Annotated in this window: 47 protein-coding genes (1 of these 47 running past the window's edge); 18 read left to right on the plus strand and 29 right to left on the minus strand. The window is 73.3% G+C overall.

Features of this window, described 5'->3' with window-relative positions; translation table 11 throughout:
• The coding region (locus BUE45_RS33000; protein WP_218619591.1) for a hypothetical protein at window positions 1-265 on the plus strand (265 nt) is incomplete at its 5' end.
• Window positions 266-526: 261 nt separating this feature from the next.
• On the opposite strand, the gene pcrA is transcribed toward BUE45_RS33000, so the two are convergent.
• Window positions 527-2848 (minus strand): DNA helicase PcrA, encoded by a 2322-nt coding sequence (gene pcrA / locus BUE45_RS25330; RefSeq protein WP_073382652.1) that lies wholly within the window; start codon window positions 2846-2848, stop codon window positions 527-529.
• A gap of 146 nt (window positions 2849-2994) precedes the next feature.
• On the opposite strand from pcrA, the gene BUE45_RS25335 reads away from it, so the two are divergent.
• Window positions 2995-3924: a nucleoside hydrolase gene (locus BUE45_RS25335; RefSeq protein WP_073382654.1), complete on the plus strand. Its 930-nt coding sequence runs from the start codon at window positions 2995-2997 to the stop codon at window positions 3922-3924.
• Window positions 3925-3966: 42 nt separating this feature from the next.
• Here the strand turns inward: BUE45_RS25335 and BUE45_RS25340 are convergent, their stop codons facing one another.
• Window positions 3967-4659, minus strand: a complete 693-nt coding sequence (locus tag BUE45_RS25340; RefSeq protein ID WP_378661020.1) for a response regulator — start codon at window positions 4657-4659, stop codon at window positions 3967-3969.
• Window positions 4660-4690: 31 nt separating this feature from the next.
• Window positions 4691-5920 carry an ATP-binding protein gene (locus BUE45_RS25345; protein ID WP_073382660.1) on the minus strand — a complete coding sequence of 410 codons (1230 nt, stop codon included), beginning with the start codon at window positions 5918-5920 and terminating at the stop codon, window positions 4691-4693.
• 209 nt (window positions 5921-6129) lie between these two features.
• On the opposite strand from BUE45_RS25345, the gene BUE45_RS25350 reads away from it, so the two are divergent.
• Window positions 6130-7533, plus strand: a complete 1404-nt coding sequence (locus BUE45_RS25350) for a PspC domain-containing protein (protein ID WP_073382662.1) — start codon at window positions 6130-6132, stop codon at window positions 7531-7533.
• Complete coding sequence (locus tag BUE45_RS25355; RefSeq protein ID WP_073382665.1) at window positions 7520-7783, plus strand: hypothetical protein; 264 nt, start codon at window positions 7520-7522, stop codon at window positions 7781-7783. The genes BUE45_RS25350 and BUE45_RS25355 overlap by 14 nt, the downstream gene beginning before the upstream one ends.
• Before the next feature lie 180 nt (window positions 7784-7963).
• Here BUE45_RS25355 and rsmA read toward each other — a convergent pair whose 3' ends face one another.
• Window positions 7964-8851 (minus strand): 16S rRNA (adenine(1518)-N(6)/adenine(1519)-N(6))-dimethyltransferase RsmA, encoded by an 888-nt coding sequence (gene rsmA / locus BUE45_RS25360; protein WP_073382667.1) that lies wholly within the window; start codon window positions 8849-8851, stop codon window positions 7964-7966.
• 112 nt (window positions 8852-8963) lie between these two features.
• A complete protein-coding gene (locus BUE45_RS25365; RefSeq protein WP_084737836.1) occupies window positions 8964-10130 on the minus strand; it encodes a resuscitation-promoting factor in 1167 nt (388 codons plus the stop codon).
• Window positions 10131-10456: 326 nt separating this feature from the next.
• On the opposite strand from BUE45_RS25365, the gene BUE45_RS25370 reads away from it, so the two are divergent.
• The 3 genes from BUE45_RS25370 to BUE45_RS25380 all read left to right on the plus strand — a co-directional run bounded on the left by BUE45_RS25370 (window position 10457) and on the right by BUE45_RS25380 (window position 14956).
• Window positions 10457-11551 carry a CaiB/BaiF CoA transferase family protein gene (locus BUE45_RS25370; RefSeq protein WP_073382669.1) on the plus strand — a complete coding sequence of 365 codons (1095 nt, stop codon included), beginning with the start codon at window positions 10457-10459 and terminating at the stop codon, window positions 11549-11551.
• A 147-nt stretch (window positions 11552-11698) separates the two neighbouring features.
• Window positions 11699-14035: a hypothetical protein gene (locus tag BUE45_RS25375; protein ID WP_245833467.1), complete on the plus strand. Its 2337-nt coding sequence runs from the start codon at window positions 11699-11701 to the stop codon at window positions 14033-14035.
• A gap of 561 nt (window positions 14036-14596) precedes the next feature.
• On the plus strand, window positions 14597-14956 hold the full coding sequence (locus BUE45_RS25380) for an STAS domain-containing protein (RefSeq protein ID WP_073382671.1): 360 nt from the start codon (window positions 14597-14599) through the stop codon (window positions 14954-14956).
• 133 nt (window positions 14957-15089) lie between these two features.
• On the opposite strand, the gene BUE45_RS25385 is transcribed toward BUE45_RS25380, so the two are convergent.
• From BUE45_RS25385 to ectA, 12 genes are all read right to left on the minus strand, one after another.
• Entirely contained in the window at window positions 15090-15800 is a 711-nt protein-coding gene (locus BUE45_RS25385; RefSeq protein ID WP_073382674.1) for a M50 family metallopeptidase, read from the minus strand.
• A 271-nt stretch (window positions 15801-16071) separates the two neighbouring features.
• Entirely contained in the window at window positions 16072-16509 is a 438-nt protein-coding gene (locus tag BUE45_RS25390) for an SRPBCC family protein (protein WP_073382676.1), read from the minus strand.
• A gap of 37 nt (window positions 16510-16546) precedes the next feature.
• Window positions 16547-17509: an NUDIX hydrolase gene (locus tag BUE45_RS25395; RefSeq protein ID WP_073382679.1), complete on the minus strand. Its 963-nt coding sequence runs from the start codon at window positions 17507-17509 to the stop codon at window positions 16547-16549.
• On the minus strand, window positions 17506-19620 hold the full coding sequence (locus BUE45_RS25400; protein ID WP_073382680.1) for an RNA degradosome polyphosphate kinase: 2115 nt from the start codon (window positions 19618-19620) through the stop codon (window positions 17506-17508). Before BUE45_RS25400 ends, BUE45_RS25395 begins: the two co-directional genes overlap by 4 nt.
• Window positions 19621-19867: 247 nt before the next feature.
• A complete protein-coding gene (locus BUE45_RS25405) occupies window positions 19868-20803 on the minus strand; it encodes a CPBP family intramembrane glutamic endopeptidase (protein WP_178378652.1) in 936 nt (311 codons plus the stop codon).
• 160 nt (window positions 20804-20963) lie between these two features.
• Window positions 20964-21755 carry an ectoine/hydroxyectoine ABC transporter ATP-binding protein EhuA gene (ehuA, locus tag BUE45_RS25410; protein WP_073382683.1) on the minus strand — a complete coding sequence of 264 codons (792 nt, stop codon included), beginning with the start codon at window positions 21753-21755 and terminating at the stop codon, window positions 20964-20966.
• Complete coding sequence (gene ehuD / locus BUE45_RS25415) at window positions 21742-22380, minus strand: ectoine/hydroxyectoine ABC transporter permease subunit EhuD (RefSeq protein WP_073382685.1); 639 nt, start codon at window positions 22378-22380, stop codon at window positions 21742-21744. The genes ehuA and ehuD overlap by 14 nt, the downstream gene beginning before the upstream one ends.
• On the minus strand, window positions 22381-23106 hold the full coding sequence (gene ehuC / locus BUE45_RS25420; RefSeq protein ID WP_073382688.1) for an ectoine/hydroxyectoine ABC transporter permease subunit EhuC: 726 nt from the start codon (window positions 23104-23106) through the stop codon (window positions 22381-22383). It lies immediately after the preceding gene.
• A gap of 7 nt (window positions 23107-23113) precedes the next feature.
• Entirely contained in the window at window positions 23114-23971 is an 858-nt protein-coding gene (gene ehuB, locus BUE45_RS25425) for an ectoine/hydroxyectoine ABC transporter substrate-binding protein EhuB (protein WP_073382690.1), read from the minus strand.
• A 411-nt stretch (window positions 23972-24382) separates the two neighbouring features.
• Window positions 24383-24775 (minus strand): ectoine synthase, encoded by a 393-nt coding sequence (locus BUE45_RS25430; protein WP_073382693.1) that lies wholly within the window; start codon window positions 24773-24775, stop codon window positions 24383-24385.
• Between the two features lie 226 nt (window positions 24776-25001).
• The gene (gene ectB, locus BUE45_RS25435; protein ID WP_073382695.1) at window positions 25002-26267 is read right to left on the minus strand and encodes a diaminobutyrate--2-oxoglutarate transaminase; all 1266 of its coding nucleotides are present in this window, start codon (window positions 26265-26267) and stop codon (window positions 25002-25004) included.
• Between the two features lie 86 nt (window positions 26268-26353).
• The gene (gene ectA, locus BUE45_RS25440) at window positions 26354-26860 is read right to left on the minus strand and encodes a diaminobutyrate acetyltransferase (RefSeq protein WP_084737839.1); all 507 of its coding nucleotides are present in this window, start codon (window positions 26858-26860) and stop codon (window positions 26354-26356) included.
• Window positions 26861-27734: 874 nt separating this feature from the next.
• Here ectA and BUE45_RS25445 point away from each other — a divergent pair.
• The 3 genes from BUE45_RS25445 to BUE45_RS32045 all read left to right on the plus strand — a co-directional run bounded on the left by BUE45_RS25445 (window position 27735) and on the right by BUE45_RS32045 (window position 29416).
• Window positions 27735-27998, plus strand: coding sequence for a WhiB family transcriptional regulator (locus tag BUE45_RS25445; protein WP_073382700.1), 264 nt, complete (start codon window positions 27735-27737; stop codon window positions 27996-27998).
• Between the two features lie 129 nt (window positions 27999-28127).
• On the plus strand, window positions 28128-28706 hold the full coding sequence (locus tag BUE45_RS32040; RefSeq protein ID WP_073382703.1) for a copper resistance protein: 579 nt from the start codon (window positions 28128-28130) through the stop codon (window positions 28704-28706).
• 71 nt (window positions 28707-28777) lie between these two features.
• On the plus strand, window positions 28778-29416 hold the full coding sequence (locus tag BUE45_RS32045; RefSeq protein ID WP_342746049.1) for a copper resistance CopC family protein: 639 nt from the start codon (window positions 28778-28780) through the stop codon (window positions 29414-29416).
• A gap of 128 nt (window positions 29417-29544) precedes the next feature.
• Here BUE45_RS32045 and BUE45_RS25460 read toward each other — a convergent pair whose 3' ends face one another.
• Window positions 29545-30306 (minus strand): PP2C family protein-serine/threonine phosphatase, encoded by a 762-nt coding sequence (locus BUE45_RS25460; protein ID WP_073382710.1) that lies wholly within the window; start codon window positions 30304-30306, stop codon window positions 29545-29547.
• Between the two features lie 715 nt (window positions 30307-31021).
• Between BUE45_RS25460 and BUE45_RS25465 the strand changes: the two genes are divergently transcribed.
• Both BUE45_RS25465 and BUE45_RS25470 read left to right on the plus strand, forming a co-directional pair.
• Window positions 31022-32290, plus strand: a complete 1269-nt coding sequence (locus tag BUE45_RS25465; protein WP_073382712.1) for a glycosyltransferase — start codon at window positions 31022-31024, stop codon at window positions 32288-32290.
• Between the two features lie 136 nt (window positions 32291-32426).
• Window positions 32427-33389 (plus strand): anti-sigma factor RsbA family regulatory protein, encoded by a 963-nt coding sequence (locus tag BUE45_RS25470; RefSeq protein ID WP_073382715.1) that lies wholly within the window; start codon window positions 32427-32429, stop codon window positions 33387-33389.
• Window positions 33390-33401: 12 nt separating this feature from the next.
• Here the strand turns inward: BUE45_RS25470 and BUE45_RS25475 are convergent, their stop codons facing one another.
• Together BUE45_RS25475 and BUE45_RS25480 are read right to left on the minus strand one after the other, a co-directional pair.
• Window positions 33402-33752: an STAS domain-containing protein gene (locus BUE45_RS25475; RefSeq protein WP_073382716.1), complete on the minus strand. Its 351-nt coding sequence runs from the start codon at window positions 33750-33752 to the stop codon at window positions 33402-33404.
• A 123-nt stretch (window positions 33753-33875) separates the two neighbouring features.
• Entirely contained in the window at window positions 33876-34637 is a 762-nt protein-coding gene (locus tag BUE45_RS25480; protein WP_073382719.1) for an ANTAR domain-containing response regulator, read from the minus strand.
• A 187-nt stretch (window positions 34638-34824) separates the two neighbouring features.
• Here BUE45_RS25480 and BUE45_RS25485 point away from each other — a divergent pair, with 187 nt between their 5' ends.
• Window positions 34825-35913 carry a GAF domain-containing protein gene (locus BUE45_RS25485; RefSeq protein ID WP_245833472.1) on the plus strand — a complete coding sequence of 363 codons (1089 nt, stop codon included), beginning with the start codon at window positions 34825-34827 and terminating at the stop codon, window positions 35911-35913.
• A gap of 39 nt (window positions 35914-35952) precedes the next feature.
• Here the strand turns inward: BUE45_RS25485 and BUE45_RS25490 are convergent, their stop codons facing one another.
• Both BUE45_RS25490 and BUE45_RS25495 read right to left on the minus strand, forming a co-directional pair.
• A complete protein-coding gene (locus tag BUE45_RS25490) occupies window positions 35953-36594 on the minus strand; it encodes a response regulator (protein ID WP_073382852.1) in 642 nt (213 codons plus the stop codon).
• Between the two features lie 5 nt (window positions 36595-36599).
• The gene (locus BUE45_RS25495) at window positions 36600-40982 is read right to left on the minus strand and encodes a HAMP domain-containing protein (RefSeq protein WP_073382723.1); all 4383 of its coding nucleotides are present in this window, start codon (window positions 40980-40982) and stop codon (window positions 36600-36602) included.
• A gap of 264 nt (window positions 40983-41246) precedes the next feature.
• On the opposite strand from BUE45_RS25495, the gene BUE45_RS25500 reads away from it, so the two are divergent.
• On the plus strand, window positions 41247-43418 hold the full coding sequence (locus BUE45_RS25500; RefSeq protein ID WP_073382726.1) for a SpoIIE family protein phosphatase: 2172 nt from the start codon (window positions 41247-41249) through the stop codon (window positions 43416-43418).
• 51 nt (window positions 43419-43469) lie between these two features.
• Here BUE45_RS25500 and BUE45_RS25505 read toward each other — a convergent pair whose 3' ends face one another.
• Window positions 43470-44075 (minus strand): response regulator transcription factor, encoded by a 606-nt coding sequence (locus tag BUE45_RS25505; protein ID WP_073382729.1) that lies wholly within the window; start codon window positions 44073-44075, stop codon window positions 43470-43472.
• A 228-nt stretch (window positions 44076-44303) separates the two neighbouring features.
• Between BUE45_RS25505 and BUE45_RS25510 the strand changes: the two genes are divergently transcribed.
• A complete protein-coding gene (locus BUE45_RS25510; protein WP_073382731.1) occupies window positions 44304-45986 on the plus strand; it encodes a S1C family serine protease in 1683 nt (560 codons plus the stop codon).
• 660 nt (window positions 45987-46646) lie between these two features.
• Entirely contained in the window at window positions 46647-47927 is a 1281-nt protein-coding gene (locus BUE45_RS25515) for a glycosyltransferase (RefSeq protein WP_073382734.1), read from the plus strand.
• Here the strand turns inward: BUE45_RS25515 and BUE45_RS25520 are convergent.
• The 3 genes from BUE45_RS25520 to BUE45_RS25530 form a co-directional block, all read right to left on the minus strand.
• Window positions 47911-49431, minus strand: a complete 1521-nt coding sequence (locus BUE45_RS25520) for a sensor histidine kinase (RefSeq protein WP_143173478.1) — start codon at window positions 49429-49431, stop codon at window positions 47911-47913. The two genes, BUE45_RS25515 and BUE45_RS25520, sit on opposite strands and share 17 nt — an antisense overlap.
• Window positions 49432-49436: 5 nt before the next feature.
• Entirely contained in the window at window positions 49437-50144 is a 708-nt protein-coding gene (locus BUE45_RS25525) for a response regulator transcription factor (RefSeq protein ID WP_378655286.1), read from the minus strand.
• Window positions 50145-50207: 63 nt separating this feature from the next.
• Window positions 50208-51152 carry an HpcH/HpaI aldolase/citrate lyase family protein gene (locus BUE45_RS25530; RefSeq protein WP_073382739.1) on the minus strand — a complete coding sequence of 315 codons (945 nt, stop codon included), beginning with the start codon at window positions 51150-51152 and terminating at the stop codon, window positions 50208-50210.
• A 121-nt stretch (window positions 51153-51273) separates the two neighbouring features.
• On the opposite strand from BUE45_RS25530, the gene BUE45_RS25535 reads away from it, so the two are divergent.
• Both BUE45_RS25535 and BUE45_RS25540 read left to right on the plus strand, forming a co-directional pair.
• A complete protein-coding gene (locus BUE45_RS25535) occupies window positions 51274-53598 on the plus strand; it encodes a molybdopterin-dependent oxidoreductase (RefSeq protein WP_073382741.1) in 2325 nt (774 codons plus the stop codon).
• A 335-nt stretch (window positions 53599-53933) separates the two neighbouring features.
• Window positions 53934-54437, plus strand: a complete 504-nt coding sequence (locus tag BUE45_RS25540) for a GNAT family N-acetyltransferase (protein ID WP_073382744.1) — start codon at window positions 53934-53936, stop codon at window positions 54435-54437.
• Window positions 54438-54450: 13 nt separating this feature from the next.
• Here the strand turns inward: BUE45_RS25540 and BUE45_RS25545 are convergent, their stop codons facing one another.
• The 3 genes from BUE45_RS25545 to BUE45_RS25555 form a co-directional block, all read right to left on the minus strand.
• Window positions 54451-55416 (minus strand): fatty acid desaturase family protein, encoded by a 966-nt coding sequence (locus BUE45_RS25545; RefSeq protein WP_342746050.1) that lies wholly within the window; start codon window positions 55414-55416, stop codon window positions 54451-54453.
• Window positions 55417-55505: 89 nt separating this feature from the next.
• Window positions 55506-56396 (minus strand): DUF5994 family protein, encoded by an 891-nt coding sequence (locus BUE45_RS25550; RefSeq protein ID WP_073382750.1) that lies wholly within the window; start codon window positions 56394-56396, stop codon window positions 55506-55508.
• Window positions 56397-56903: 507 nt separating this feature from the next.
• Window positions 56904-57671: the 3' end of a protease PrsW gene (locus tag BUE45_RS25555; RefSeq protein ID WP_073382753.1), read on the minus strand. It continues 1389 nt past the right edge of the window; the window shows 768 of its 2157 coding nt (coding positions 1390-2157); its start codon lies beyond the right edge, outside the window — the gene reads right to left on this strand; its stop codon occupies window positions 56904-56906.

Consider the following 57671-nt stretch of genomic DNA (forward strand, 5'->3'; position numbering starts at 1 on the left):
CAAAGGAACCTCGCACACTCCGGACGAAATCTCACCGACTTCGCCGTCGTGTGACGGGGCCAAAACAAACTTGGCTGTAAAAATCGAACACGCGCTGTTGAGTTCTCAAGAAGCAACCGCCCTTCCCGCACAAGCACCGGACCTGGGTCCGTGTTGCTCTTCCGTGGAAGGCGTCTGCGTTTCCGCTTTGTTGTGTCTTCACTTTATCAGTGTTTCTGCGACCCGCCAAACCGGCGTTTTCGCGGAACTTCCTGATTTTCCGTGAAGGCTTGTGCCCCTTTCGAGGCGACCCGACCGAGTTTACATGGCCGAAGCAGTGCTTCGGACCGGTTCACTCCGGAAGGGGGCGGACCGGCTCCGGCCGCCCTGATCCCTGGGGATCGGCGTCCGTCCTGCTCGGTCTTGGACAACACTACCCCCGTCGGGGAGTGCTCGTGACGTGTTTGCCGATCCTTGGCCGTGTCGTGGCCTCCAGGGGTAGACAAAAACGACGAAGGCCCACAGAACCACGCCTGTGGGCCTCCGATCACAGCTTTTCGATCGGCGCGTACTTGACCAGCAGGTCCTTCTCGCCGATGTCCGCGCCGAAGTCGATGCGGGCCTTGGTGCGGTCGCCCGCGCCCTCGACGATCTGGACGCGGCCCATTCCGAACTTGTCGTGGTTGACCAGGTCCCCCACGCTCAGGGTGGGCGCCTCCGCCTTGGCCCTGCTTCTGCCGAAGGTGCCGCCGAAGCCCTCGCCGCCGAAGCCGCCGGAGGAGCGGTTCCCGCCCGCGGGGCCGCGGCGCAGGGAGGGCGGGGAGCTGAGGACCGGGGACTCCCCCCGCCGCCAGTCGAGCAGGGGGGCCGGCACCTCGTCGAGGAAGCGGGAGGGCGGGTTGTAGGACGGGGTCCCCCACGCGCTGCGCACCGCGGCGCGGCTCAGGTAGAGCAGGCGCTCGGCGCGGGTCAGCCCCACGTAGGCGAGCCGGCGCTCCTCCTCCAGCTGGGTCTTGTCGCTCAGGGTCCGCATGTGCGGGAACACCCCGTCCTCCATGCCGGTCAGGAACACCACCGGGAACTCCAGGCCCTTGGCCGAGTGCAGGGTCATCAGCGTGACCACCCCGCCCTCGTCGTCGGCGTCCGGGAGCTGGTCGGTGTCGGCGACCAGGGAGATGCGCTCCAGGAAGTCCACCAGCGTGGGCTCGGCGTCCTGCTCGGCCGCCTCCTCCCCCTCCAGCGCGGCCTCGTCCTCCAGCAGCGCGGTGAAGGTGTTCTCGAACTCCCGCGCCACCTCCACGAACTCCTCCAGGTTCTCCACCCGGCTCTCGTCCTGGATGTCCTTGGACTCGGTGAGCTCGGACAGGTACCCGGTCTTACCGAGGACGGCCTCGACCAGCTGTGAGGGGGAGGAGCCCGGAACCTCCGCCGCCAGCTCGTCGAGCAGGGCGGTGAAGTTGCGGACCGCGTTCACCGAGCGGGTGGCCATCCCGGGGACCTCGTCGACCCGGCGCAGCGCCCGGGCGAACGTGATGCGCTCGCGGGCGGCGAACAGCTCCACGGACTCCTCGGCCCGGGCGCCGATGCCGCGCTTGGGGACGTTGAGGATGCGGCGCAGGCTGACGGTGTCCTCGGGGTTGGCGAGCACCCGCAGGTAGGCGAGGACGTCGCGGATCTCCTTGCGCTCGTAGAACCGGACGCCGCCCACGATCTTGTACGGCAGGCCCATCCGGATGAACACGTCCTCGAACACCCGGGACTGCGCATTGGTGCGATAGAACACCGCGACCTGGCTCGGGGTGATGGAGCCGTCGTCGGTGAGCTCGTCGATCTCCCCCACGACGAATGCGGCCTCGTCGTGCTCGTTGTCGGCCACGTAGCCGACGATGGGACTGCCCTCGCCCTGCTCCGACCACAGGTTCTTGTCGGGCCGGCCCTCGTTGCGCTCGATGACGGCGTTGGCGGCCGACAGGATCGTCTGGGTGGAGCGGTAGTTCTGCTCCAGCAGGATCGTGCGCGCGTTCGGGAAGTCGCGCTCGAACTCCAGGATGTTGCGGATGGTGGCGCCGCGGAACGCGTAGATGGACTGGTCCGCGTCGCCCACCACGCACAGCTCCGAGGGCGGGACGGTCGACTCGGTGTCCACGCCGACGAGTTCGCGGATGAACACGTACTGGGCGTGGTTGGTGTCCTGGTACTCGTCGACCATGACGTGCCGGAAGCGGCGGCGGTAGTACTCGGCGACGTCGGGGAACATCTGGAGCAGGTTGACGGTGACCATGATCAGGTCGTCGAAGTCCATGGCGCCGGCCTCGTGCAGGCGGCGCTGGTACAGCCGGTAGGCCTCGGCGAGCTTCTTCTCCTGCTCGGTCTGGGCCTGCTCGGCGAACGTGTCGTAGTCGACGAGCTCGTTCTTGAGGTTGGACACCTGGGCGGAGAACGACTTGGGCGGGAACCGCTTGGGGTCCAGGTCCATCTCCTTGCAGACCAGCTGCATGAGCCGCGCGGCGTCGGCGGAGTCGTAGATGGTGAACCCGCTCGGGTAACCGAGGCGGTGGGCCTCCCGGCGCAGGATGCGCACGCACGCCGAGTGGAACGTCATGGTCCACATGCTGGCGGCGGCGCGGGCGCCGAGCAGGGCCTGGATGCGTTCGCGCATCTCGGCGGCGGCCTTGTTGGTGAACGTGATCGCGAGGATCTCCCCGGGACGCACCCCGCGGGCCGCCATGAGGTGCGCGATGCGGTGGGTGAGGACCCGGGTCTTGCCCGAACCGGCGCCCGCGACGATGAGGAGCGGGCCGCCGCCGTGGGTGACCGCCTCGCGCTGGGGACCGTTCAGACCTTCGAGAAGCTGCTCTTGGGAGGACACGGGTCCCAGGTTACGGCCGGTCGGCGACAGGCCCCGCCGGGCGTGATGGTTCGCGCCCGATCGGAGGTTCGTCCCGTTTAGGCTGTTCTTCTGGTTCGGGCTCCCGCATGGGCGGGGGCCGTCACTTGTGTTCGGGGGTTCTTGTCATGCGCGTGTTCGTCGACTGCGATCCGGGGATCGACGACGCGGTCGCGCTCGCCTACCTGGCGGCGCGGCCCGAGGTGGAGATCGTCGGTGTCGGCGCGGTGTTCGGCAACGGCGGCGTGGAGGTGACGGCGGACAACGCCCTGCGCCTGCTGGGGCTGTACGGGCGGCCGGGGGTCCCGGTGGCGGTGGGCGCGTCCCGCCCGCTGGTGCAGGAGCCGCGGCTGGCCCCGCACGTCCACGGGGAGAACGGCCTGGGCGGGGTGGAGCTGCCCGCGCCGACCGGGTCGCCGGTGGCGGAGAGCGCCGCGGAGCTGCTGGTGCGGCTGGCCCGCTCCCACCCCGGCGAGCTGGACGTCCTGGCGGTGGGCCCGCTGACGAACCTGGCGATCGCGCTGGGCCTGGAGCCGCGGCTGCCGGAGCTGGTGCGCCGCCTGGTGGTGATGGGCGGCGCGGTGCGGGTGCCGGGCAACGTGTCCTCGCACGCCGAGGCCAACATCAACAACGACCCCGAGGCGGCCGAGGCGGTGTTCGGCGCCGGGTTCGACCTGGACCTGGTGGCGCTGGACGTCACCATGGAGACGGTGGCCACCGGGGAGTGGCTGGAGGAGCTGAAGGGGGTGCCCGGCGAGCGGGCCTCGCGCACGTCGGACTTCCTGGACTTCTACGCCGACTTCTACAAGGGCATCTTCGGTGTGCGCCAGTGCGCGATGCACGACCCGCTGGCGGCGGCGGTGCTGGTGGACCCGCACCTGGTGACGGAGTCGGTCGAGGCGCCGGTCCGGGTGGAGCTGGCCGGGTCGCTGACCCGCGGGATGACCGTGGCCGACCTGCGTCCGCGCCCCGGCGCGGACGGGCGCCGCCCGGTGCGGGTGGTCACGGCGGTGGCCGGCGGGGAGTTCCTCGGCCGGATGCTCGACGCACTGCGCTGACCGGGTCCCCGGGGCCGTACGGCCCCGGGAGCCGCGCGGGTCTCAGACGAGGCGGCGGGCGGTGGCCCAGCGGCTCAGCTCGTGCCGGTTGGAGAGCTGGAGCTTGCGCAGCACCGACGAGACGTGGGTCTCCACGGTCTTGACGGAGATGAACAGCTCCTTGGCCACCTCCTTGTAGGCGTAGCCCCGGGCGATGTGCCGCAGCACCTCGCGCTCGCGCTGGGTGAGGCGGTCCAGCTCGGGGTCGACCGGCGGGGCGTCGGTCGCCGAGAAGGCGTCCAGGACGAACCCGGCCAGGCGCGGGGAGAACACGGCGTCGCCGTCGGCGACGCGCACGATGGCGTCGGCCAGCTCCCGGCCGGAGATGGTCTTGGTGACGTAGCCGCGGGCGCCGCCGCGGACCACGCCGATGACGTCCTCGGCGGCGTCGGACACCGACAGGGCCAGGAAGCGGATCTGGGGGTTGCGCGCCAGGACGCGGCGCAGCACCTCCACCCCTCCGCCGCCGGGCAGGTGGACGTCGAGCAGGACGAGGTCGGGCTGCGCCCGCTCGATGACCTGCACGGCGGAGTCCACGTCGCCGGCCTCGCCGACCACGTCCACCGCGTCGCCGAGTTCGCCCCGGACCCCGCTGCGGAACAGGCGGTGGTCGTCCACGATCACGACGCGGGGCACCCCGCCGCCGTCACTGAATGTCGTGCTGCTGTCGTCTCCCACACCACGAACTCTACCCATGGCCCCGCCCGGTCCACATCCCGGTTTCCCTCTACATCTGGGGGATGCGGGGCATGCGGAGCTGGACCTCGGTCCCCTCGCCGGGGGCGGTGCGGATGCGGGCGGAGCCGCCGTGGCGGTCCATGCGGCCCAGGATGGAGCCGCGCACGCCCATACGGTCCTCGGGGATCGCGTCGAGGTCGAACCCGGCGCCGCGGTCGCGCACGAACACCAGGACCTCCTCCGGTTCGACCTCGCCGAACACCGAGATGGTGTCGGTGCCCGCGTACTTGGAGGCGTTGACCATGGCCTCGCGGGCCGAGCGCAGCATGGCGTGCAGGCCGTCGTCCACGGGGCAGTCGCCGACGCAGACGACCTCGATGGGGATGCCGTGCTCCTCCTCGACCTCGGCGGCGACGCGCTCCAGGGCCGGGGAGACGGTGGTCTCGGCGTCGGCGGGCCGCTGGTAGAGCCAGCTGCGCAGGGCGCGCTCCTGCACCCGGGCCAGGCGCTGCACCTCGCGGGGGTCCTCGGCGCGGCGCTGGATGAGGGTGAGGGTGTGCAGCACGGAGTCGTGGATGTGCGCGGCCAGTTCGGCGCGCTCGGCGTTGCGGATGCGCTCGCGGCGCTCGGCGTCGCGTTCGCGGACCAGGCCGACGATCCACGGCGCGACGATGAGGGCGACGCCCGCGAGCAGGGTGAACGCGAAGGTGAGCCCGGCGCGGGCGTTCTGGAGCTGTTCCTGGAAGACGAGGAAGCCGATGACGCCGACGACGACCAGGAGGACGCCCGCGCCGGCGCGCATGAGCCCCTTGCCGCGGCCGACGGTGCTGGTCATCCACTCGTCGCGCTGGCCGGGGTTGGCCTGCTGCCACAGGATGACGGCGCCCAGGGTGCCGAAGACCACGAACCACAGCAGCGGGTCGAAGACGCCGCCGAACAGCAGGAAGAGGAAGCCGAGGCCGGCGGCGAGGCCGACGTAGGCGACGAGCTGGGAGATGTCGCGGCCCTTGCGGCGGCCGTCGGCGGCGCGGGCCGCGGGGTCGTCCTCGCGTTCGGCCTCCTCGGTCGGCACGAAGAAGAACAGGGCGACGTACACGGCGATGCCGATGCCGCCGACGGACAGGGCCATGAAGGCGAGCCGGACGACGACGGGGTCCACTCCCAGGTGCCGGGCCAGGCCCGCGGCGACACCGCCCAGGAGCCGTCCGTCGATCGCGCGGGTGAGCCTCGGGGTCTCGTCCGCGGCCGGGGCCACCCGGTCTCCGCTTGCTTTGTCCATGTCTTCCGTCCGTGCGTGCGGCAGGTCCGGGGCGCACGGGTGCCCCCCGTCGACTCCAGCATGCACCGGACCGGGGGCGGCGGGCATCGGGGTGCGGCCCCCGGATGTGCCGGGGCGCACGGTCAGGGTGGGGTCAGGGTCGTCCCGGATTCCGCTGGTCACCGCTTTCGAGTGACCATGGGTGTGTGAGGAGAGTGCGGTGAGCGACCATGAGTGAGGATGCGGCCCCCACGGGTTCCGACGCGTCCGCGGCCGATGCGGTTCCGGTCCCGGGGCGGGAGCTGCGCAAGGCCGAGGAGGACCGGGTCCTGGCCGGTGTGTGCTCCGGGCTGGGGCGCTACACGGCGATCGACCCCGTGGTGTGGCGCGCGGCGTTCGCGCTGACCGCGTTCGCCGGGGGCACCGGCGTGCTGCTGTACCTCGTGGCCTGGATGCTCATGCGGGACGCCGGCGGCGGCCCCGCGACGATCGAGCAGATGCTGAACCGGAGCATCCCGCCGCCCGCGGTGCTGAAGCTGCTGGCGGTGGGGCTGGCGGTGGCGACGGCGTTCAGCCTGGTCGGCGGTTTCGGCTGGTCGACTCTGGTGCTGGCGGTGCCGCTGGTGCTGGGGGCGCTGGTGGCGCGCGGACGCGGGACGGACCTGCGGGCGGCGTTCACCGGCCTGGGCGATGAGCTGCGGGCCAAGAGCCCCCCGCCGGAGACGCCGGTGGCCGGGCCGAGCCCGAGCTACTACAACCCGGCGCAGCCGTGGGCCTCGGCGCCGGCGGGGCCGGTGGACCTGGCGGTGGTGGCGGAGCGGACGCTCAAGGGCGGGCGGGAGCAGGACCCGCAGGACGAGGAGGACGGGGAGGGGCCCGAGGAGGACGGCGGAAACCCTCCCGCCGGCCGCGGGCCCGACGGCTGCCGGGCCGGGTCCCGGCACGGGGTGCAGCTGGCGGTGATGGCGCTGTGGACGGTGCTGGCCGCCGCGGTGCTCGTGCCGGTCCTGGTGTTCGGCGGGGGTTCCTCGGTGTGGAGCGCCGACACGCTGCGGCTGCTGCTGGGGCCCGAGACCGGGGTGTTCTTCCTGGGCGGGGCGCTGGCGCTGGTAGGCGTGCTCGGCGTGGTCGGGACCTGGGCCGGGGACCCGCGCGGCCTGGGGTTCCTGGGGGCGGTGCTGGCCCTGGGGCTGGTTCTGGTGTCCACCGGGGACGTGACCCGGGTGCGGATCGGCGAGGACGTCTGGCGCCCGGCCACGGTCGCGCAGGCCGAGGCGGGGGGCGCCCCCCGGTTCACGGTGGGCGACCTCACGGTGGACCTGACCGCGATCGGGGACCTGGAGCCCGGCGGGGCGGTGGACGTGCGGGCGGGGATCGGTGTCGGGAGGGTGCTCCTGCTGGTGCCGGAGGACGCCCGGGTGGAGGTGACCGCGGACGTGGGGGCCGGTGCGCTGGACCGGTCGTCCCCGGTCGGCGGGAACCGCGACGAGGACGGTGGGGGCATCGTCCTCGGCCGGGAGGTGAAGGAGGCGTTCGAGCCGGTCGGTGCGGCCGGGGACGACGAGGTCCCCCTGATCAGAGTGGACACCGATGTCCGCGTCGGGACTGTGGAGGTAAGGCATGGCGAAGCGTAGGACCGACTGGGGGTCGCTGGTCGCGGGGCTGCTGTTCCTCGGACTGGCGGTCGCGTTCGTCGTGCGGGGCACCGGGGAGTGGGAGTTCGGTGTCTGGTGGGCGGTTCCCGTGGTGCTGGCCGGTCTGGTGCTGGCCGCCGCGGTGCGCGCGGTGCAGCGTTCCCGGGCCCGCGCCCGGGAGCGCGCCGAGGCGGCGCGGGCCGCCGTCGCCTCCGAGGGGGAGGACGGAAGGGGCCGGGGCCAGGGGTGAGGCCGGGGTACGGGAAGGGGGCGCGGCGGATGCCGCGCCCCCTCGCGTATGCGCGGTCGGCCCGCCGCCGGGCGCCTGCGCGGCCGGTTCGCCCTGCCCCGCCCCCTGGGAGCGGTGGCCGTCCCCTCGCGTGCGGGCACGGTCGGCCCGGAGCCGGGCGCGCCCGGCGCGTATGCGCGGTCAGCCCGCCGCGCCGGGCCGGTGCTCGGCGATGGCCGCGAAGTCCTCCACCCGCAGGGCCTCGCCCCGGGCTCCGGGGTCGATCCCGGCGGCCCGCAGCGCCTGCTCCGCGGCCGGGGCCGATCCGGCCCAGCCCGCGAGGGCGGCGCGCAGGGTCTTGCGGCGCTGGGCGAAGGCCGCGTCGATCACCCGGAAGACCTCCTCGCGGGGGGCGCCGGTCTCGGGCGGGGCGCGGCGGACCAGCTCGACCAGGCCGGAGTCGACGTTGGGGGCGGGCCAGAACACGTTGCGGCCCACGGCACCGGCCCGGCGGGCGCGGGCGTACCAGGCGACCTTGGCCGAGGGCACCCCGTAGATGCGGCCGCCCGGTCCGGCGGTGATGCGGTCGGCGACCTCCGCCTGGACCATGACCAGGACCCGCTCCAGGCTCGGGAGGAGTTCGAGCAGGTGGAGGAGGACGGGGACCGAGACGTTGTAGGGCAGGTTGGCGACGAGGGCGGTGGGGGCCGGGCCGGGGACCTCGGTGACGCGCATCGCGTCGCCGAGGGCGACGGTGAGGCGGTCGGCGAGCTCGGGCGCGTGGGCGGCCACGGTCTCGGGGAGCGCCCGGGCGAGGACCGGGTCGATCTCGACGGCGGTGACCCGCCGCACGTGCGGGAGCAGGGCCAGGGTCAGGGAGCCCAGGCCGGGCCCGACCTCGACCACGACGTCGTCCTCGCCGACCCCCGCGACCCGGACGATGCGGCGCACGGTGCCGTGGTCGATGACGAAGTTCTGCCCGAGGGTCTTGGTGGGCCGGACTCCGAGCCGCTCGGCGAGGGCCCGCACGTCGGCGGGGGTGAGCAGGCGGGATCGTTCGTCGGGTGCGGGTGTCTGTGTCACCCCCACATCTTGCCAGCCCGGCGCGGTGCGGCCCGCCCGGGGCACGGCGGCGGCCGCGGGCCTCCCGTGGTCGGGGGCCCGCGGCCGCGGGTCGCGCGCCGGCGGAGCGGCGGCGGGGTCAGTCGAAGAGGTGGACGCCGCAGTGCGGCCACTGGCTCTGCCAGTTCCCGCCGACGGTGTTGTAGAGCTGCTGGGCGCGCTGGGTCTGCTCCTGGGCGCTGGCCTCGGAGGGCAGGCCGGTGCCGCCGACCGAGCCCCAGGTGGAGAGGCTGAACTGGTAGAGGCCGTAGTAGCCGCCGGCGGAGTTGACGGCGGTCGGGTTGCCGCCGGACTCGCACTGGGCGAGGGCGGACCAGTTGAGGTCGCCCGCCGCGCCGCCGCCCTGGGGCGGGGTGCCCTCGGGCGCCTTGGTGCCGACCTCCACGACCCCGGCGACGGGCTCGGTGAGGACCTCCTCCTCCAGGACCTTCTCGACCTCCTCGCCGTTGTGCAGCACGGTGGCGGTGGTCACCCTCTTGACCCCGTCCTCGGGCTCGGTGACGACGTTGCGCTCGCCCTCGGGGAGGTCGGGGTTCTCCTGTTCGGTGGTCTCGGCCTCGATGGGGACCTCCTCGGTGACGGGCTCGCCGATGACCGGGGTGATGCGGACGGTCATGTCGGGGGCGGCGGGCTCGTCGGGGGCCGGGGAGACGATGTCGTGCTCGCCGGGCTCGATGCCGGCGGCGGCCAGGACGTCGGCGACGGTCTCCCCGGTGGTGCGGGTCTCGGTGCGGACGGTGTCGCTCAGGACGACCATGCGCGGGGCGCGCTCGGCGGTGACGGTGAGGCCCTCGGCGGGGATGGGGGTGTCGTGCCCGGCGGAGAGGGAGACCCCCTCGGGGTCCAGGCCGAGCTGCCGGAGGGCCTCGCCCAGGGTGGCGGCGTTGACGCTGCCGGCCAGGGGGTGGCCGTCGAGCTCGACGGTGATGTCGCGCGGGGAGCGGACGAGGACGTGCTCGCCGGAGGCGACGGGGGCGTCGGGGGCGGGGGCCACGACGTCGTCCTCGGCCAGGGTGACGCCGGCCGCGTCGAGGGCGTCGGAGACGCTGCCGCCGAAGGTGCTGACGCTGTGCTCGGTGCCGTTGACGTCCACGACGACGGTCTTGTGGGCGGCGAAGGCGGTGCCGCCCGCGGCGGCGGCGATGACGACTGCGGCGCCGGCGGCGGCCAGCAGGGGCAGGGGCGGGCGCCCGCGGGTGCGGCGGCGCGGGCGGGGGCTGCGGGGGTCGGTCGTCCTACGGGGCATGGCTGTTCCTGTGGTCACACGGAGGGAACGGGATGTCCGGGGGCGCGGGGCGCCCTCCGGAGTGCGGGCGGCGCCGTCGCGGTGGAGGACCGTGGGGGGACGGGCGGCCCGGTGAGCATCCGGCCACATTAGCACCAGGACCTTGCCCGAATTTCGGACCCGCCGGAAAACGAGGGTGTCCGAAAACTGAAAACGAGGCCTTACTTTGCTTTCGTCCCCTTTGTGCCTCCCGGTTCGCGGAAGACCTCCTGGCGCCGCCCGCACCGGCCCGGCACAATGAACCCGAACGTCGTTCTAATCCACATCCCCCCTGGAAGGCCGCGCCCATGGGACCCCTCAACGGAATCCGCGTCGTCGAGTTCACCGGCATCGGGCCCGCCCCGATGGCCGGCATGCTCCTGGCCGACCTGGGCGCCGACGTCGTCCGCCTCGACCGCCCGCGGGCCGCCGAGGCGATGAACGCCGGACTCCCCGGCCCGCACATGAGCGAGGGCCGCGCCGTCCTGGGCGCCGACCTGAAGTCCGAGGAGGGCCGAGCGCTGGCCCGCGACCTCCTCGGGCGCGCCGACGTCCTGCTGGAGGGCTTCCGGCCCGGCGTGATGGAGCGCCTGGGGCTGGGGCCGGCGGAGTGCCTGGAGCTCAACCCCCGGCTCGTCTACGCCCGGGTCACCGGCTGGGGCCAGGACGGGCCGCTGGCCCCGACCGCCGGGCACGACATGAACTACATCTCCGTCAACGGCGCGCTGCACTCCGTCGGGCGCGCGGGCGGCCCGCCGGTCCCGCCGGTGAACCTGCTCGGGGACTTCGCGGGCGGCACCATGTTCACCGTCACCGGCATCCTCGCCGCCCTGGTGGAGCGCGGCTCCTCCGGGCGCGGCCAGGTCGTGGACGCCGCGATGGTCGACGGGTCCGCGCTGCTGATGTCGATGCTCCACGAGGACCGGGCGCGCGGGTCGTGGAGCGACGAGCGCGGGACGAACTACCTGGACACCGGGGCCCCCTGGTACGACGTCTACGAGTGCGCCGACGGCCGGCACGTGTCGGTGGGCTGCATCGAGCCGCAGTTCTACGCCGCCTTCCTGGCGGGCACCGGGCTCGACGGGGAGGACCTGCCGGACCAGTGGGACCGCGCGGGCTGGCCGCGGCTGCGCGAGCGGTTCGCGGAGGTGCTGCGCACCCGGGCCCGGGACGAGTGGGCGGCGGTGTTCGAGGGGGTGGACGCGTGCGTGATGCCCGTCCTGTCCCTGGAGGAGGCGCCCGACCACCCGCACGTGCGCGAGCGCGGCACGCTGGTCCGCGACGGCGACCGGGTGGTCGCGGGCCCTGCGCCGCGCTTCTCCCGCACACCGGGCGGGGTGACCCGCGGGCGGCCCCTGCCGGACGCCGCCGGGGTTCTGCGCGGATGGGGCCTGGACGCCTGAACCGGTCCGTCCGATATCCGGCCGCGCGGTATCCGGGGAACGGGAGTCTCCGGTCGGATTCGGACGGGCCTGGCGAGTATCCCCCGCTGGGGGACCCGGGATCGCTAGGGTGACGACCTCAAGGCCGAGCGTGACGGGGGGTCCGCGATGCCGCGACGGTTCTTCAGCGGGGTGTCGGCACACCGGGGGGTGGCCGACGACGCCGCGGGGACGGCACGCCGGGGGGCGGTCGCCACCGGGGCGGCGCGCTGGTGCGCCGCCGCGCTGGCGGTCGCAGCGCTGCTGTGCGCCGCGCCCGCGGCGGTGGCGGACCCGGGCTCCCCGGGCCCGGCGGGCGCGGGGGCGCCCGCCCGGGAACCGGACCCGCCGCCCCAGGGGGACGAGCCCCTGGTGCTGGTGGGGGTTCCGGGCCTGCTGTGGCAGGACATCACGCCTGAGCACACGCCCACCCTGTGGGAAATGGCGGAGCGGTCCGCCACCGGCAACGTGTCGATCCGCACCGCGACCTCCCGCACCTGCCCCACCGACGGCTGGCTGTCGGTGTCCGCGGGCAACCGGGCACTGGCCGCGCGCCAGGACTTCGGGGTCTGCGAGCCCGCGCCCGCGCCCGAGCGCACCGGCTCCGGCGCGGTCGTCCCCGACTTCGACTCCTATGTGCGCCAGAACGCCGCCTCGCAGTTCGCGGCACCGGTCGGGCTGCTCGGCGACACCGTGCGGCGGCACGGCGGCTCCACGCTCGCCGTCGGCCCCGGGGCCGCGCTGGGCGTCGCCGACCGGCACGGGCGGGTCGACCACTACCTGCCGGGGGCGCGCGACCTCGACGCCGAGCGGCTGCGGGGCGTGACCCTGGCCGCGGTGGAGCTGCCCGAACTGACCCGGCTCTACCCCGAGGACGACCCCTTCTCCCCCGACCCCGACGGCCCCGACCCGGAGGACGTCCCGCGGGTGGACCGGGAGGAGGCGCTGGAGGTCCTGGACGGGCGCCTGCGCACGCTCACCGCGATGCTGCCCACCGGGTCCTCGCTCATGGTGGTGGGCGTGTCCATGGACAGCGGCCCCTCGCGGCTCACCGCGGCGCTGGCCGCACAGGTCGCCGAGGAGGGCCCGGCCGGGCCCATCGGCTTCCTGGCCTCGGAGTCCACCCGGCGGCGGGGCCTGGTGGCGCTCACCGACGTCACCGCCACCGTCCTGTCGGAGCTGGAGATGCGGCCGGGGGAGGCGGTCTCGGGGCGGGCCTGGCACGTGACGGGCAGGCCCGCCGACACCGCGGAGGCCGTGCAGCGGATGGTGGACTTCAACACGGCGGCGGTCGTGGTGGGGGCGTCCATCCCGGGGTTCTTCAGCGGCCTGGTGGCGGTGCAGCTGCTCATCTACGCCGCCGCCGCGTACGCGCTGCACCGCTACTCCGACGGCCAGCGCGGCAAGCGCGCCCTGGTGCTGTCCGTGACCCGGGTCGTCGCGCTGGCCGGGGCGGCGTTCCCGGTGGCCAGCTACCTCGCCAACCTGATCCCGTGGTGGGCCGCGCAGTCCCCGCCGGCGGCGCTGCTGCTGTGCGTGCTGGCGGCCGACGCGCTGGTGGTGGCGCTGGCGGTGGCCGGGCCGTGGCGGCGCACGGTCCTGGGACCGATGACCGTGGTGGCGGGGGCGACCACGGCGGTGCTGTTCCTGGACCTGTGCTTCGGGGCCCACCTGCAGATGAACTCGCCCACCGGGTACTCGCCGATCGTCGGCGGCCGGTTCTACGGGATCGGCAACATCGCGTTCGCGACGTTCGCCACCGGCATGCTCATGGCGGTGGCCGGGATCGCGCACGTGCTCATCGGGCGGGGGCGCCGGCGCGCCGCCGTGGCGGTGACCCTGGTGGTGGGCGCGGCGTCGGTGGCCATCATCGGCTGGCCGGGCCTGGGCACCGACTTCGGCGGGGTGATCGCGCTGGTCCCGGGGCTGGCGGTGACGGCGATGATGATCGCCGGGGTGCGCGTGACGTTCCTGCGGCTGGCGGCGGTGGCCGGCGCCGCCCTGGGGGCGATCACCCTGCTGTCGTGGCTGGACCTGATGCGCCCGCCGCAGGAGCGCAGCCACTTCGGGGCGTTCGCCGCCCAGGTGGTGAACGGGGAGGCGGGCACGGTGGTGGCCCGCAAGCTCGGGGCGATGCTGGGCACGTTCGGCAACTGGCAGCTGACCCTGCTGGCGGCCTGCGCCCTGGTGTTCCTGTTCGCGGTGCTCAACCGACCCACCAACTGGCGGATCGGGGCGCTCCAGCGCGCCTACGAGTACGCGCCGACGCTGCGCGCCGGGCTGACGGGTTCGCTGGTGACCGCACTGGTGGGGTTCGCCGTCAACGACTCGGGCGTGGCGATCCCCGCGATCGCGCTGACCGTGGCGGTGCCGCTGACCCTGTCGGCGTGCGTCTGGGCGCTCCAGCAGGAGGACGAGGAACCGGAAACGGACCCCGAACCCTCCGAGAACGCCCACTGCCTGTGACGCTTACCTCATCGGCGCCACGCGGCGCAAACGGGAACGAGCACGACCTTGCGTCGCTCACGTCACGAATCGGCCACGGCATTGTGGTAAAGTGCGAGGCTGAGCGGCCGTTGTAAGGGACAGCCGGCGCCCCCCGGGGGCCGGGCGGTCACCTTCTCCCGAAGATCCCGGCCACCGATCCGGCCGCCGCACCTCCCGAGGGAGGGAATGACCGCCCCCAGGGGCGGGTTCTTGTTGTCGTGGAGGGCACGGGAGTCGCCCGGCACGACACGCCGCCTGATCTCCGATCCCCGGTGTCCCCAGGGCCGCGCGGGGAACTTCCGATCCGCACTCGGACGTTCCCAGGGTGGCCGCGTTCGGCGCGGGCCGCCCGAGGCAACAGGAGAGAAGGCGTCACATCCCCGGCCCCGCGACAGCGGGGCGGCACGCGAGGACATGATGAACCATCAGCTTGGCTACCGCGGTAACGCACTGAACGTACCGGTCGACGCCCGCGCCCGGCGCGGGATGCGGCCCGCCTCGCCGGTGCGGCGGGCACGCCCCGATTACGCCGGAGTCGCCATGCCCGCACTGACCATCTCCTCCACCCTGCACGACGGCGGCCGGGTCCTGGCCCTGGACGGGGAGATCGACCTGGCCACCGAGTCCCGGTTCCAGGACGCGGTCACCGAGGCGCTCATCACCCAGCCCAGCGGGCGCGTCGTGCTGGACTGCACCGACCTGCGCTTCATCGACTCCAGCGGGCTGCGGGTGCTCATCCGCGCCCACAAGACCGCCCGCGAGCAGCAGGCGGTGCTGGCGATCGCCTCGCCACTCCAGCGGGTGGTGCAGACGCTGCGCATCACCGCCCTGGACACCCGCATCCCGGTGTTCGGCACCGTCTCGGAGGCGCTGGCCGCACCGCGGTCCGACACGAACTGACCCCCGGGCGGCCGGCGGAGGCCGCCGTGGGGAGGACACGACGAAGGGGCACGACCACGGGTCGCGCCCCTTTCCCGTGTCCGGGTGCGTGTGCGCCGGGCCGTCCGCCGGGGGGCGGCGGGGTCCGCGCCGGTCAGTTCAGCAGCAGCATCCACACGCCCAGGCCGGTGACGGCCAGGTTGACCAGGGCGAACACCACCACCCACAGCGTTCCGGGCAGGCCGGTGAGCCGGGCCAGCTGGTCGGCGTCGGAGTGCGGGGAGGGCTGGCGGATGCGCTGGCGCTGGAGCTCGAACACCGGGCGCACGCCGGCGAACAGCAGGAACCAGATGAACAGGTAGGCGAAGGCCGCCTGGACCTCGGTGGGGGTGAACCAGCTGATCCCGAACACGACGGCGCCCGTGGCCACCACCGAGAGCACGCCGTAGAGGTTGCGGATCATCAGCAGCATGGCGGCCAGGACGACGAGGCTCAGCCACAGCAGCGCGGTGATGTGGTCCGTCATGAGCACGACGATGCCGAGCAGGCCGATGACCGACGAGGCGACGTAGCCGGCGAAAACCGTGAGGATCATGCCGATACCGGTCGGCTTTCCGCGCGAGACGGTGACGCCGGAGGTGTCGGAGTGCAGGCGGATCGCGGTGAGCTGGCGCCCGCTGAGCAGTGCCACCAGGGCGTGGCCGCCCTCGTGGGCGATGGTCACGACGTTGCGGGCCACCCGCCACACGGGGTTGAGCAGGACGGCCGCCAGGGCCAGGACCGCCGCGCCGATGATGATCCACTGTTCCGGCTCCGGCTGGGTGGTCAGCACCTCCCGCCAGACGTCACCGAAGGTCGTTTCCACCAGTGGTCCCCCAACTGCGTCTCGACGGCCCCCGCCCGGGCGGGCGGGGCACTGCCCGAACTCTAGCGATCCGCCGGGAGGGCCCGGACGGTGCCGATCGGTACGGAATGTGAGACGGCCGGGCCGCGCCGGTGGTTCGGGCCGCCCCGGCACGGGCCCGTGCCGGGAGGGGAACCGAGCCGGGGACGCCGAGCCGGAGGAAGCCGTGCCGGGAGGGCGGCCTCGCAGGAGGGCACCGTGCCGGGGGAGGCACCCCGGCAGGGGCGCCGCGCTACTCCCGCTCGGCAAGCTCCTTGAGCCGCACCAGGGTCGCCTCGATGCCCCGGGCGTTGCGCGCGGGCATCCCCGCCAGCACGTAGAACTGCGAGAACCCCCGGCTGTAGTCGAAGGTCTCGGTCACCCGGGTCCCGCCCCCTGGCAGCTCCTCCAGCTCGTACCGCCACCGGTGCGTGCCGAAGTGCCGCCAGGCGATGAGGCGGTCCTTCTCGTACTCCACCACCCGGTTGGTCATCCGGTACGGCAGCCCGAACAGCTTCATGTCCATGCCGAACCGCGCGTCCGGCGCCAGTTCCGGCGGGCCGAAGCGACTGCCGCGCACGGTGCCCGACCCGTCGATGTCGGGGTGCCGTTCGGGGGATGCGAGGATCGCGAAGATCCGGGAGGCCGGGGCGTCCACCACCGCGCTCCGGGAAACCTTGTGCTCAGCCATGCGGCCATCATGGCAGCACCCCCTGAAGGGAACCTTCCTACCCCCGGACCGCGTGCCGCTCCACCCCGGCGAGCGCGCCCGCCGCCACGTGGAGCACCCAGAACGATCCCTTGCGCAGCCCCAGCTGCTGGGTGATCGGCGCCCCCAGCCGGGTGAGCGCCTCCTCCATCAGGTCCGGGACCAGCTCCCCGTGGGTGCACACCACCGCGGGGCGCCCCGCGTCCAGGATGCGGCCGAACGCCTCGCGGGCGGCGTCCACGTCGTAGGACGGGGTGCCTTCGCGCACCGTGAAGGCGCGCTCGGTCCGCAGCCGGACGTCCCCCTCCACCGTGTACGGCAGCACCGACTCGGTGCAGCGGGCCGCCGCCGAGGACACCACGTCCGGCCTCCCGTAGGCGCCCACCACCCGGGGCAGCGCGAGCGCGTCGGCCCGGCCCACGTCGTCCAGGGGGCGCAGCAGGTCGCTGCCGTCCCAGGTGCGCTTCTCCCCCGCCGACAGGTGGCGGAGCAGGATGACGGGGAAGGTCTCGGCGGGCCCGGCCCGGAAGGTGTCCAGGACCTGCACGTCGTGGTCGTAGGTGAGGCGTGCGCCCGCCTCCCCGACCGGGACCCACTCGACCCGGTCGACCTCCTCGTTGGCCTGGTAGTCGATGGCCCCGCCGGGTTCGGCGGGGGTGGCGGCCCACCACTCGACCTGCTTGGGCCAGCCGTCCTTGAGGTAGCGCTGCGGGGGCAGGCGGCGGCCCAGCACGGGGGTCAGGCCGGTCTCCTCCTGTACCTCGCGGACCGCGCCGATGATGGGGTGCTCGCCGTTCTTGAGCTTGCCCTTGGGCAGGGTCCAGTCGTCGCGGGCCGGCCGCCGGATGAGGACGACCTCGGTACCGGCGCCGCTCCGGCGCCAGAGCACGGTGCCGCCCGCCCGGATGGGCTCCAGGTAGCCGCCGGCGGCCGTGGCCGGGGCCGGCGCCGCAGCGGCGGCGCCGTGGTCTCCCGCGCTCATCCGCCCTCCACCACGCGCAGGTGGCGGTCGCCGCGCAGGCTGTCCTGGAGGTCCACCAGGGGCTGGCCGTCGGGGCCGTGGGTGACCCGGTTCCAGGTGCCGTCGGGCTGGAGGCGCCAGGAGGACGTGTCGTCGGACATCGCCAGGTCCATGAGGCCGATGAGCCTGCGGCACTGCTCCCCGTCGGCGACGCGGACCAGGGCCTCCACCCGGCGGTCGAGGTTGCGGGGCATCAGGTCGGCGCTGCCCAGCCACACCTGGGGCCGCCAGCCGTTGGCGAACACGAAGATCCGCGAGTGCTCCAGGAAGCGGCCCAGGATGCTGCGCACCCGGATGTTCTCCGACAGCCCCGGCACCCCGGCGCGCAGGACGCAGCTGCCGCGCACCCACAGGTCGACGCTGACCCCGGCCCGGGAGGCGCGGTAGAGGGCGTCGATGATCTCCTCGTCGACCAGCGAGTTGACCTTGATGCGGATGTGCGCGGGCTCGCCCTTGAGGGCGTTGTCCCCCTCGACGGCGATCTGCTGGAGCAGGCCCTCGCGCAGCGCGGCCGGCGCCACGAGCAGCCGGCGGTAGTGCTTCTTGCGGGAGAACCCCGTGAGGCTGTTGAAGAGGTCGCTGACGTCCTCGCCGACCTCGGAGGCGGCGCTGAACAGGCCGAAGTCCTCGTAGATGCGGGCGGTGCTGGGGTTGTAGTTGCCGGTGCCGACGTGGCAGTAGCGGCGCAGCAGCCCGTCGGCGTCCTGGCGGATGACCATGGAGAGCTTGCAGTGGGTCTTGAGGCCGACCACGCCGTAGACGACGTGGCATCCGGCGTGTTCGAGCTTGCGGGCCCACTGGATGTTGTTCTGCTCGTCGAAGCGGGCCTTGATCTCGACGAGGACCACGACCTCCTTGCCCGCCCGGGCCGCCTCGATGAGCGATTCCACGATGGGCGAGTCGCCGCTGGTGCGGTAGAGGGTCTGCTTGATCGCGACGACCTGGGGGTCGCCCGCGGCCAGGGCGAGGAACCGCTCGGTGGTGGTGGAGAAGGACTCGTAGGGGTGGTGGACCAGCACCTCGCGCTCGCGGATGGTGGCGAACAGGTCCCCGGAGGTGAGGGCGCGCGGCTCGACCGGGACCATCGGCGCGTAGTGCAGCTCGGGGCGGTCCAGGTCGGCGATCTGGGCCAGCCCGGCCAGGTTGAGCGGCCCGGGGACCCGGTAGACCTCCTCCTCCTCGGCGCCCAGCTCCTCGGCGAGGATGGACAGCACCTCGTCGCTGATGTCCTCCTCGACCTCCAGGCGGACCAGCGGGCCGAAGCGGCGGCGCAGCAGCTCGTTCTCCAGCGAGGTGACGAGGTCGTCGGTCTCGTCCTCGTCGACCTCCAGGTCGGCGTTGCGGGTGACCCGGAAGGCGTGGTGGTCGACGACCTCCATCCCCTCGAAGAGCTGGGGCAGGTGGGCGGCGATGATGTCCTCCACCGGCACGAAGCGGCCGCCGCCCCGGGCGTTCATCTCGATGAACCGGGGCAGGGCGCCCGGCACCTTGACCCGGGCGAACATGCGGCGCTCGTCGCGCGGGTCGCGCACGGTGACGGCCAGGTTGAGCGAGCGTCCGGAGATGTACGGGAAGGGGTGCGCCGAGTCCACCGCGAAGGGGGTGACGAGGGGGTAGATGGAGCGGCGGAAGTAGCCGCGCAGGTACTCGTGCTCGGCGGTGTCGAGCTCGTTCCAGCGCACGATGCGGATGCCGGCCTCGCGCAGGGCGGGGGCGACGCTGTCCTGGAAGCAGGCGGACTGGCGCAGCATGAGCTCGTGGGTGAACTCGGAGATGCGTTCGAGCAGGTCGCGCGGGTGGTGCCCGCTCGACGTCGGGACCAGCAGGCCGGTGGCCAGGCGTCGCTTGAGGCCCGCGACGCGGACCATGAAGAACTCGTCGAGGTTGCTGGAGAAGATCGCCAGGAAGCGGGCGCGCTCCAGCAGGGGGATGTCCTTGTCCTCGGCCAGTTCCAGGACGCGCTGGTTGAAGCGGAGCCACCCCTCCTCCCGGTCCATGAACCGGTCGGCGGGGAGACCCCGGGGCTCGGTGGTACTGGGACCGGCTGGCGTCGATACGGGTTCCGTGCTCACAGCTGGCAGACTCCCCCCTTTTCATGACCGGACGGTGACATCCCCGTGAGTGGAAAATGACCGCAACACGACCGCTATGGACCTTCTGTACCCAGATGCTCTGGAACACCTGCACTTCGCGGGCATAGTTTGCGCAGGTTTCGGCCCACGGCCATGACAACGGAAGGAAAGGCGGCGAAAAGGTGAACCGACACGCCGGAAGGTCGGGTGGGGGTCAGGGGTTTTCGACCTGGAAGACGCTTTCGTACTACAGCATCACGATTTCCAGGTCGGGCGGGGTGAGGATGAGGAAGACCCCGATCCGCAGCAGCACGTTGAGCCACGTGTTGCGGAAGCACAGCCACAGGTAGCCGTAGAGCACGCTCACCGGCGCGTAGGTCAGCAGGGCCATCCCGAGGTCGCCGAGGAACCCGTCCCCCGGGAGCTGGGACAGCGGGTCGTAGGGCTGGACGACCGCGTACACGAAGGCGAAGAGGAGCGAGGTCGCCACGATCCCTCCCCACGGCCCCAGGACGATCTCCAGCCTCGTCTGCACCATGCCGCGGAAGAAGATCTCCTCGCACACGGAGATCAGCGCGAACGCCAGCACGAACCCCGCGAGCGGGAACGAGGGCTCGGGCACCCCGTGGTAGGGCACCAGGACGTAGCCCACCAGTGCCAGCACGACCGCCACCGGGACCAGCCCCAGCCAGCGCCAGGACTGCTCGATCTTGAGGGCGATGGCCGGCATGCCGGTCCCCCGGCCGTCCAGGACCACCCCCGAGCGGTCCATGACCAGCAGCGGCAGGGTGAACAGGAAGAGCAGCCGGGACACCAGGGAGGCGGACATGGCCAGGTCGGCGCCGATCTCCGTCCCGTACATGAGGAGGATCGTGCTCAGCACGACCATGCAGAGCACGAACCCGGCCAGGAAGAGGGTCAGCCACCCGAGTTCGCGGTTGATGGGGTGGGACTGCAGGGCGGCGGAGATGCGCCGGTCCAGGGTCGGCCGGTCGCCGAACGCCCGGGACAGGCCCCAGGCGATCACGCCCCCCAGCAGGATCGGCCCCCACGAGCCCAGGAAGAGGAGCGGCGTGTCGAAGAGGACGTCGTGGCGCAGGCCGGGTTCGGCGACCAGGGCCGTCGCGAGGGCCAGGAGGCCGGCCGCCGTCAGCCACCCGGCCGGGCCCCATCTTCGCACCATGGTCACAAGAGTCCCCCCTGCCTCAGAACTCCCATTCTGCCCAAGGGGAAACTAAAAGCTACTTTACGACTACGGTATGTTGCCACCGGGCTGAACCGGGGCGGCCGGACCCGCGGCCCGGCCGCCCCCTCGGCACACCCTCCCGGTCAGCGGCCGGGGGTCAGTGGCCGTTGTCCAGCACCGACCGGAGGAACTCCTTGGTCCGCTCCTCGCGGGGGTCGCCGAAGATCTCGTCCGGCGTGCCCTCCTCCGCGATGCGGCCCTTGTCGAACATCAGCACGCGGTGCGACACGTCCCGCGCGAACCCCATCTCGTGGGTCACGCACAGCATCGTGATGTCCGTGGTCTCGGCGACCGTGCGCAGCACGTCCAGGACCCCGGCCACCAGCTCCGGGTCCAGGGCGGAGGTGACCTCGTCCAGCAGGAGGATCTCCGGGCGCATCGCCAGCGCGCGGGCGATCGCCACCCGCTGCTGCTGGCCGCCGGAGAGCTGGGTGGGGTGCGCGTCGATCTTGTCCGACAGCCCCACCAGCTCCAGCAGCTCCTCGGCCCGCTCGTTCGCCTCGGCCTTGGGCAGGCCCAGCACGTGCACCGGCGCCTCGGTGAGGTTCTTGCGGACCGTCATGTTCGGGAACAGGTTGAACTGCTGGAACACCATCCCGATCCGCTTGCGGCGCGGACGCAGGTAGGCCTCGTTGGCCGGGACCATCCGGCCACCGCGCGACATGTGGCTGAACGGCTCGCCGTCCACCTCGATCCGGCCCTCGGTCACCTTCTCCAGGGTCATGAGCAGGCGCAGGATGGTGGTCTTGCCGGAGCCGCTGGGTCCGATGAGGGTGACCCGCTCGCCGGGGGCGACGGAGAAGTCCAGGTGGTCCAGCACGGTGAGGTCGCCGAAGCGCTTGACCACCTGGTCGAAGTTGATCAGCGCCGAAGTGTCAGACGGCGGCATAGCGTCGCTCCAGTCGTCGGATGATGATCGCGGAGGGGACGCTCACCAGCAGGAAGAGGAACCCGACCACGGTGTAGGCCTCCACGATCCGGAAGCCGGCGCTGCCCACCTGGCGGGCGGTGGCCAGCAGTTCGACCACCGTGATCGCCAGCAGCAGCGGGGTGTCCTTGAACATGGCGATGAGGTAGTTGCCCAGCGCCGGGATGACCTTGCGGATCGCCTGGGGCAGCACCACGGCGCCCCAGGTGCGCGAGGCGGGCAGGCTGAGCGCCCGGGCCGCCTCCCACTGGCCCTTGGCGACGCCCTCGATGCCGGAGCGGTAGACCTCGGCGGTGTAGGCCGAGTAGTGCACTCCCAGCACCACGATGCCCACCGTCAGGGCCGACACCGTGGAGGGCGCCAGCGCGAACACGAACACCAGCTGCACCAGCAGCGGCGTGGTGCGCACGAACTCCATGGCCCCGTGCACGATCGCCCCGAGCACCGGGATCCGGCGGACCATGGCGAGGACCAGGCCCAGGACGAGGGCGATGAGGTAGCCCAGGAGGGTCGCCTGGACGGTGACCGCCAGGCCGCGCATGAGGTCGGGCAGGACCTGGAAGGTCCATTCGAAGTCCCAGATCATCTACTTCGCACCCCCCGATGCCGTGAGCGCGGGCGGACGGAGCAGGCCCAGGATCCCCTTGCCGCCGGGCGGGACGCGTCCGAGCCTGCGGTTGGCCCGGCGCTCCAGCAGGCGCACGCCGAAGATGAGCACCTGGGCGATGAGGAAGTACAGGATCAGCGCGCCGCTGAAGGCGAGCACCGTCTCCCCGGTGGCCTGGCGCATCCGCTCGGCGATGGCGCTGATGTCGGCGACGCCGATGAGGAACGACACCGCGGTCGCCTTCATCAGCTCGATGGAAAGGTTGCCGAAGGTCGGCAGCATCTGGGCCCAGGCCTGCGGCAGGATCACCAGGCGCATCCGCTGGAACCAGGTCATGTCGAGGGCGATGGTCGCCTCGGTCTGGGCCCGCGGGACGGCGTTGATCGCCCCGCGGACGACCTCGGCGCCGTAGGCGCCCACGTTGAGGCCCACCGCGAGGATGGCCGCGAACCGGCCGTCCAGCTGGTAGCCGGTCAGGATGGGCAGCGCGTACGCCATCCAGAACATCAGCACCAGGGCGGCGATCCCGCGGAAGACCTCGACGTAGGTCGTGGCCACCGCGCGCGGCAGCCACCCGGGGCGGGTGCCCAGGACGCCGAAGAACATGGCCAGGACGAACGCCAGCGCGAGGCCGCCCGCGGTCAGCTGGACGGTGACCCAGGCGCCCTCCAGGTAGAGCGGAAGCCGCTCGATGAGGAAGTCCACGGCGGGATCAGCCCTCGCACAGCTCGGCGGTGGTGGTGCCGTCGGGCAGGTCGGCCTCGGTGAAGCCCCACTCCTCGCCCAGCTCCAGCAGGCGTCCGCTCTCGGTGAACTCGGCGATGACCCGGTTCATCTCCTCCAGCAGCGAGGAGTCGGCGGGCCGCACGCACAGGCCGCCCCAGCCCTTCTCCTCGCGGCCGTCGATCTCGGGGAAGAACGGCTCGCTGACGTCGAAGTCGCCGCCCCGGTCCAGCAGCAGGTACTCGTGGGAGACCTTGAGCATGGAGACGGCGTCGACACGGCCCGACTCCAGCAGCTCGTAGCCGGTGGTCTGGTCGGGGATCAGCTCCATCTGCCCGGCCGGGACCTCGAAGTACTCGGCGTAGCCCTGCTCCACGGAGGCGTTGAGCACCGCGAGCTTGAGGTCGGGGTCGTCGACGAAGTCGGTGAAGTGCTGGATGTCGTGCGGGTTGCCCGCGGCCACCATGAACGCCTCGGGCGAGGTCGCGGTGGGCTCGGTGAAGGAGACCTGTCGGCACCGGTCGGGCGTGATGAACACGCCCGCGGCGATCACGTCGAACTGACTGGCCTGAAGACCGGGGATGAGCCCGTCCCAGGAGACCGGGTTGGCGCGGATCTCGGGGACGCCCAGTTCCTCGAAGACCGCCCGGGCGACGGCCGGGGACTGCCCGGCGGGGTTGTTGTCGCCGTCGACGAAGCCGAAGGGGATCTCGTTGGCGAGCCCGACGTTGACGAAGCCCTGCTCGCGCAGCCGGTCCAGGGTGGCCGTGTCGCCCTGCCCGTCCCCACCGCCCCCGCCGTTGTCGACGCGTGTGCACGCGGCGAGGCCGAGGGTGACGGCCCCCACGCCGGCCAGGCGGAACGCTTCCCGGCGCCCGGGGGCCCGTCGGCTGTTCGCTGATACCTGCATCTTCACTCTCACTCCTCGCGTCACTCGCGCGATCCATCGCGCCTCGCGGACGGTGCCGCTCGGCGCCGCGCCGTGGGAGACCGGGCGGCCGGGAGGGCTCCCGGCGCGCGCCGCCGCTGGTCGGCGACGTGCCCGTCTCCGGTACGGGGTTCTCCCTCCCCGAGGCCCCCCGGAGGTAACGAGACCCAGGTAGTCCGTTATGTACTGGTTATCGCAGAAGTCCGTGTCGGCCCGCCCGCACCCCGATACCTACCCCTTAGCAGCTGGATGACTACATTAGGTCACGGATTCGGGGTGCGGGCGGACCCTGCCCGATTCCGCCCGGCGGGGCGGATCCGGGTCCGGGGCTCAGCCCTCCTCGACGACCAGCGGGTAGACGCCGTTCTCGTCGTGGACCTCGCGGCCGGTCACCGGCGGGTTGAACACGCACAGCACGCGGAAGTCGGTCTTGGGCCGGACGGTGTGCCGCTCGTGGCCGTTGAGGAGGTACAGGGTGCCCGGGGTGATGATGTGCTTCTCCCCCGTCTCCTCGTTGGTCAGCTCGGCCTCGCCCTCGACGCAGTGCACCAGCTCGACGTGGTTGGCGTACCAGAAAGTGGACTCCGTGCCCGCGTAGAGCACGGTCTCGTGGAAGGAGAAGCCGACTTTCTCCTTGGCGAGGACGACCCGGCGGCTGCGCCAGTTCTCCGTCTTGATGTCGGCCTCGGTGTCGGTGATCTCGTCCAGGCTGCGAACGATCACGGTGTTCCCCCTCTCGGTGCGCTCTGCTGCGCACCTGGCTGCGGTGTACGGAAGCGGGGCCGGCCGACCGCCACGAAGGGCGGCCGGCCGGCCCCGCGGTGCCGCTGCGGGCCCTCGCCCCCGCGGGCCGCCCGTGGGCGGCCCGCGGGGTCCCCGGTGCCCGGCGGCGGCCGTGTCACGGCCGCCGCCGGGACGCCCGGGGCTGCGAGGGCACCGGGCGGCGGGGTCATGCGGGCTGGGCGACCTTGGTCGCGACGCGCGCCGCGTCGGCCATGATGTCCAGGCCGGCCGTCAGCTCCTCCTCCGTCATGGTGAGCGGGGGCAGGAGCTTGGCGACCTCGTCCTCGGGGCCGGAGGTCTCCAGCAGCAGACCGCGCTCGAAGGACTCGGCGGCGATCCGCTTGGCCACGGAGGCGTCGGCGAAGGCCAGCCCCCGGGCCAGGCCCCGGCCGCGCACGTGCGCGCCCAGGTCGGTGTGCTCGGCGGCCATCTCTTCCAGGCGGGCGGCCACCAGGTCGCCCTTGGCCTTGGTCGCGGTCGCGAAGGCGTCGTCCGTCCAGAAGCGGCGCAGCGCCTCGGTCCCGGTGACCATGGCCGGGTTGAAGCCGCGGAAGGTGCCGTTGTGCTCCCCGGGCTCCCACACGTCGAGTTCGCGCTTGAACAGGGTCAGGGCCATGGGAAGACCGTAACCGCTGATGGACTTCGACAGCGTGACGATGTCGGGGACGATGCCGGCCTCTTCGAAGCTGAAGAAGTCGCCGGTGCGCCCGCAGCCCATCTGGATGTCGTCGACGATCATGAGGATGCCGTACTCGCGGCACAGCTCGGAGAGCTCGCGCAGCCACTGGGCGCCGGCGACGTTGATGCCGCCCTCGCCCTGGACGGTCTCCACGATCACCGCGGCGGGCTTGTCCAGGCCGCTGCCGCTGTCCTCCAGCAGGCTGCGCAGCCACAGGAAGTCCGGGGTGCGCCCGTCCATGTAGTTGTCGAAGGGCATGGTGGCCACGTGGCCCAGCGGCACGCCCGCACCGCCGCGCTTCATCGAGTTGCCCGTGACGGCCAGTGCCCCCAGCGTCATGCCGTGGAAGCCGTTGGTGAAGTTGACGATCGTCTCGCGGCCGGTGTACTTGCGGGCCAGCTTGAGCGCGGCCTCGACGGCGTTGTTGCCCGCCGGGCCGGGGAACTGGACCTTGTAGTCCAGGCCGCGCGGTTTGAGCACGACCTCCTCGAAGGTCGCGAGGAAGTCGCGTTTGGCGACGCTGTAGGCGTCGAGGCTGTGGACGATGCGGTCCTCGGTGAGGTAGCGGACGAGCTCGGCCTTCAGCTCCGGGTTGTTGTGCCCGTAGTTGAGGGACCCGGCTCCCGCGAAGAAGTCCAGGTAGGGACGGCCCGTCTCGTCGTAGACGTGGCTTCCGACGGCCCGGTCGAAGACCGCCGGCCAGTTCCGGCAGTAACCGCGGACTTCGGACTCAAGACGCTCGAAGGTCTCCATCGTGGGTACCTCGGTTCCTTTCCCCAGGTTCGTGGGATCTTGGCGTGGCCGATCGAAGGGGTGATCGATGCGGTGCGGACGGCCGGTCACACGTGTGCTTCGTCGGGGAGACCCAGGGGTCCGATGCGCACGAGGTCTTCGGGCTCGTGTGAGTCTCCGTTCTCCTCCGGGAAGTGCTCCTCGGAGAAGAGTGCGGACCAGGTGATCCGGGCCCGGCGGTCGCGGGCGAACGATGAGAACAGCGCCCGCGAAGCGGTGTTGTCCGGGGTGACGGTCGCCTCCAGGTGGTCGACACCCCGTTCGACGATGCGGTCACCGATGAAGTCGAGCATGTGTCTGGCCAGTCCGCGGCCCCGGTGGTCCGGGTCCACGGCGACCTGCCAGAGGAAGTAGGTGTCCGGGCTGTCGGGTCGCACGTAGCCGGTGACGTAAGCGATGGGCCGGTCGGAGTCGTCGCGGGCGACGACGCTGGTCGCGGCGAAATCCCGGCACCAGAGGGCGTAGGCGTACGGGGAGTTCACGTCCATCCCCGCCTTCCCCGCCAGGGCCCACATGTGCGGGCCGTCCCCGGGTCCGGGATGTGCCAGGCGCACGTCCCCACGGCTCGCGGCACCGGCACGCTGCGCGGAACCGTGCGCTCCCTCGTCGGTACGGTCGCGGGCTTGGAGATTCGTTCGTAGATGCGGCACGTCGATTGAAACTAGCGAACGAAGGTCAATGGCATGACGAGGCGCTCCGCTGCGGATGTTTCACCGAAAGGCGATCGGGTATGGCCTGTCCCTTTAGTCCGATCCCAAGGCCGTGACCAGCACTTTCGCGGACCGCGCCGACGGGCGCGGGCGGGCGGCGCACGCGCTGCCCATCAGGGGATTCGGTACCGTCCGCGCGGCGGGACCGTGTGTCGGTCCGGCGCCGGGGCGCCGCGGGCGGGAGAATGCGCGTGCCGGGCGCCAGGGTCAAACATAGAGCCTGAACGAGCAATATTAAGCGTGCGTTAAGTCACATCAATTCGGTGGAAACCTCGCGACATAACGTCTTCTCCCGGCCGGACCGGGGACCCCGGGACGACACACGGCGGTCATACGCGCGTCGCGACCGCCCCCGGCTCCCCCGCGAAAGCCCGGCTGCGCAGGGCTTTCCCCGGAGCGCCGCCGCGCCTGCGGCGCGGCTCCGGCGGGGCCCGGGCCCCGCCGCCGCCCCTCCCCCTCCTACCCCGGGAACCGACCAAGGTCCCGGGGGGAACAGAGAAGTTCTTTCCGGACCCCGTGTAGTACGACCCGATGTAGTACTACACTTAGTCGCATCGCTTCGCCGCAGTTCCGGTCGGCCGCACACCCCGCGGCCGCACCGGCCCTCGACAGAAATCCCGGGGCCGCGGCACAACGCGACGACTTCCGCCGACCCGGCCGTGGAGGACACGGCGCGGACCACCGGCCAGGGACCGACAGCCACGGATCGGAGGCGCTCGTGAACCGCCTGTACCACGACAGCGAGGACTGGGTCGCGCAGGGACGCTGCCGCGCGTACGACCCCGAGATCTTCTTCCCGGTGAGCACCACCGGGATCGGCAGGGCCGACACCGAGCGGGCCCTGGAGGTCTGCGGCGGCTGCACCGTCCGCCGGGAGTGCCTGCGGTGGGCTCTGCGGGCCGGGGAGGCCGACGGCGTCTGGGGGGGCACCACCCCGGAGGAGCGCCGCTACATGCGCCGCGAGCTGGCCCCCGCGGTCTGACGCCGAACGCCCGCGGGCGGGGACCGGCCGCGGCCCCGGACCGCGCCGCGGGCGCCGACGGGCACGGGCCGGTTCCGGCCGCCCGTCGTGCCCTTGCGGGCGAATCGGACAGGATCTAGGTTTTCTCACGTGCGACCCGCCCACGGCACACTCCGTCTCCTGCGCACGGCCTCACTGGCCGCGGCGTGCACGGGGCTCTCCTGGATCGGTCACGACCTGTGGGCCGCCGAGCCCGCGGCACCGGGCGGGTTCGCCCTGGCCACCGCCTTCCTCACCGCCGTGCTGTGGCGGTTCACCCGCGTCATGCGGGGCTTCGGCGACATCTTCGCCGTCATGGCCGCCGCCCAGGCGGTCCTGCACCTCGTCCTCCAGGGGTCGTCCGACCCCTCGTTCGCGGCCTTCGGCACCGGCGCGGACCACACCGGACACGGGCTCCTGGCGCACGCCCTCGGCTTCGCCCCCGGCATGCTGCTGGCGCACCTGTGGGCCGCCCTGCTGGCCTCGGCGCTGCTGGCGCACGGGGAGTCCGCCCTGTGGTCCCTGGCCGCCCTGCTGGCGCGTGCGCTGCCCCCCGCGCACCCCCGGGCGCTGCCGCCGTGCCCCTCGCCCGCGGTCCGCGCGCCCGCCGCCGCCGCGGCGGTGCCGGCCGGGCCGGGGTCCCGGGCGCACCCCCCGCGCGGTCCGCCCGCCTTCGCCCCCGCCGCCTGAGCGGGGCGAGCGAAGGGACCGGGAGCCGCCGCACGGCGCTCCCGGCACGGAACCGGACCGAGAGTTGGAAGATGAGAATGACCCGCACCCGTACCTCCCCCCTGCGGCGCGCCCTCGTGCCCGCCGCCGTCCTGGCCGCCGCCCTCGTGGCGGCGCCCGCCCCGGCCCTGGCCCACGACGTCCTGACCGGGTCGGACCCGGAGGACGGCGCGACCCTGGACGCCGTTCCCGAGGAGATCGTGCTCTCGTTCAACAACGCGCCCATGGAGGGCGGCTCCGGCAGCGCCGTGGTCGTCACCGGGCCCGACGGCGAGACGACCTACGAGGACGGCGGGCCGGCGTTCGACGGCACCGACGTGTCGGTCGGCCTGCTGCCGCTGGACGAGGCGGGCGAGTACACCATCGGGTTCCGGGTGGTGTCCTCCGACGGCCACCCGATCCAGGACTCCCTCACCTTCACGGTGACCGAGGAGGCCGTGGCCGCCGCCGCCCCTGAGGAGTCCCCGGAGGAGTCCCCGGAGCCGAGCGGGCCCGCCGAGACCGCCGCCGGGGAGGAGCCCGCCGAGGCCGAGTCCTCCGAGGCCGCCGCCGAGGGCGGGGAGGGCGGCCTGCCGCTGAGCGTCATCGTCATCGCGGCGGTGGGCGTGGTCGCGGTCGCCGCCGTCGTGGTGGTCGCCGTCCGCCTGCGCCGGGGCTCCGCCTCGGAGTAGGCGCCGCCCGGGAACGTCCGAAGGGCCCGCGCACCGGTGACCGGTGCGCGGGCCCTTCGGACGTTGCGGGATGCGGGAGGGCCGCCGGGCTCCGGCGGCCGTCCGCCGCGGCGGGCGGCGGGCGGACCTCAGACGCGGCGGGCGAGCAGAATGCTGATGTTGTCCTTGCCGCCCGCCTCCATGGCGGCCTGCCACAGGGCGTGCACGGCGGCCTCGTCGCTGCCGGCCTCGGCGATCATCCGCTCCATCTCCTCGACCAGCACCAGGTCGGACAGGCCGTCGCTGCACATCAGCCAGGCGCTGGGGTCGGCGGAGTCGTCGCGGCCCACGTGCGGGACCATGCTGCCGCCCGAGCTGCCGCCCAGGGACTGGGTGATGAAGTTGGTGGTGACGGGCCGTCCGTCCTCGGAGGGGGGCAGCGCCGGGGAGTCGTCCTCGGAGAGCTGCACCAGGCGGCGCCCGTCCAGGCGGTAGGTGCGGGAGTCGCCGACGTTGAACCAGAAGTTGCCGTCGTTGTTGAGCAGCACGCCCGCGACGGTGGTCCCCATCCCGGCGAACTCGGTGTGCTGCAGGGCGTGGTCCTTGATCTCCTCGTCGATGTTGCTCAGCAGCTGGGCGATCTCGTCCGGGCCGCCCAGGCGCGGCCCCATCTCCGCCATGCGGTGCACGGCGTGCTCGGAGGCGATCTCCCCGGCGGCCTGGCCGCCGATGCCGTCGGCGACCGCCAGGATGACGGGCTCGCTCACCGGCAGCACGCAGCGGACCGGCGAGGTCATGTTCGCACTGGCGACGGTCAGGGCCCCCATGACGATGGCGTCCTCGTTGGCGGGACGTATCGCGCCCCGGTGCGTGAGGGCCGTGACGATGACTTCCCCACCAGCGACACCCATACGCCCTTCCTCCCGTTTCGTCGGCCGTGGCCGCTGCCCGACACATGCGCCGGACCCTTGGTCGAATCCCGTTCAACGTCTGGATTCTGCAACCGTACCGAGCCACTGCCGGGGTAGGTCAAAATCCGGGTACATCATGACGGAAAACACCCGGATACGCAGTTCCTGCACGGGATTCGAGTGCCGAAAGTGCTGCCCGGAGAACGTGTTGCTCCGCATTGACAGTAGCGGCCACGGCGAGCGTCCGGCAGGGTCCCCCGGGCCCCGCTTTCCGGGCGGTCCCGAACACCGGGTTCACGGCGCCCGACGCCGGTCGAAATCCCCCCTCCGGTTGTCCCGGGGCGCGGGGTCTGACAGAATGTGCCCGTTGGGTGTCTAAGACGCAGACACACACGACCACCATCGTGCAGCCGATGCCGGTTACGCACGGTGGCGAATGGTATCCCTTCGAACAGGTCGTCTGGTGTGGTTCCCGTGCGTCTGCCCTTCTTCCTCTCCCCCCTTCTTTCCCCTCCCTGCGACGGGTGCCGTGCACCCGTCCCCCGGGCCGCCGTGCATCCACCGCCGAGCGCCCCCCTGCGCCGTGCGCGCCGTCGGTGAGCCGAACACCCCTCCCTTTCAGAACCATCCGCCCGTCCCGGGGGACTCCGACCCCGCTCCGAAGTCCCCCGGGCACCTCGACGGGCACCCGCTCGTGCCCTAGGAGTCCAGCCCCGTGAAGATCGCGATGATCGCCGAACACACCACCCCCCTCCCCGCCCACCGCGGCGAACCGGCCTGCCCCGCGAGCCTGCACCTGTGCGCCCTCTCCCGGCAGCTGGCCAAACGCGGCCACAAGGTCACCGTCTACGTCCGCCGCAGCGACCCGGAGCAGCCCGAGGGCCGCACCCGGATGGCGCGCGGCGTCTCCGTGACCCACCTCGACGCCGGGCCGGCCCGGCCGCTCGACGAGCGTGAGCACGCGGAGCACACCGGAGCGTTCGGCACCGCCCTGGCCGCCGCCCTCGACGAGGACCGCCCCGACGTCCTGCACGCCATCGGCTGGACCAGCGGCCTGGCCGCCCTGCACGCCCAGGCGCACAGCGAGCGCGACCAGAGCGCGATCCCGCTGGTGCAGACCTTCCACTCCCTCAACGCAGCCGAGCAGCGCTCCGGGATGGACAGCGACCCCCAGCGCACCCGCATGGAGTCGATCCTGGCCTCGCGCGCCGACCGGGTGATCGTGCACTCCACCGACCAGCAGAACGAGCTGGCCCGCCTGGGCGTGCCCCGGCACCACGTCGGCGTCGTGCCGTTCGGCGTGGACACCGACCACTTCACCGTGGAGGGCGGCACGTCCTCCGAGTACTGGCGGTCCTCCCGCGGCGAGCGCCCGCGCCTGGTCGCGGTCACCTCCCTGGACCGCTCCGGCGGCGCCGACCGCCTCGTGGACTCGCTGCTGCGCATGCCCGAGGCCGAGCTGCTGCTGGTCTCCACCTCCTCCCGCACCGGCGTCCCGCTGGACGAGGACGCCCGCCGGCTGGAGATCCGGGCCAAGGAGGCGGGCGTCGAGGACCGCCTGCACCTGGTCGGCCCGGTGGAGCGCAAGGAGCTCCCCCGCCTGCTGCGCTCGGCGGACGTGTTCGTGTCCGCCGCCTCCTACGACCCCTACGGCGGGGCCGTGCTGGAGGCCATGGCGTGCGGCCTGCCCGTGGTGGCCACCGCCACCGGCGCCGTCCCCGGGGCCGTCCTGCACCGCACCAGCGGCGTCCTGATGCGGTTCGGCCACCCCGACGAGGTCGCCCGGGCCGTGCGGGCGGTCCTGGGCACGCCGACCATGAGCACCGCGTACGGCATCGCCGCGGTGGACCGCGCCCGGTCCCGGTTCACCTGGCAGCGGATCGCGACCGAGACCGAGATCGCCTACGAGCGGGCCCGTCCCGCCGAGCGCGACGGGCTCGACGAGGAGGCGGACGGCCTGGTGCTGTCCGGGGCCGCGCGCTGACCACCGTGCCCTCCCTCCCCCCGCGACCGCGTTATCGGCCCCCCGGTGTCACCGCCGGGGGGCCGCAGCGGGTACATCTCGGTCGACGGCTCCCGCACCCGGGCTCCGCGACCCCCGACCCGCCGACCACGGATCCATGACCTTCGAACACCAGGGCCTGCTCTTCCGCCGCGATCACCGGCTCCGCGAGGCGGTGGCCGACGTGCTGCGCCCCGCCGCGGGCGCCCGCACCGTGCTGGCGGTCTCCGGCGTGCGCGCCGCGGGGCTGCTGTCCGCGCTCCCCGGGGACGCGGCGGCGGACGTGCGCGTCGTGGACCGCGACCGCCTGTACGCCTCTCCCGGGCGCGCCCTGGCGGCGCTGCACCGGATGGCGTCGGCGCACCCCGGCGGAGTGGTCGCCGTCGTCGAGCCCCCGCTCCTCCACGGCGCCCTGGAGCGGCGCGAGTGGCGCCGCTGGGAGTCGGTGCTGTGCACGGCCCTGGCCCCCTCCCGGATGCGCCTGGTGTGCGTCCACGACGAGCGCTCGCTGTCCCCCCGCGACCGGGCGGCGGTGCTCGCCACCCACCCGGTACTGGTCGGCGCCGACGGGCCGCGCGCGAACCCGTCGTACCAGGGGACCGCGGCGTTCGGGTCGCGTCCGCGCGCTCCCGAGCCGCTGCCCGTGCAGGGACCCGTGCACCGGCTGGAGGTCGGCCCGTCCCTGCCGCGGCTGCGGCAGGAGCTGACCGCCCTGGGGCGGTCGGAGGGGATGGACCCCGACCGGGTGGAGCGGATGGTCACGGCCGTCAACGAGGTGGCCGCCAACGTGGTGGAGCACGGGGCGGGCAAGGGCGGCGTGCGGGTGTGGCGGTCCTGGGACCGGTGGGTGTGCGACGTGACCGACGAGTGCGGGGGCCCGGCCGACCCGCTGGCCGGGTACCGCCCCTCCGACGGGCTGCGCCCCCGGGGCTACGGGCTCTGGATCACCCGGCAGATCTGCGACTACCTGGAGATCACCGGGGGCGGCGAGGGCTCCTCGGTGCGGCTGCACTTCCTGGACCACCGCGTGGAGGACCTGCCGGCCGACGGCGGACAGGACCGCGCCGGAGACGTCCACTGAGAGCGGCGGGGATCAGCCCCGGAGGCCGTCGACGGCCGCGTCCACCGTGTCGATGATCGGGATGACCTGGTCGATCCCGGCGATCATGAACAGGCGCATCACCTGGCGCTGGGGCTCGGCGACCACCAGGCCCACCCCCAGGTCGCGGGCGTGCCGGTAGGAGGCGACCAGGACGCCGATGCACCGGGAGTCGCAGAACCCCACCTTGGTGAGGTCGATGACCACGCCCTGCGGCGGTTCGGGGACCAGGATGCGGTCCAGCTCCACGGCCAGGGCGGGCGAGGTCACCGCGTCCATCTCCCCCACGGGTGTCACGACGACGATCCCGTCCTCGCGACGGACCGAGATGTCTGATGACGCCACGCTCGCCACTCCTTGTCGCCGTCGGATCGGCCGGTCACGGCACCCGGCCCCTGCCCATCATCGCGCCTTTCGATCACGCTCGGGACTCATCGCCGCCCGTCACACCCGGCGGGCCCGCGGCGTTCACCCCCCGGACGCCCCGGTCCTGGGGCCCGTGTTCTCGGCGACGAGGTCCCGGGCCACGTCCACGACCCTCTTGCGGTTGCGCTGGGCCACCTCGCGCAGCGCGGCGAAGGCGGTGTCCGCGTCGCAGCCGCGGGCGTGCATGATGATGCCTTTCGCCTGGTCGATGACGGTGCGCGCGGACATGGCGCGGCGCATGTGCGCGCTCTGGCGCGCCTCGTCGGTGCGGCGGCCGACGGTGGCCAGGGACGCCGCGGCGTGCTCGGCCAGCAGGGCGGTGAGCGGGGCGACCACGCCCTCGTCGAAGGCGTCCGGCCGCACGGAATGCACCCCGAACGTGACCACCCGGTCCGCGTCGGCGCCGTCGCCGGGCAGCGGGCTGGGCAGGGTGAGGGAGGAGCGGTCCCCGCACTGCACGGCCATGCTGGTGTAGCGCGGCCAGCGGTGGGACTCGCGCAGCACGTCCCCCACCCGGACCTGGCGCATCTCGCGCACCGCCTCCACCGCGGGTCCCTGGTCGGTCGTGTACTGGTGCTCGAACGCGGCGGCCAGGTCGGCGTGCGAGGCGCCGTAGTCGGCGACCACGTGGCGCACCGAGCCGTCGGGGCCGACCACCTCGCGCCAGACCACCACGAGCGCCGCCGAGCAGCCGGGGACGCCCAGCGCGGCGGCCCTGCCCATCTGGTCCAGGGCGCGTTCGAGGGTGGTGTTCCCGCTGTGCCCCAGCGCGCCGATGTCGCGGGCCAGGCGTTCGATCCACACGATCCGGCCTCCTCGTTCCTCCAGGTCCACGGTAGCCCCGTGCCGCCGCGGCGGGACACATCCGTTAGCGTCGTGAAAGTCATGGCCGACCGCGACGACAGGGAGAGCCCGCGTGCACCTGGCGGAGCTGCAACGAGAGATCACCGCTCTGGGCGAGCGCATCACGGCCCTGCGTGATACGCACACCATGTACCCGGACGACGGGCAGAGCACGGCCGAGGCGTCCCTGGCCGAACTGGAGTACGCCGAGCGCCTGCTCGGCGAGGCCGGCGCGCAGCTCGCGAACGCGCACGCCGACCCGCCCGAGCAGCGCCGCCAGGGCGACGACGGCGACCGCGCGCTGCTGCGGGCCATGTTCGCCGACCTGCGCGTGCCGGTGGTGCTGCTCGACCACGAGGGGTACATCCGGCGGATCAACAACGCCGGGGCGACCCGGCTGGGCAGCGGCCCCGGTTACCTGACGGGGAAGCCGTTCGTGCACTTCGTGGACCTGCGGCGGCGGGCGGCGATGCGCTCGTGGCTGGCGGCGGTGGTCCGCGGCGACGGCGACGCCGACCTGGAGTCCCGGCTGGCCCAGCGCGGGTGGGCCGAGGACGTGCACCTGACCCTGACCCGGCTGGTGCTGCCCTCCGAGCCGAACCCGCTGGTGCTGGTGGCGATGTCGCCGCCGATGAACGGCGGCGAGGAGGAGGGCCCCGCCCCGCTGGAGACGGAGGTGGAGGACCAGGTGGTGGTGCTGGCCGCGCGGCGGCTGGACGTGCTGACCCGGATGACCCGGCTGCTGCTGCGCTCGGCGGGGCCGGGCGGGGCCGGGGAGCCGCTGGCGCTGGCCGACGCCGCCGAGCTGCTCGCCGACTCCTACGCCGACTGGGTGATCGTGGACGTGTGCGACCTGCCCGGGGACCCCCGGGCGGCGCGGCGCGCGGTGGTGGCCGGCCCCGCCGACGCCACCGCCGGGCAGCGCCGTGAGGTGTCCGGGGCCGCGACCGAGGACGGCGACATCCCCGGCGAGGTGCTGGGCCGGGGGCAGTCGCTGCTGTTCCCGCTCATCGAGGAGGAGGGCGTGCTGGGCCGCGCCTCCTCGGGCGCGCCGCTGCTGTCGGTGCTGGGCGCCGGGTCGCTGCTGTCGGTGCCGCTGCGCGGCAGCCGGGGCGTGCGCGGGGCGCTCACCCTGATCCGGCGCAGCAACCGGGGCAGCTTCCGCCTCGCCGACCTGGGCCTGATCGAGGAGATCGGCGAGCACATCGGCCTGGCCCTGCCGCCCCGGCCGAGCTGACCCCGCCCCGGGGCCGGCCCCGCCGGGCCGGCCCGGCGGTCACTCCTCGGGGCCGTGCAGGGTGTCGATGAGGGTGGACAGGCGGGAGTACGCGCGGTCCACCCGGCGCACCCCGTCGACCAGCGGCTGGTCGGTGTCCTGGTAGGTGTCGACGATGTGGCGCCGCAGCCCGGCCAGCTCCTCCTGGACCTGGCCGGAGCGGTGGGCGAGCTGGTCGGCCAGGACCTTCCCGGGCTCGCCGGTCTCCTGCCCCAGGTCGCGCTGGAGGGTGCGGGCCTGCTCCCTCATCTGCGCCTTGAGCTGGTGCAGCTCGACGAACACCTCGACCTTGGAGCGCAGCACCCACGGGTCGAAGGGCTTGAGCAGGAAGTCGACCGCCCGCGAGGCGTAGCCGCGGAAGACCTGGTGCCGGTCGATCTCCTGGGCGGTCAGGAAGATGATCGGCACGTCCTTGGTCTTCTCGCGCTGCTTGATGTGGGCGGCCGTCTCGAAGCCGTCCATCCCCGGCATGACCACGTCCAGCAGGATGACCGCGAAGTCCGTGCCCAGAAGGTGCTTGAGCGCCTCCTCCCCGGAGCTGGCCCGGACCAGGTTCTGGTCCAGGGACGTGAGGGCCGCCTCCAGCGCGATGAGGTTCTCGTCGCGGTCGTCCACGAGGAGGATGTTGGCCTTCTGGGTCACGGCGGTCACTCCAGGTCTTCGGTCGGGTCGTCCTTGCCGGTGTTCCCCTTGGGGCCGGTGTCATCCCCGAGACTGCTGCGGGTGCTGTCTCCTTCCGCGCCATTGTGCCCCGTCCGGGGCCCGGACGCCGCCCCAGGGTCCGTGGCCGACCCCGGCGCGCTGTCGGCCGGGTCCACGGTCAGCCAGTGCCGCATGACGTCCAGCAGGTGGTCGAGGTCGACCGGTTTGGTGACGTAGTCGGTGGCGCCGGCCGCCAGGCTGCGCTCGCGGTCGCCCTGCATGGCCTTGGCCGTCAGCGAGACGATGGGCAGGTCCGCGAACTGGGGCATCTGGCGGATGCGCTCGGTGGTCTGGTTGCCGTCGAGGTCGGGCATCATCACGTCCATGAGGACGAGGGAGATGTCCTCGTTGGCCTCCAGCTTGGCGATGCCCTCGTGGCCGTTGTCGGCGTAGAGCACCTCCAGGCCCTGGGCCTCCAGGGCGCTGGTGAGCGCGAAGACGTTGCGCACGTCGTCGTCCACGATGAGGACCCGGCGCCCGGCCAGCACCGCCCGGCGCTCGGGGTCGGTGCGGGCCTCGCCCTGGCGCTCCTGCTCGGGCTCCTCGCCCGCGGCCGCCACCTCCGCGACGGGTTCGGGCGCCCTGAGCACGGGCACGGCGGGCAGCGCCTCGGTGCCCGGGTCGGTCAGCGCCGCCACGGCCGCGTCGAACTCCTCCGGGGGCATCCCGAAGTCGTCGTCGCGCCCGGACTCCAGCGCGGGCAGCGCGTCCAGCCCGGTGTCCTCCCCGGCGCGCTCGGCCGCGTCCTCGGGCAGCCGCACCGGCAGCAGCAGGGTGAAGGTGGACCCCTGGTTGGGGGCGCTCTGCACCCGGATCTCGCCGCCGAGCAGGCGGGCGAAGTTGCGGCTGATGGACAGCCCCAGCCCGGTGCCGCCGAACCTGCGCGAGGTGCCGCCGTCGCCCTGGTGGAACGCCTCGAAGATCACCTGGAGCTTGTCCTCGGCGATCCCGATGCCGGTGTCGGCGACGGTGAACGCGATGATCTCCTCGTTCTCGACGAACATCTCCAGGTCGGCGTCGTCGAGCGCCCACGCGGGCTCGATGAGCAGCCGCACCTCGCCCTGCGCGGTGAACTTGACCGCGTTGGACAGCAGGTTGCGCAGGATCTGCTGGAGCCGCTGCTCGTCGGTCCACAGGGTGTCGGGGATGTCCGGGGAGACGTCCACGGAGAACGCCAGCCCCTGGTCGCTGGTGACCGGCCGGAACGTGGCCTCCACGTAGTCGACGAGCTGGTCGATGGAGACCGCGCTGGGCGAGACCTCGGCCCGGCCCGCCTCGACCTTGGACAGGTCGAGGATCTCGTCGATGAGCAGCAGCAGGTCGCTGCCGGCCTTGTGGATGGTCTGGGCGAACTCCACCTGCTTGGACGTGAGGTTCTGCTCGGCGTTGTCGGCCAGCAGCCGGGCCAGGATCAGCAGGCTGTTGAGCGGCGTGCGCAGCTCGTGCGACATGTTCGCCAGGAACTCGGACTTGTACTTGGAGGAGACCTGGAGCTGGTGGGCGCGCTCCTCCAGGGCGTTGCGGGAGCGCTGGATCTGCTGGTTCTGGAGCTCGATGGCCCGGTTCTGGTTGGCGAGCTGGGTGGCCTTCTGGCGCAGCTCGGCGTTCTTGTTGCGCAGCTCCTCCTGCTGGCGCTGGAGCTCGTTGGAGCGCTCGCGCAGCTGGTTGGTGAGCTGCTGGGACTGCTCCAGCAGGTCCTCGGTGCGCTTGTTGGCCAGGATCGTGTTGATCGTGGTGCCCAGCAGGGCGACGAGCTGGCGCAGGAAGTTCTTGTGGATCTCATGGAACTCGTCGTAGGAGGCGAACTCCAGGACGCCGAGCGTCCGCTCCTCCGACAGGATCGGCAGGATGTACAGGTGGCGCGGCTGGGCTCCGCCCAGGGCCGAGGAGATGGTGACGTACCCCTGGGGCAGGTTGGCGACCTGGAGCTCGGTCTGCTGGGCCAGCGCCTCCCCGGCCAGGCCGACGCCCTTGCGGATGCGGCGGCGCCCCTCGGAGGGGTCGAAGCCGAACCCGGCGTAGAACAGGAAGGCCTCGTCGTCGTCGGCGTCCTCGGGCAGGTAGCAGGCCCCGTGCTGGGCGCCCATGAGCGGTGTGACCTCGGTCATGATGAGGCGGGCCAGCTCGTGGAGGTCGCGGTGCCCCTGGATGTGCCCGGAGATGCGGGCCAGGTTGGACTTGAGCCAGTCGGCGTCGCGCTGGGTGGCGGTGGTCTCGCGCAGGTTGGACACCATCAGGTTGATGTTGTCCTTGAGCTGCTCCATCTCGCCGCGGGCGTCGACCTGGATGTTGCGGGTGAGGTCGCCCTTGGCGACGGCGTTGGCGACCTCGGCGATGGCGCGCACCTGCGTGGTGAGGTTGCCCGCCAGGCCGTTGACGCTGTCGGTGAGGTGCATCCAGGTGCCCGAGACGCCCTCGACCTTGGCCTGGCCGCCCAGCTGGCCCTGGCTGCCCACCTCGTGGGCGACGCGGGTGACCTCGGTGGCGAAGGCGGACAGCTGGTCCACCATCGTGTTGACCGTCGTCTTGACCTCCAGGATCTCTCCCTGGGCGTTGACGTCGATCTTCTTGGTGAGGTCGCCCGCCGCGACCGCGGTGGTGACCTCGGAGATGTTGCGCACCTGGGTGGTGAGGTTGTGCGACATCGAGTTGACGTTCTCGGTGAGGTCCTTCCACATGCCCGAGACGCCCTTGACGTCGGCGCGCCCGCCGAGCTTGCCCTCGGTGCCCACCTCGCGCGCCACGCGCGTGACCTCGTCGGCGAACGCCGAGAGCTGGTCGACCATCACGTTGATGGTCTCCTTGAGCTCCAGGATCTCGCCCTTGGCGTTGACCGTGACCTTCTTGGTGAGGTCGCCGGCGGCGACGGCGCGGGTGACCATGGAGATCTGCCGCACCTGGTAGGTCAGGTTGTTGGCCATGGAGTTGACGTTGTCGGTGAGGTCCTTCCAGACCCCGGACACGTCGCGGACGTGCGCCTGGCCGGCCAGCTTGCCCTCGGTGCCCACCTCGCGGGCGACCCGGGTGACCTCGTCGGCGAACGCGGACAGCTGGTCCACCATCTTGTTGATGGTGTCCTTCAGCTCCAGCATCTCGCCCTGGGCGTCCACGGTGATCTTCTTGGTGAGGTCGCCGGCGGCCACCGCCGTCGTCACCTGCGAGATGTTGCGGACCTGGTAGGTGAGGCTGTTGGCCATGGAGTTGACGTTGTCGGTCAGGTCCTTCCAGATGCCCGACACGCCCTTGACGTTGGCGCGACCGCCGAGCTTGCCCTCGCTGCCGACCTCGCGGGCCACCCGGGTGACCTCGTCGGCGAAGGAGTCGAGCTGGTCGACCATGGTGTTCACGGTGTTCTTGAGGGCGAGCATCTCGCCCTGCACGTCGACCTGGACCTTCTGGGTGAGGTCGCCGCGGGCCACGGACGTCGTCACCTGGGAGATGTCCCGCACCTGGTTGGTGAGGTTGTCCGCCATGGAGTTGACGTTGTCGGTGAGGTCCTTCCAGATGCCCTGGACGCCGCGCACGTTGGCCCGGCCGCCCAGCTTGCCCTCGGTGCCCACCTCGCGGGCCACGCGCGTGACCTCGTCCGCGAACGTGGAGAGCTGGTCCACCATCGTGTTGACGGTGTCCTTCAGCTCCAGCATCTCGCCCTGGACGTCGATGGTGATCTTCTTGCTGAGGTCGCCGCGGGCCACCGCGGTCGTGACCTCGGAGATGTCGCGCACCTGCACGGTGAGCCGGGAGGCCATCTGGTTGACCGCCTCGGTGACCTCGCGCCAGGCGCCGGAGACGCCCTCGACGCGGGCACTGCCGCCCAGCTTGCCCTCGGTGCCCACCTCGCGGGCCACCCGGGTGACCTCCTGGGTGAACCCGCTCATCTGGTCGGCCATCCGGTTCACGGTGGTGGCCAGGCGCAGCAGGTCGCCCTTGAGGTCGCCGCGCCGCCCCTGGGTGGAGGCGCGCAGGGTCAGCTGGCCCTCGGCGACCGCGTCCAGGACGCGGGCGACGTCGGTGACCGGCTCGGCCACCTCGTCCAGGAGGGTGTTGAGGGCGGTGGCGCTCTCCGCCCACGCGCCCCGGGAGGGGTTGACGTTGATGCGCTCGTTGAGCCTGCCCTCGTTGCGCACGACGCCGCCGACCCGCTTGAGCTCGCTGCTGAGCTGCTCGCTGTGGTCGACGACCTCGTTGAACACCGAGGCGATCTCCCTGATCGTGCTGTTGCCGCGTTTGCGCAGGCGCACGCTGAAGTCCCCGTCGCGCATCCGGTAGAGCGCGCGCAGGATCTCGTCGAGCTGGTCGTCGGCCACTGCACCGACCGCCTCGGGCATCGAACCCCTCCTCCATGACCGTGTGACCGGCCACCACCGGGCTGTGAGCGGACGTATCGACCCACACTAACCGCCCGTGCCAAGCCGCACAGGAGGGTTGCCCATGTCGGCCCCCGCCGGACGTGGCCCGCCCGGGGGCCGTCCGGACCGGTCGGGGTGCCCGGGGCCGCGTATCGTGTCAGTGTCCACCCCCTCTCTCCCGAGTCCGTGTCCAGCGTTGAATCCAGTGGTGAAGGACCTGACGGTTTGCCGGCACATGACACCTTGAAGGTCGCTCGACGGGAGTTCCCGCCCGCGCCCGAGACCGCGGCGGCGGCCCGCGAGTTCGTCCACGACACCCTGCTGTCCTGGGGTGTGCCCGACCCGTTCGACGACGTGATCCTGTTGGTCAGCGAACTGGTCACCAACGCGGTCATCCATGCCCGCTCGTCCCTGGAGGTGACGGTCCGGCGCCTGGAGGGCTCCGTCGAGGTGATGGTGACCGACGCCGCGCCCGAGCGCGCGGTGCCCCAGGCCGGCCCCCTCGCCGTGGACGCCTCCCCCTCCCGGAGCGAGGAGCGCAGCGGCGGGCTGGGGCTGGCGCTGGCCTCGGCGATCGCTTCCAGCTGGGGTGTGAGCTACGGGCGCGCCGACAAGGCGGTGTGGTTCCGCATCGACGACGCCGGCGACGGCGCGTCCTCCCTGGAGGCCCCGGCGGCGGTGCGCCGCACACCCGGCCGGCCCCCGCGGCCCGCGCCGTGGTCGGCGCTGGACGCCGCGCTGGGCTCGCGGCTGAGCCTGCCCCAGCTGCTGGAGCGGACCGTGGAGTACGCCACGACGGCGCTGGGCGGGGACGCCGCCTACATCGCGCTGGCCACCTCCGACGAGACCATGTGGGAGGTGCGCTCCGCGGTGGGGCTCACCTCCGGCGGCGCGCCGTGGCGGCCGCTGCGCATCCGCACCGAGGAGGCGTTCCCGTCGGCGGCGCCCGAGCCGGGCGCGGTGATCAACGACGACCTCATGATCGCGCGCGCCCACCGGGGCCGCCTGTCGCGGGCCGGGATGCGTTCGCTGGTGACCGCCCCGCTGATCGTCGACGGCCGGGTCACCGGCCTGCTCGGGGTGGCCTCGCGCCGGACCCGGCACTTCGCCGCGGCGGCGGCCAAGCGGCTCCAGGAGGGCGCCGACCTGATCGCGCTGCCCGTGGAGCGGTCCCGGCTGGCCGAGGTGGAGCTCAACCGGCGGGCCTCGCTCAGCTTCCTGGCCGAGGCCAGCGACCTGCTCGCGGGCACGCTGGACGAGCGGATGACGGGGGCGCTGGCGGCGCAGCTGATCACGTCCCGGCTGGGGCGCTGGTGCGCCATCCACGCCGTCAACGAGCTGGGTGTGCCGCGGCTGACCCACGTCATGCACGGCAACGAGAACTACAACGACGTGCTGCGCGACCTGCTGTCCGGGGAGCCGCCGCGCGAGCAGCGCGACCCGCAGCCGCTGTGGGGGCCGGCCGACCTCACCGAGGAGGAGATCGACGACGGGCTGGTCCGCGAGCTGGTGCGCGGCCCCGCGATCAGCATCCCGCTGGTGGCGCACGGGCGCGAGCTGGGCCGGATGACCATCGGCAAGAACGAGTCGGACGACTTCACCCGCGAGGAGGTCGACGTCGCCGACGACCTGAGCCGCCGGGTGGCCTCCGCGATGGAGAACGCCCGGCTGCACGAGCGGCAGGCCTCGATGAGCGTGGCGCTCCAGCGCAGCCTGCTGCCCGCCCGGGAGAAGGAGCCGTCGATCCCCAGCGTGGACCACGCGGTGTTCTACCGTCCGGCGGACGAGAAGAACGTGGTCGGCGGCGACTTCTACGACGTGTTCGCGGCCAGCGGCCGGTGGTGCTTCGCCATCGGCGACGTGTGCGGGACCGGCCCGGAGGCGGCGGCGGTGACCGGCCTGGCCCGGCACACGCTGCGCGCGCTGGCCAAGGAGGGGTTCACCCCCTCGCACATCATGCAGCGGCTGAACATGGCGATCCTGGACGAGAACACCTCGACCCGGTTCCTGACGATGCTGTACGGGGAGATGACCCCGGCCACCGACGGCGGGGGCGGGATGCGGGTGCGCATGGTGTGCGCCGGGCACCCGCTGCCGCTGCGGCTCAACCCCAAGGGCGAGGTGGAGCAGTTCGGCACCTCGCAGCCGCTGCTGGGGGCGTTCGAGGACGTCGGGTTCACCACGGAGAACGTGGACATCCGCCCGGGCGAGGTGGTGCTGGCGGTCACCGACGGCGTGACGGAGCGGCGCAGCAACTCCGACATGCTCGGCGACACGGGGCTGGAGCGGATCTTCTCCGGCTGCTCGGGGCTGTCGGCCCAGGCGGTCATCAGCCGTATCGACCGGGAGCTGGAGGAGTACGCGCCCGGCGGGCACACGGACGACACCGCCATGCTGGTCCTGCGCTTCCTGTGACCCCCGGGGCCCGCGCGCCCGGTCAGGGCGCGGGGCGCCGCGGGCGGGGGCTCAGAGCCAGCCCATGTCCTGGGCGGTGCGGATGGCGGCCATGCGGTTGTCGGCGCCGACCTTGCCGATGGCGTTGGACAGGTAGTTGCGGACGGTGCCCTCGCTGAGGTGCAGGGCGGCCGCGATGCGGGCGACGGTGGCGCCGTCGGCGGCGGCGCGCAGCACCTCGGCCTCGCGGTCGGTGAGCGGGCTCTCGCCGCCGACCATCGCGGCGGCGGCCAGGTCGGTGTCGATGTAGCGGCCGCCCCCGTGGACCCGGCGGATCGCCCCGGCGAGCTGGTCGACGGGCGCGTCCTTGGCGAGGAACCCGCGGGCGCCCGCGGACAGGGCGCGGCGCAGGTAGCCGGGGCGGCCGAAGCTGGTGAGGATGACGACGCCGCAGCCGGGGGCGGTCTCCCCGAGCCGGGCGGCGACCTCCAGCCCGGTGGCCCCGGGCATCTCGATGTCCAGGACGGCGATGTCGGCGGCGTGCTCGCCGACCGCGTCGGCGACCAGGTCGCCGCGCCCGACCTCGGCGACGACCTCCAGATCGTCCTCCAGGCTCAGAAGCGCGGCGATGGCCCCTCTGACCAGGTGCTCGTCATCGGCCAGCACGATCTTGATCAAGGTCGGCCCTTCGCTCTGTGTCGGTCCGGTCGCGGCGCGATAGTGTTCCGGACAACTAGGTGCATAGGTCGCAAGAGACACAGACCAGGACGGACGGTGGCCCCTGCGGTCGCCCTCCGGGGGAGAACGGACTCGAAACCCCGGTATATCGGGCTCTCACCCTGTTCTAACCCATGCGCCGCATGATGGAGCACACCAGATCGGAACATCGTCCCGCCGGAGGATGAGTTGAACCCCAACGAACCCACACCAGGTACCGAACCCGACGCCTCGACCGGGGAGAACACGCCCGGGGCCGACGCCGCCGGGTCGGTGGGGGGAGCCTCCGCCGCCCACGGGGCCACCGGTCCGCAGGGGTCGGAGCCCTCCGAAGGCCGGGGTGCGGGGGCACCCGGACCCTCGGAGGGCACCGGCCCCAGGTTCGCCCCGCACGACCACCCGCACGAGGGGGCCCGGGACCAGCCGCCGCGCTGGGCCACCGGCCCCAACGAGGCCGACCGGGTCGCGTTCTCCTTCCCCCCCGGGGGCGGGGAGGGGACGCACCAGGGCGGCCCCGGCCAGGTGCCGCACGCCGCGCCCCAGGGCGGGTTCGGCCCGGCCGCGCCGGGCGGCCCGGCGCCGCAGGCCCACTACGGGCAGGTGCCGGGGGGCCACGGGCCCTTCCCGCCGGGCCCGCACGGTCCCGGGGGGCAGGGGCCGCAGGGCCCCGGCGGTCCCCAGGGGCCCCAAGGGCCCTTCGGGGGCGCGCACTTCGGGGGCGGTCAGCCGCCCTACGGCCCGCACGGCGCCGCGGCCGGGCCCGCGGGCCCGAGGCCCGAGCGCAGGCGGGGCGGCCGGGTGGTGGGGATCGCCGCGGCCACGGCCCTGGTCACCAGCCTCATCGTCGGCCCGGCCGCCGCGCTGGGCACCGCCTACTTCTTCCCCGACGGCCTGGGCGGCCCGGTCAGCTCCCTCAACGGCGAGCAGGGCGGGACCGCCACCGAGGGCGAGGTGGGCGAGGTGGCCGAGAAGGTGCTGCCGAGCGTGGTGTCGATCCAGACCGCCAACGGCGGCGGCAGCGGGGTGGTGATCTCCTCCGACGGGCAGATCCTCACCAACGCCCACGTGGTGGACGCCGCCCAGGGCGGGCCGCTGGAGGTGCTGTTCAACGACGGGACCTCCGCGCCGGCCGAGGTGCTGGGCTCGGACCCGGTGTCCGACATCGCCATCGTCCAGGCGCAGGGCGCGAGCGGGCTCGAACCCGCCGTCCTGGGCGACTCCGACCAGGTCGGGGTGGGCGCGGACGTGGTCGCGATCGGCTCCCCGCTGGGGCTGTCCGGCACGGTGACCACGGGTGTGGTCAGCGCGCTGAACCGGCCGGTCAACACCGGCGCCACCGAGAGCGGCACGGGGCAGACCTCGACGGTGATCAACGCCATCCAGACCGACGCGGCGATCAACCCCGGCAACTCGGGCGGCCCGCTCGTGAACATGGCGGGCGAGGTCATCGGCATCAACACCGCCATCGCCGGCATCTCCCAGGAGAGCGGCTCGGTGGGCTTGGGCTTCGCCATCCCGATCAACCAGGCCAAGCCGATCGCCGAGCAGCTGGTCTCCGAGGGCAGCGCGAGCTACCCGGCCATCGAGGCGACCATCACCAACAGCCCCGACGGCGGCGCCGCCATCGTCGAGGTGACGGAGGGGGGCGCGGCCGACGAGGCCGGGCTGCGCGCGGAGGACGTGGTCGTGTCCGTCGAGGGGGTCCAGGTCACCACGCCGGACCAGCTCATCGCGCAGATCCGCTCGCACCGTCCGGGCGAGGAGATCACGCTGGGCGTGCGCTCCGGCGGCTCCGGCCAGGTCAAGGACATCACCGTGACGCTCGGCGAGCAGAGCGCGGCCTCGGTGGAGCAGGAGGCCGAGGAGGACTGACCCCGGGCGGGGGAACGCCGGGGGAACACGGGAGAACGCCGGGGGCGGGGCCGCACAGGCCCCGCCCCCGGCTTCGTGCGTGGAGAGGACCGCACCACTCCCGTACGGCACGCGTGCCGCCCCGGCCACGGGCATGCGGACCCCGCCCCGGCTTCGTGCGCGGGGAGGGCGGCACCACCCCCGTGCGGGGAGGACCGCACCACCCCCGGAGGCATGCGCGCCACCCCGGCCGCGGGCGTGGGGGGACCACCCCGGGCGGGTGCGCGGGGGGCGGCACCACCCCCGTGCGGGGAGGACCGCACCACCCCCGGAGGCATGCGCGCCACCCCGGCCGCGGGCGTGGGGGGACCACCCCGGGCGGGGTGCGCACCCCCTCGTACGGCCGGGGACCGGAAAATACACTGGTCCGCGAGCCGCCGACCGGGACGGCGACACGCCGCGGACGCCCCCCGGGGGCGGCGGTGACCGGCGGCGAAGTCACCGGTCGGCAACGGCGCGGTGATTGAGCGTGTTCAGATGATCACTCACGGTATCGTTCGCTGGGTCGTGTGCTCCCCGGCCGCCACCCCGTCATCCGGCGGTCGGCGATGGTCAACGCGGGTGCCCCACACTCGTGCGTACACGGCGACCAGACGTGCACCGGTTCAGGAGACATCCGATATGACCACCTCCTTCCTTCCCCAGTCCCCGCCGGCGGCCGAGGTCCGGACGGCCGCCGGTGGACACCGCACGACCGTGCTCATCGGCACGGACACCTACCCGCCCGACGTGAACGGCGCCGCCTACTTCACCGCCCGGCTGGCCCGGGGGCTGGTCCGGCGCGGCGTGCGCGTGCACGTGGTGTGCGCCTCCCCCGACGGCCGCCCGCACACGGCGGAGCGCGACGGGGTGGTCGAGCACCGGCTGCGCTCGGTGCCGTCGCTGGTCCACGACAGCGTGCGGCTGGCCCTGCCGGTGGGGGTGCGGGGCCACCTGGACCGGATCATGGAGCGGCTGCGCCCCGACACCGTCCACATCCAGAACCACTTCCTCGTCGGGCGGATGCTGGCCGCCGCCGCCCGGGCCCGCGGCGTCCCGGTGGTGGCCACCAACCACTTCATGCCGGAGAACCTCTTCGACTACGTGCACGTCCCCGGCCCGCTGCGCCCGCACGCCGCCCGGCTGGCCTGGCGGGACCTGGGCGCGGTGCTGTCCCGGGTGGACCACGTGACCACGCCGACCCCCGCGGCGGCCCGGCTGCTGTGGGAGCAGGGGTTCGCCCGGCCGGTGGAACCGGTCTCGTGCGGGATCGACCTGGCGCGGTTCCGGCCCGTGGAGGGCGGGGACGCGCAGCGCGGACGCATCCGCGCCCGGCTGGGGATCCCCGACCGGACGACGGTGGTGTTCGTGGGGCGGCTGGACGAGGAGAAGCGGGCGGACGAGCTGATCCGGGCGGTGGCGCGCACCGGTGCGGACGTCCAGCTGGTGCTGGCCGGGCACGGCGCGTACCGCGGGAGGCTGGAGGAGCTGGCCGCCGCCGAGGGGGTCGCCGACCGGGTGGTGTTCCTCGGGTTCGTCTCCCACGAGGACCTGCCGGACGTGTACCGGTCCGCCGACCTGTTCGCCATCGCGGGCATCGCCGAACTCCAGAGCATCGCCACCCTGGAGGCCATGGCGTCCGGGCTCCCGGTGGTGGCGGCCGACGCCATGGCCCTCCCCCACCTGGTGGAGGAGGGCGGCAACGGGTTCCTCTACCGGCCGGGCTCCGCGCGGGAGCTGGCCGCGCGGGTGGACGAGGTGGTCGCCGACGGGGCCCGGCGGCGGGCGATGGGCGCGCGCAGCCGGGAGATGGCGCGCGCCCACCGGCTGGAGGACTCCCTGGCCCGGTTCGAGCGGATCTACCGGGAGGTCGCGGCCGAGGGCGCGGCGGTACCGGCGGGCGGGTTCACGGCCGGCCGTTAGGCGGTGCGCCCGGCGCTCCGGGAGGGCCCGGCGGCCCGTCGGGTCCGGGCGGTGCCGCCTCCTCCGGGACGGGCCCCTCCGTGACGGGGAGCGTGAACCCGATGGCGGCGCCGCCGCCCTCCCGGTTGCGGGCGAACACCTCGCCGCCGTGCGTGCGGGCGATCTCCCGCACCATGGACAGGCCCAGACCCGATCCCGGCAGCCCGCGCGCCGAGGTGGCGCGGTAGAAGCGCTCGAAGACCCGGTCCGTCTCGTCCGGGTCGATGCCCGGTCCGCGGTCCAGGACCTCCACGGTCCCCGCCCGGACGCGGATCTCGATGGGCGCCGTGCCGTCGGGGTCGAACTTCGCCGAGTTCTCGACCGGGTTGGCCATCGCCCGCTCCAGGGCGCCCGGACGGCCGTGCACGGTGCTGTCGTCGGCGTCCACGAGGATCTCCCGGCCGGTGCGCCGCCCGGTGCGCTCGGCCACCTTCGCGGCGACGTCGGCCAGGCGCACCGCGCGCGGCGACTCGTCCTCGTGGTCCCCGGTGGCCAGCCCCACCAGCTCGTTGACCAGGGTCGTCAGCTCGCGGGTCTCGCCGCGCAGGTCGTCGATGAGGCTGGAGCGCGCCTGCGGGGTGAGCCGGTCGGCCCGGCCCAGCACCTGGATGTTGGTGTACAGGCTGGTCAGCGGGGTGCGCAGTTCGTGGGCGGCGTCCTGGACCAGGCGCCGCTGCTCCTCCTGGGAGCGGGCCAGGCGGGCCAGCATCGCGTTGAAGGCGTCGCCGAGGCGGTCCACCTCGTCGTGCCCGCCCTCGCCCGCCGGGGTGTCGCGGCGCCCGGACAGCGGGTCGAGGCGGCCGGTGGAGCTGACGTACTCGGCGGCGTCGGTGAGGCGGGCCAGGCGCCCGGTGGTGCGGTGCCCGACGAGCCAGCCCACGCAGGCCGCGCACAGGGCGACCAGCAGGCCCACCCACAGGATCTGGGTGGCCAGGCGGGCGAGCATCCGCTCGGTGGGCGACATCTGCTGGATGACCTGGAGGGCGCCCGCCCCCTCGCCCAGGGACACCGTGGCCACCCGGTAGGCCTGGCCGTTCACGGCCTGCTCGCGGGTGGAGACGGCGCCCGGCTCGGTGGAGAGCACCATCTCCATGTCCTCGTCGGTGGGCGCGAAGAGCACCACCTCGGCGGTGCCCGACACCTCGACCGTGCGGGCGCCGTCCGGGGCCAGCAGGTGGATCTGGAGGTCCTTGCTCGCCAGGATCGGGCTCCGCGTCGCGCCGAGCGCGCCGCCCTGGTTCTCGCGCAGGGAGACGATCTGGTCGGACAGGGCGGTGACGACCCGGTCGAACTCGTCGCGCACGTCGGCGCGGATCAGCGCGGCCGCCGTGGTGTAGGCCAGGGTGCCGACCAGGGCGATGGTGACCGCCACGACCAGTGCGAACAGCACGGCGAACCGGGTCCCCAGCCGCCAGCCGCTCGGGTGCAGGAGCACGTTCGGGACGGCCGTGCGGCTCTCGGGCACGGCCCTCACCCCTGCGGGCGCAGCGTGTACCCGACACCGCGCACGGTCTGGATGAGCGGCGGGCCGCCGTCCTCCAGCTTGCGACGCAGGTAGCTGATGTAGACCGCGAGGTTCTTGGACTCGGGGCCGAAGTCGTAGCCCCAGATGCGGTCGTAGATGGTGGCGTGGTCCAACACGATGCCCGCGTTGCGGACGAGGAGTTCGAGGAGGTCGAACTCGGTCTTGGACAGCTCGACCTCGCGGTCGCCCCGCCACACCCGCCGGGCGCGCGGGTCCAGGCCCAGCTCGCCGACGCGCAGCGTCCCCTCCTCCGGGTCGCCCGGGACGGGGGCGGCGCGGCGCAGCAGCGCGCGCAGCCGGGCCAGCAGCTCGTCCAGCTCGAAGGGCTTGGCGAGGTAGTCGTCGGCCCCCGCGTCCAGGCCCGCCACCCGGTCGGGCGTCTCCACCCGCGCGGTGAGCATGAGGATCGGGGTGCGGTCGTGCTCGGCCCGCAGCACCCGCGCCACGCCCAGCCCGTCCACGCCCGGCATCATCACGTCCAGGACCAGGAGGTCGACGGGGTCGGAGTGGACGGCGGCGAGCGCCTGCACCCCGTCGGCGACGGTCCGGACCGCGTAGCCCTCCAGTTGGAGGGCCCGCTCCAGCGACTCCCTGATGGCGCGGTCGTCGTCGGCGACGAGCACGGTGGCGGTGGTGGCGTCCATGGCCCTCATGCTGCCGCATCCGGGTGAGAGGCCGGTAAGAAGCGGTTGGGTGGCGTGTCAGAGCCGGGCGGGTCAGGCGGGCGGGGTGAAGGAGCGGGTGCGGGTGAGCCCGGCGGCCCGGCCCTTGCCCGCGATCACCAGGGCCATCTTGCGGGAGGCCTCGTCCAGCATCTCCTCGCCGAGCATGACGGCGCCGCGCCGCTCGACGCCGGTGGCGTGGGCGTAGGCGTCCAGGATCAGCTCGGCGTGGTCGTAGTCCTCCTGGCCGGGGGCGAAGACCTCGTTGGCCGCCTCGACCTGGAGGGGGTGCAGCACCCACTTGCCGTCGAAGCCCAGGGCCGCGGAGCGCCCGGCGGCGCGGCGGAACGCGTCCACGTCGCGGATCTGGAGGTAGGGGCCGTCCACTGCCTGGAGGCCGTGGGCGCGGGCGGCGGTGAGGATGCGCATGAGGACGTAGTGGTAGGCGTCGCCGGTGTCGTAGCCGGGCGGCTGCTCCCCCACCACCAGCGATTTCATGTTCAGGGAGGCCATGAAGTCCGCGGGGCCGAACACCAGGGTCTCCAGGCGCGGGGAGGCGGCGGCGATCCCCTCGACCTCGGTCAGGCCGGCAGCGTCCTCGATCTGGGCCTCGATGCCGATGCGGCCCACGGGCAGCCCGGCGGCGCGCTCGACCTGGGTGAGCAGGGTGTCCAGCCACTGGACGTCGCGGGCCGCGGTCACCTTGGGCAGCACCAGCGCGTCCAGGTGGGCGCCCGCGCCCTCCACGACGGCGATGACGTCCCGGTAGCACCAGGCGGTGGAGGTGTCGTTGACGCGGACGGTGCGCACCTTCTCCCCCCAGCCGCCGCCGGCGAGGGCGGCGACCGCGGCGGCGCGGGCCGCCTCCTTCTCGGCGGGGGCGACCGCGTCCTCCAGATCGAGGAAGAAGGCGTCCGCGTCCAGTCCGCGCGCCTTCTCCACGAACCGCGGATTGGATGCCGGCACCGCCAGTACCGACCGCCGCGCCCTGAGTCCCATGCCCGTCCCCCTCGTCGTCCCGCCGCGATGCGGCCCCATCATCGCATCCCCCGCCCTGCCCCGTGAGGTGCATAAAGTGGGACGGGGCCCCGCGGGCCCCCAGAACCGTGAGGAGCCGCCGATGTCCACCACGTCGTACCCGACCAGCGCCCACTGGGGCAGTTACCGGGTCCTGGTCAGCGACGGCCGCGTGGTGGGGGTGCGGCCGGACCCGGACGACCCGGCGCCGTCCCCGGTCATGGAGAACACCCCCGGCGCCCAGCACCACGCGTCGCGGGTGGCCCGGCCCGCCGTGCGGCGGCGGTGGCTGGAGCACGGCCCCGGGCCGGACCCGCGCCGGGGCGACCCCGACGACGAGTACGTCGAGGTCGGCTGGGACCGGGCGCTGGACCTGCTCGCCGCCGAGCTGGACCGGGTGCGCTCGACGCACGGGAACGCGGCGATCTACGGCGGGTCCTACGGCTGGGGCAGCTCCGGGCGGGTGCACCACGCGCAGAGCCAGCTGCACCGGTTCCTCAACACCGTCGGCGGGTACACGCGCTCGCGCACGACCTACAGCCACGGCGCGGTGGAGACCCTGTTCCCGCGCCTCATCGGCACCCCGGCGGCCAACCGGCTGCTGCACCGCGCCCCCTCGTGGGAGGCGATCCGGGAGCACACCGACCTGGTGGTGACGTTCGGCGGGCTGCGGGTGTCCAACATGTGGATGACCTCGGGCGGCCGGGCCGCGCAGACGGCGGGCCCCGCGATGCGGCGGGCCTCCGACGCGGGCGTGGGGTTCGTGTCGCTGTCGCCGCTGCGCGACGACACCCCCGACGACGTCAAGGCCGAGTGGGTCCCGCTGCGGCCGGGCACCGACACGGCGGTGCTGCTGGCGCTCATGCACGTGCTGTTCACCGAGGGCCTGGCCGACACCGGCTTCCTGGACCGGTACACGGTGGGCGCCGACGCGGTGCGCTCCTACGTGCTGGGCGGGCGCGACGAGCGGGGGCAGGGCCCCGGCACGGCCCGCACCCCGGAGTGGGCGGAGCGGATCAGCGGAGTGCCCGCCGCGGAGATCCGCGCACTGGCCCGGGCCATGGCGGGCGGGCGCACGCTGGTCAACGTGGGCTGGTCGGTGCAGCGGGCCCGGTACGGGGAGCAGCCGCTGTGGGCCGGGCTGGCGCTGGCCTGCTGCCTGGGGCAGGTGGGCCTGCCGGGCGGCGGTTTCGCGTCCGGGTACGGGTCCATGGGCAACTACGGGGGCGGGTCCACGCCGCTGGGCCTGCCGGTGATGCCGCAGGGCGACAACGCGGTCAAGGACTTCATCCCGGTGGCACGGGTGTCGGACATGCTGCTGAACCCGGGCGGGGCGTACCGCTACGACGGCGAGGACCGGCGCTACCCCGACATCAGGCTCGTGTACTGGGCGGGCGGCAACCCGTTCCACCACCACCAGGACCTCGTCCGGCTGGCCCGCGCGTTCGGGCGGCCGGAGACCGTGGTGGTGCACGAGACGCACTGGACGGCGACCGCCCGGCACGCCGACATCGTGATCCCGTCCACGACGGTGCTGGAGCGCGACGACCTCACGGCCAGCCGGGGCGACCTGAGCCTGCGGGCGATGCCCCGGGCGGTGCCGCCGCACGGGCAGGCCCGCGACGAGTACGACACGTACGCCGACCTGGCGGAGCGGCTGGGCGTGCGGGAGGCGTTCACCGAGGGGCGCACCGCGGACGGGTGGATGCGCGAGATCTACCGGCGGTGGCGGTCGCTGGTGACGCGGCGCGGGATCGAGGTCCCGGAGTTCGACGCGTTCTGGGCGGCGGGCCGGGTGGAGATGCCGGCGCGGGTCGAGGACGAGGCGCTGCTGGCCGACTTCCGCGACGACCCGGAGGGGAGGGCGCTGCGGACGCCGAGCGGGCGGATCGAGCTGTACTCGGAAACGATCGCCTCGTTCGGCTACGAGGACTGCCCGGGGCTCCCGGCGTGGCTGGGGCCGGGGGTGGCGGAGCCGAGCGGGGAGTTCCCGCTGGTGCTGGTGGCCAACCAGCCGACGGGGCGCCTGCACGGCCAGCAGGACATGGGCGCGCACAGCATGCGGGAGAAGGTGGGCGGCCGGGCACCGGTGCGGCTGCACCCGGACGACGCGGCCGGGCTGGGGATCGGCGACGGGGACCTGGTGCGGGTGGTCGGCCCGCGCGGGTCGTGCCTGGCGGGCGCGGTGCTGAGCGACGCGCTGGCGCCGGGGGTGGTGCAGCTGTCGACGGGCGCCTGGTACGACCCGTCGTCGGCGGCGGCGACGTGCGTGCACGGCAACCCGAACGCGCTGATCGAGGACGTGGGCACCTCGTCGCTGAGCCAGGGCTGCACGGGCCAGCTGGCCCGGGTCCGGGTGGAGCGCTTCGACGGCACCCCGCCCCCGGTCCGCGCCTTCGACCCGCCCCGCGGAACCACCCCCGCCTGAGCCCCGGCCACGTGGCCTCCCACCCGCCCGGGGCCGGACCGGGGCCTGTGCCGCAGCGGTTTTCTCCGAACCGGAGCGCCCGGCCCCAGCCGGTCGGCGGACCGCGGCCTGCGCCCCAGCCGTAGAGCGTCGCTTCCGGCTCAGGTCGCGGGGGTGAGGGCTCGACCGGAGTTGTCCCCAAAACTCAGCCGCTTGGGAACGGCGGCCAGCGGAGCGTGGACCCGGCCCCGGGCGGGTGAAAAGCCGCGTGGCGCAGGCACCGGCCCGGCGACGTCCTGCTGGGGGCGGCGGAACGCCGTTGCCCCGCCGGTGTCCCCTTCCCTAGAGTTCCGGGAATGAAGATCAGACCAGGCTCCACCGCCGACCTCCACACCGTGCTCGGCATGCTCGACTCCGCCGTCGAGTGGCTCGTCGCGAACGGCAGGACCGGGCAGTGGGGCACCGAGCCCTGGTCGTCGCGGCCCCGGTCGGTCACGCGCATCGAGAAGATGCTGGCCCAGGGCGAGCCCTGGATCGCGGAGGTCGGCGGCGAGCCCGCGGGCACCCTCATCCTGGACTCCGCGCCCGGTCCCGAGGTCCCGGCCGCCGACGAGCCCGAGGTGTACGTCCGCCTCCTGGTCACCGACCGCCGCTTCGCGGGCCACCGCGTGGGCGCCACCCTCCTGGAGCACGCCGCGGACGAGACCCGCCGCAAGGGCGTCGACCTGCTCCGCGTCGACTGCTTCGCGGGCAGCGAGGGCCGCCTCGTCGCCTACTACACCGGCCAGGGCTTCACCCCCACCGGCACCTTCACCGTAGGCGAGTGGCACGGGCGGATCCTCGCCAGGCGGATGGGCTGAGGGGCCTCCGGGCTCAGTATTCGAGTTCCGGCCGCAGCGGCCCGCCCACGCGGTGCAGATGGCGCAGCACCTCCGCGTAGGACCGGAAGAACCCCGTCTCGTGGTACTCCAGCCCGAATCGCGCGCACGCCGCACGCACCAACGGTTGCACGCGGCGCAGGTTGGGCCGGGGCATCGACGGGAAAAGGTGGTGCTCGATCTGGTAGTTCAGCCCGCCCAGGAGCAGGTCGACCACGACCCCGCCCCGTATGTTCCGCGAAGTGAGCACCTGGCGGCGCAGGAACCCCGTCTTCGTTCCCTCCGCCACCACCGGCATCCCCTTGTGGTTCGGGGCGAAGGAGCACCCCATGTACAGCCCGAACACGCCCTGGTTCACCAGCACGAAGCACAGCGCCTGCAACGGGGTGAGGGTGGCCAGCACGACCGCCAGGTAGGCGCAGAAGTGCACCGCCAGCAGAGTCGCCTCGGCCATCCGGGTCCGCAGCGGCAGGTCCGTGCGCCGCACGACCCCCGCGACCGAGGCGAAGTGCAGGTGGAAAGCCTCCAGGAGGAGCATAGGGAAGAACAGCCACGCCTGGCTCCGGGCCAGCCACCTCCCCGGCCCTCGTCGACGCAGTAGGGCCTGCTCCCGGCTGAACGCCAGGGCCGCCCCCGCGATGTCGGGGTCTCTGCCCTCGTGGTTGGGGTGCGCGTGGTGCCGGTCGTGCTTGTCGACCCACCACCCGTACGCCAGCCCCACCAGCAGGTCCCCGTGGATCCAGCCGATGGCGCGGTTGGCACGCTCGCCCTCGGCGATCTGCCCGTGGCCGGCGTCGTGGCCGATGAAGGCGGTCTGGGTGAACAGCAGCCCCAGGACCGCGGCGGTGACCATCTGCCACCAGGACGGACCGATGAGGACGAAGGCCGTCCAGGCCGCCAGGAGCAGGAACAGCGTGACGGCGATCCGCACCGCGTAGTGGCCCCGGCGCCTGCGCAGCAACCCCTGTTCGCCCACCTCTCGGGAGAGGACCGCGAAATCACTCCCCCGTCGCCCGGACGTCGTCTCCGGATGCCGCGTCGCGCCTTCGGTCATCCGGCCATCGCCTCCCCCACCGTCGCATGCACGGGCGGGAGCCCGTGCCTTCCGGTGAGCTCCAGGAGTGCGGCGACCCGCGCCGAGGGCGCGGCCAGGCGCAGGTCGACCCCCGCCCGTTCGGCACGGTCCCGGACCTCGGCCAGGAGGGAGAGCCCGGCGGCGCTGAAGAAGACCACCCCGGACAGGTCGATGACCACCTTCTCCCCCCGCCGCCCTCGTTCTCCTCGGTCGCGCACCACCTCGAACAGCCGCGTCCGATACTCGGAGAACGTGACGAGGTCGATATCGCCGACGACGCGGACCAGCGTTCCCCGCTTGTGCTTCCTCCACGACACCGCACTGCGGCGTGAGACGCGCGTTCGCCTCCCGCCCGCCTGGTAGAGCCCGCCTCCCTCGGATTCCCAGTCCATCTCCTGAGGCGTGCGGGGGGAGGGCATGAGCAGGGAGGCCGCGTCCATGATCTCTGAGGCCCGGCTGGTATTGGTGGACAGGGCCGCGAGGTCGATGGCCGACCAGGCGGAGAACGCCGCCACGCCGGGCGGCACGACCAGCAGGCGGGTGCGTGAGCCGTTGGCACCGACCGCGACCAAGAGGTCCGGCGGTGTCTCCAGCGACCACGAGAGGCGGACCGCGCGACCGGCCACGGCAAGGAAGCCGGGGCGGCGGTACCAGCCGGTCACCCCCAGTTCGAGCAGGTGGACGGGACCACGCCGGTCGTCGAGGGCGAGGACGAGCCCGGGCAGTTCAGCGACGGGGTCGCCCGACCTGGGCCACCAGCCGCCGTCCAGAACCGCTCCGCGGTGCGGGATGGGGTTGAGCCTCAAACGGGGGACCGAGGGCTGGGAATCGGACTCGATGGGCGGGTGGGACGTGAAAGAGGCCATGAGAGCCTGCTCCGCATTCCCCGGGCCGGAAAAGCGGTACTCGTCCCGGTCCGGATGGGAGCGCGACGCCGCGGGCGCGCCACGCGAGGCGGGAGAGGGGCCAGGTTCCAGGCCTGCACCGCACATGGCATGGCGGCCCGGGATATCGGTTCCGGATCCTGCGCTGCCGTCGCATACTCGCCCCGGTGTACCGGGCTCTCTCGAAACGGGTCATTTCCCCCGTTCACCCCCATGCTACGCCCTCACCTCGTATTTTCCAGGGGTGCACGCACCCCCACGTGCCCGGCTCCCCGGAGCGGACACCGCGGTCGCGGCCGGTCGACGTACCGGACCTCAATCGAGAGAGCCGTGGTGACCGTCCGCGGGTCCGCCGGCGGTCCGCTGCAAAAGGCAGCCGTCGCCGACCGGCGGACGGCACTTCGGGGAACGTACCGGTTCACCCACAAGGTCCGCCCCAGCAGAGATCTGGTCGCGATCCACGCGGTCAGGCGCCAGCGACCCCGGGGCTCAGCGCACGAGCAGCCGGTCGACGGACCGGGGCAGCAGCAGGCCGCCCAGCCCGACCACCGCGTACACCACCTGGCCGGGCGCCAGCATGCCCAGCACCGCGCCGCTGTTGGCGGTCGGCGACCGCAGGAAGTCGCGCATGTGCGGGTGGGCGCGCGGCACCCCGTTGCCCGACACCAGCAGGAGCAGCACGGCGGCGAGCAGCACCCCCGCCCACACCGCGTCGAACGCCGACAGCCCCGCGAACCAGGTCTGCGAGCGCTCCAGCGCCAGCAGCGCGTATCCCGGCTCCCCGGCCGGGGTGCGCGGCGCCACGACCGGGGCGGCGACGCCCGACACCGCCAGGGCGGCGGCCCCCGTCATCGCGGTGACACCGCCGGTGGCCGCCAGCCCCAGCCTGCGGGCCAGGTCGCGGGCGGTCCGCGTCAGGTCCTGCTGCGACGGGTAGTGCCGCCAGGGCCTGCCCGCCGACCGCGCCTCCCCCATCGCGTTGGCCCGCCGCCGTCTCAGGAACCGCCAGGTGTCCCCCAGGGTCGCCGGCCCGCGGCGCGCCGCGATCGTGCACGCCGCCAGCTCGTGCACGATCATCGCCAGCGTGGTGGTCAGCGTGACCGGCAGCTCCGCCCAGGCCAGCGCCGCCCGGCGGAACCCCGGGGCGATGTCCCCCGGCACCCGCACGCGCATCGCCACCGCCCGGCCGCGCGCCCTCCTGCGCAGCCCCGCCAGCGGCGGCAGCCCCGGCAGCGGGGGTGTGCTCTCCGCCGCCGT

Source organism: Nocardiopsis flavescens (genome assembly GCF_900141985.1).
GTDB classification, from domain to species: domain Bacteria; phylum Actinomycetota; class Actinomycetes; order Streptosporangiales; family Streptosporangiaceae; genus Nocardiopsis; species Nocardiopsis flavescens.

What these genes read in the sequence shown, in the direction of transcription:
- ectB (WP_073382695.1), bottom strand. Translation starts at nt 26,267, where the DNA reads ATGGAGACCTTCGAGCGTCTTGAGTCCGAAGTCCGCGGTTACTGCCGG.
- BUE45_RS32045 (WP_342746049.1), top strand. Translation starts at nt 28,778, where the DNA reads ATGAGAATGACCCGCACCCGTACCTCCCCCCTGCGGCGCGCCCTCGTG.
- BUE45_RS25525 (WP_378655286.1), bottom strand. Translation starts at nt 50,144, where the DNA reads ATGAGGGCCATGGACGCCACCACCGCCACCGTGCTCGTCGCCGACGAC.
- BUE45_RS25495 (WP_073382723.1), bottom strand. Translation starts at nt 40,982, where the DNA reads ATGCCCGAGGCGGTCGGTGCAGTGGCCGACGACCAGCTCGACGAGATC.
- BUE45_RS25355 (WP_073382665.1), top strand. Translation starts at nt 7,520, where the DNA reads ATGGCGAAGCGTAGGACCGACTGGGGGTCGCTGGTCGCGGGGCTGCTG.
- BUE45_RS25335 (WP_073382654.1), top strand. Translation starts at nt 2,995, where the DNA reads ATGCGCGTGTTCGTCGACTGCGATCCGGGGATCGACGACGCGGTCGCG.
- BUE45_RS25515 (WP_073382734.1), top strand. Translation starts at nt 46,647, where the DNA reads ATGACCACCTCCTTCCTTCCCCAGTCCCCGCCGGCGGCCGAGGTCCGG.
- BUE45_RS25540 (WP_073382744.1), top strand. Translation starts at nt 53,934, where the DNA reads ATGAAGATCAGACCAGGCTCCACCGCCGACCTCCACACCGTGCTCGGC.
- ehuA (WP_073382683.1), bottom strand. Translation starts at nt 21,755, where the DNA reads ATGCCGCCGTCTGACACTTCGGCGCTGATCAACTTCGACCAGGTGGTC.
- BUE45_RS25370 (WP_073382669.1), top strand. Translation starts at nt 10,457, where the DNA reads ATGGGACCCCTCAACGGAATCCGCGTCGTCGAGTTCACCGGCATCGGG.
- BUE45_RS25470 (WP_073382715.1), top strand. Translation starts at nt 32,427, where the DNA reads ATGACCTTCGAACACCAGGGCCTGCTCTTCCGCCGCGATCACCGGCTC.
- BUE45_RS25375 (WP_245833467.1), top strand. Translation starts at nt 11,699, where the DNA reads ATGCCGCGACGGTTCTTCAGCGGGGTGTCGGCACACCGGGGGGTGGCC.
- BUE45_RS25535 (WP_073382741.1), top strand. Translation starts at nt 51,274, where the DNA reads ATGTCCACCACGTCGTACCCGACCAGCGCCCACTGGGGCAGTTACCGG.
- ehuD (WP_073382685.1), bottom strand. Translation starts at nt 22,380, where the DNA reads ATGATCTGGGACTTCGAATGGACCTTCCAGGTCCTGCCCGACCTCATG.
- BUE45_RS25390 (WP_073382676.1), bottom strand. Translation starts at nt 16,509, where the DNA reads ATGGCTGAGCACAAGGTTTCCCGGAGCGCGGTGGTGGACGCCCCGGCC.
- BUE45_RS25350 (WP_073382662.1), top strand. Translation starts at nt 6,130, where the DNA reads ATGAGTGAGGATGCGGCCCCCACGGGTTCCGACGCGTCCGCGGCCGAT.
- BUE45_RS25395 (WP_073382679.1), bottom strand. Translation starts at nt 17,509, where the DNA reads ATGAGCGCGGGAGACCACGGCGCCGCCGCTGCGGCGCCGGCCCCGGCC.
- BUE45_RS25365 (WP_084737836.1), bottom strand. Translation starts at nt 10,130, where the DNA reads ATGCCCCGTAGGACGACCGACCCCCGCAGCCCCCGCCCGCGCCGCCGC.
- BUE45_RS25485 (WP_245833472.1), top strand. Translation starts at nt 34,825, where the DNA reads ATGTACCCGGACGACGGGCAGAGCACGGCCGAGGCGTCCCTGGCCGAA.
- BUE45_RS25380 (WP_073382671.1), top strand. Translation starts at nt 14,597, where the DNA reads ATGCCCGCACTGACCATCTCCTCCACCCTGCACGACGGCGGCCGGGTC.
- BUE45_RS25530 (WP_073382739.1), bottom strand. Translation starts at nt 51,152, where the DNA reads ATGGGACTCAGGGCGCGGCGGTCGGTACTGGCGGTGCCGGCATCCAAT.
- BUE45_RS25550 (WP_073382750.1), bottom strand. Translation starts at nt 56,396, where the DNA reads ATGGCCTCTTTCACGTCCCACCCGCCCATCGAGTCCGATTCCCAGCCC.
- BUE45_RS25340 (WP_378661020.1), bottom strand. Translation starts at nt 4,659, where the DNA reads ATGGGTAGAGTTCGTGGTGTGGGAGACGACAGCAGCACGACATTCAGT.
- BUE45_RS25345 (WP_073382660.1), bottom strand. Translation starts at nt 5,920, where the DNA reads ATGGACAAAGCAAGCGGAGACCGGGTGGCCCCGGCCGCGGACGAGACC.
- BUE45_RS25405 (WP_178378652.1), bottom strand. Translation starts at nt 20,803, where the DNA reads ATGGTGCGAAGATGGGGCCCGGCCGGGTGGCTGACGGCGGCCGGCCTC.
- BUE45_RS25460 (WP_073382710.1), bottom strand. Translation starts at nt 30,306, where the DNA reads ATGGGTGTCGCTGGTGGGGAAGTCATCGTCACGGCCCTCACGCACCGG.